The sequence below is a fragment of the Leptospira stimsonii genome (genome assembly GCF_003545885.1).
Taxonomy (GTDB): Bacteria; Spirochaetota; Leptospiria; order Leptospirales; family Leptospiraceae; genus Leptospira; species Leptospira stimsonii.
Genome location: NZ_QHCT01000006.1, coordinates 1 through 57,671, shown reverse-complemented (window position 1 = coordinate 57,671; position 57,671 = coordinate 1). Strand labels below are relative to the sequence as shown.

The 57,671-nt window shown below is 43.6% G+C and carries 50 protein-coding genes; 27 read left to right on the top strand and 23 right to left on the bottom strand.

The window, feature by feature from the left end:
- Positions 1 to 87: 87 nt before the first annotated feature.
- Positions 88 to 879, top strand: a complete 792-nt coding sequence (locus tag DLM75_RS18475) for a hypothetical protein (protein ID WP_147456661.1) — start codon at positions 88 to 90, stop codon at positions 877 to 879.
- A gap of 36 nt (positions 880 to 915) precedes the next feature.
- Entirely contained in the window at positions 916 to 1,548 is a 633-nt protein-coding gene (locus tag DLM75_RS18470; protein WP_118969982.1) for a class I SAM-dependent methyltransferase, read from the top strand.
- Between the two features lie 708 nt (positions 1,549 to 2,256).
- Here DLM75_RS18470 and DLM75_RS18460 read toward each other — a convergent pair.
- Positions 2,257 to 3,939 carry a TolC family protein gene (locus tag DLM75_RS18460; RefSeq protein ID WP_118969980.1) on the bottom strand — a complete coding sequence of 561 codons (1,683 nt, stop codon included), beginning with the start codon at positions 3,937 to 3,939 and terminating at the stop codon, positions 2,257 to 2,259.
- A 21-nt stretch (positions 3,940 to 3,960) separates the two neighbouring features.
- On the opposite strand from DLM75_RS18460, the gene DLM75_RS18455 reads away from it, so the two are divergent.
- Complete coding sequence (locus DLM75_RS18455; RefSeq protein WP_118970134.1) at positions 3,961 to 6,105, top strand: thioredoxin domain-containing protein; 2,145 nt, start codon at positions 3,961 to 3,963, stop codon at positions 6,103 to 6,105.
- Positions 6,106 to 6,708: 603 nt separating this feature from the next.
- On the opposite strand, the gene DLM75_RS18450 is transcribed toward DLM75_RS18455, so the two are convergent.
- From DLM75_RS18450 to DLM75_RS18435, 4 genes are read right to left on the bottom strand one after another with little or no spacing between them, the layout of a single operon-like run.
- Entirely contained in the window at positions 6,709 to 7,914 is a 1,206-nt protein-coding gene (locus DLM75_RS18450) for a hypothetical protein (protein WP_118969979.1), read from the bottom strand.
- Positions 7,892 to 9,430: an MBOAT family O-acyltransferase gene (locus tag DLM75_RS18445; protein WP_118969978.1), complete on the bottom strand. Its 1,539-nt coding sequence runs from the start codon at positions 9,428 to 9,430 to the stop codon at positions 7,892 to 7,894. The genes DLM75_RS18450 and DLM75_RS18445 overlap by 23 nt, the downstream gene beginning before the upstream one ends.
- Positions 9,431 to 9,466: 36 nt before the next feature.
- Positions 9,467 to 9,838 (bottom strand): ribosome silencing factor, encoded by a 372-nt coding sequence (gene rsfS, locus DLM75_RS18440; protein ID WP_069606453.1) that lies wholly within the window; start codon positions 9,836 to 9,838, stop codon positions 9,467 to 9,469.
- Positions 9,839 to 9,843: 5 nt separating this feature from the next.
- The gene (locus DLM75_RS18435; RefSeq protein WP_429945497.1) at positions 9,844 to 11,055 is read right to left on the bottom strand and encodes an LCP family protein; all 1,212 of its coding nucleotides are present in this window, start codon (positions 11,053 to 11,055) and stop codon (positions 9,844 to 9,846) included.
- A gap of 199 nt (positions 11,056 to 11,254) precedes the next feature.
- Here DLM75_RS18435 and DLM75_RS18425 point away from each other — a divergent pair, with 199 nt between their 5' ends.
- Entirely contained in the window at positions 11,255 to 12,868 is a 1,614-nt protein-coding gene (locus tag DLM75_RS18425; protein ID WP_118969975.1) for a long-chain fatty acid--CoA ligase, read from the top strand.
- 532 nt (positions 12,869 to 13,400) lie between these two features.
- Complete coding sequence (locus DLM75_RS18420) at positions 13,401 to 13,940, top strand: DUF1564 domain-containing protein (RefSeq protein ID WP_118969974.1); 540 nt, start codon at positions 13,401 to 13,403, stop codon at positions 13,938 to 13,940.
- 96 nt (positions 13,941 to 14,036) lie between these two features.
- Here DLM75_RS18420 and DLM75_RS18415 read toward each other — a convergent pair whose 3' ends face one another.
- Complete coding sequence (locus DLM75_RS18415) at positions 14,037 to 16,052, bottom strand: cag pathogenicity island protein CagA (protein WP_118970133.1); 2,016 nt, start codon at positions 16,050 to 16,052, stop codon at positions 14,037 to 14,039.
- Positions 16,053 to 16,179: 127 nt separating this feature from the next.
- Here DLM75_RS18415 and DLM75_RS18410 point away from each other — a divergent pair, with 127 nt between their 5' ends.
- Complete coding sequence (locus DLM75_RS18410) at positions 16,180 to 16,719, top strand: TlpA family protein disulfide reductase (protein WP_118969973.1); 540 nt, start codon at positions 16,180 to 16,182, stop codon at positions 16,717 to 16,719.
- 147 nt (positions 16,720 to 16,866) lie between these two features.
- On the opposite strand, the gene DLM75_RS18405 is transcribed toward DLM75_RS18410, so the two are convergent.
- The gene (locus DLM75_RS18405) at positions 16,867 to 17,496 is read right to left on the bottom strand and encodes a DNA-3-methyladenine glycosylase family protein (protein ID WP_118969972.1); all 630 of its coding nucleotides are present in this window, start codon (positions 17,494 to 17,496) and stop codon (positions 16,867 to 16,869) included.
- 158 nt (positions 17,497 to 17,654) lie between these two features.
- On the opposite strand from DLM75_RS18405, the gene DLM75_RS18400 reads away from it, so the two are divergent.
- From DLM75_RS18400 to DLM75_RS18385, 3 genes are all read left to right on the top strand, one after another.
- Entirely contained in the window at positions 17,655 to 18,869 is a 1,215-nt protein-coding gene (locus DLM75_RS18400; protein WP_118969971.1) for a TCR/Tet family MFS transporter, read from the top strand.
- Positions 18,870 to 18,909: 40 nt separating this feature from the next.
- The gene (locus DLM75_RS24725) at positions 18,910 to 19,677 is read left to right on the top strand and encodes a hypothetical protein (RefSeq protein WP_241547982.1); all 768 of its coding nucleotides are present in this window, start codon (positions 18,910 to 18,912) and stop codon (positions 19,675 to 19,677) included.
- A gap of 402 nt (positions 19,678 to 20,079) precedes the next feature.
- Complete coding sequence (locus DLM75_RS18385; RefSeq protein ID WP_118969969.1) at positions 20,080 to 20,937, top strand: pirin family protein; 858 nt, start codon at positions 20,080 to 20,082, stop codon at positions 20,935 to 20,937.
- 433 nt (positions 20,938 to 21,370) lie between these two features.
- Here the strand turns inward: DLM75_RS18385 and DLM75_RS18380 are convergent, their stop codons facing one another.
- A complete protein-coding gene (locus tag DLM75_RS18380; RefSeq protein ID WP_241547988.1) occupies positions 21,371 to 23,476 on the bottom strand; it encodes a molybdopterin-dependent oxidoreductase in 2,106 nt (701 codons plus the stop codon).
- A 695-nt stretch (positions 23,477 to 24,171) separates the two neighbouring features.
- On the opposite strand from DLM75_RS18380, the gene DLM75_RS18370 reads away from it, so the two are divergent.
- The 3 genes from DLM75_RS18370 to DLM75_RS18355 all read left to right on the top strand — a co-directional run bounded on the left by DLM75_RS18370 (position 24,172) and on the right by DLM75_RS18355 (position 28,756).
- Entirely contained in the window at positions 24,172 to 24,612 is a 441-nt protein-coding gene (locus DLM75_RS18370; RefSeq protein ID WP_118969966.1) for a hypothetical protein, read from the top strand.
- 577 nt (positions 24,613 to 25,189) lie between these two features.
- Positions 25,190 to 27,010: a translational GTPase TypA gene (typA, locus tag DLM75_RS18360; RefSeq protein WP_118969964.1), complete on the top strand. Its 1,821-nt coding sequence runs from the start codon at positions 25,190 to 25,192 to the stop codon at positions 27,008 to 27,010.
- A 579-nt stretch (positions 27,011 to 27,589) separates the two neighbouring features.
- Positions 27,590 to 28,756, top strand: a complete 1,167-nt coding sequence (locus DLM75_RS18355; RefSeq protein WP_118969963.1) for an acyltransferase family protein — start codon at positions 27,590 to 27,592, stop codon at positions 28,754 to 28,756.
- 42 nt (positions 28,757 to 28,798) lie between these two features.
- Here the strand turns inward: DLM75_RS18355 and DLM75_RS18350 are convergent, their stop codons facing one another.
- Together DLM75_RS18350 and DLM75_RS18345 are read right to left on the bottom strand one after the other, a co-directional pair.
- Positions 28,799 to 29,731: an LIC12353 family lipoprotein gene (locus DLM75_RS18350; protein ID WP_118969962.1), complete on the bottom strand. Its 933-nt coding sequence runs from the start codon at positions 29,729 to 29,731 to the stop codon at positions 28,799 to 28,801.
- 25 nt (positions 29,732 to 29,756) lie between these two features.
- Positions 29,757 to 30,584, bottom strand: a complete 828-nt coding sequence (locus tag DLM75_RS18345; RefSeq protein ID WP_118969961.1) for a DNA alkylation repair protein — start codon at positions 30,582 to 30,584, stop codon at positions 29,757 to 29,759.
- 178 nt (positions 30,585 to 30,762) lie between these two features.
- Between DLM75_RS18345 and DLM75_RS18340 the strand changes: the two genes are divergently transcribed.
- Both DLM75_RS18340 and trhO read left to right on the top strand, forming a co-directional pair.
- Positions 30,763 to 31,443, top strand: coding sequence for a hypothetical protein (locus DLM75_RS18340; protein WP_118969960.1), 681 nt, complete (start codon positions 30,763 to 30,765; stop codon positions 31,441 to 31,443).
- 204 nt (positions 31,444 to 31,647) lie between these two features.
- Entirely contained in the window at positions 31,648 to 32,751 is a 1,104-nt protein-coding gene (gene trhO / locus DLM75_RS18335) for an oxygen-dependent tRNA uridine(34) hydroxylase TrhO (RefSeq protein WP_118969959.1), read from the top strand.
- Here trhO and DLM75_RS18330 read toward each other — a convergent pair.
- Together DLM75_RS18330 and DLM75_RS18325 are read right to left on the bottom strand one after the other, a co-directional pair.
- The gene (locus DLM75_RS18330; RefSeq protein ID WP_118969958.1) at positions 32,748 to 33,656 is read right to left on the bottom strand and encodes a bile acid:sodium symporter family protein; all 909 of its coding nucleotides are present in this window, start codon (positions 33,654 to 33,656) and stop codon (positions 32,748 to 32,750) included. The genes trhO and DLM75_RS18330 overlap by 4 nt on opposite strands.
- Positions 33,657 to 33,659: 3 nt before the next feature.
- Positions 33,660 to 34,814: a TauD/TfdA family dioxygenase gene (locus DLM75_RS18325; RefSeq protein WP_118969957.1), complete on the bottom strand. Its 1,155-nt coding sequence runs from the start codon at positions 34,812 to 34,814 to the stop codon at positions 33,660 to 33,662.
- 419 nt (positions 34,815 to 35,233) lie between these two features.
- On the opposite strand from DLM75_RS18325, the gene DLM75_RS18320 reads away from it, so the two are divergent.
- Together DLM75_RS18320 and DLM75_RS18315 are read left to right on the top strand one after the other, a co-directional pair.
- Positions 35,234 to 35,620, top strand: coding sequence for a rhodanese-like domain-containing protein (locus DLM75_RS18320; protein WP_241547981.1), 387 nt, complete (start codon positions 35,234 to 35,236; stop codon positions 35,618 to 35,620).
- Between the two features lie 61 nt (positions 35,621 to 35,681).
- Positions 35,682 to 35,915 carry a hypothetical protein gene (locus tag DLM75_RS18315; RefSeq protein WP_241547980.1) on the top strand — a complete coding sequence of 78 codons (234 nt, stop codon included), beginning with the start codon at positions 35,682 to 35,684 and terminating at the stop codon, positions 35,913 to 35,915.
- 41 nt (positions 35,916 to 35,956) lie between these two features.
- On the opposite strand, the gene DLM75_RS18310 is transcribed toward DLM75_RS18315, so the two are convergent.
- Complete coding sequence (locus DLM75_RS18310) at positions 35,957 to 36,970, bottom strand: zinc-dependent alcohol dehydrogenase family protein (protein WP_118969956.1); 1,014 nt, start codon at positions 36,968 to 36,970, stop codon at positions 35,957 to 35,959.
- A 238-nt stretch (positions 36,971 to 37,208) separates the two neighbouring features.
- Between DLM75_RS18310 and DLM75_RS18305 the strand changes: the two genes are divergently transcribed.
- The 3 genes from DLM75_RS18305 (at position 37,209) to DLM75_RS18295 (ending at position 38,915) form a co-directional block, all read left to right on the top strand.
- Positions 37,209 to 37,607, top strand: coding sequence for a SufE family protein (locus tag DLM75_RS18305; RefSeq protein WP_118969955.1), 399 nt, complete (start codon positions 37,209 to 37,211; stop codon positions 37,605 to 37,607).
- Positions 37,608 to 37,729: 122 nt separating this feature from the next.
- The gene (locus DLM75_RS18300) at positions 37,730 to 38,539 is read left to right on the top strand and encodes a helix-turn-helix domain-containing protein (RefSeq protein WP_241547979.1); all 810 of its coding nucleotides are present in this window, start codon (positions 37,730 to 37,732) and stop codon (positions 38,537 to 38,539) included.
- A 67-nt stretch (positions 38,540 to 38,606) separates the two neighbouring features.
- Positions 38,607 to 38,915, top strand: a complete 309-nt coding sequence (locus DLM75_RS18295; protein ID WP_118969954.1) for an antibiotic biosynthesis monooxygenase family protein — start codon at positions 38,607 to 38,609, stop codon at positions 38,913 to 38,915.
- Between the two features lie 211 nt (positions 38,916 to 39,126).
- On the opposite strand, the gene DLM75_RS18290 is transcribed toward DLM75_RS18295, so the two are convergent.
- From DLM75_RS18290 to DLM75_RS24845, 6 genes are all read right to left on the bottom strand, one after another.
- Positions 39,127 to 39,489 (bottom strand): MmcQ/YjbR family DNA-binding protein, encoded by a 363-nt coding sequence (locus tag DLM75_RS18290; RefSeq protein ID WP_118969953.1) that lies wholly within the window; start codon positions 39,487 to 39,489, stop codon positions 39,127 to 39,129.
- A gap of 4 nt (positions 39,490 to 39,493) precedes the next feature.
- A complete protein-coding gene (locus DLM75_RS18285) occupies positions 39,494 to 40,060 on the bottom strand; it encodes a TPM domain-containing protein (protein WP_118969952.1) in 567 nt (188 codons plus the stop codon).
- 14 nt (positions 40,061 to 40,074) lie between these two features.
- Complete coding sequence (locus DLM75_RS18280) at positions 40,075 to 40,968, bottom strand: TPM domain-containing protein (protein WP_118969951.1); 894 nt, start codon at positions 40,966 to 40,968, stop codon at positions 40,075 to 40,077.
- Positions 40,969 to 40,988: 20 nt separating this feature from the next.
- A complete protein-coding gene (locus DLM75_RS18275) occupies positions 40,989 to 41,552 on the bottom strand; it encodes a LemA family protein (RefSeq protein WP_429945496.1) in 564 nt (187 codons plus the stop codon).
- Between the two features lie 111 nt (positions 41,553 to 41,663).
- Positions 41,664 to 41,933, bottom strand: a complete 270-nt coding sequence (locus DLM75_RS18270; RefSeq protein ID WP_118969949.1) for a DUF736 family protein — start codon at positions 41,931 to 41,933, stop codon at positions 41,664 to 41,666.
- 94 nt (positions 41,934 to 42,027) lie between these two features.
- A complete protein-coding gene (locus tag DLM75_RS24845) occupies positions 42,028 to 42,162 on the bottom strand; it encodes a hypothetical protein (RefSeq protein ID WP_277738623.1) in 135 nt (44 codons plus the stop codon).
- Positions 42,163 to 42,360: 198 nt separating this feature from the next.
- Between DLM75_RS24845 and DLM75_RS18265 the strand changes: the two genes are divergently transcribed.
- The 3 genes from DLM75_RS18265 to DLM75_RS18255 all read left to right on the top strand — a co-directional run bounded on the left by DLM75_RS18265 (position 42,361) and on the right by DLM75_RS18255 (position 47,374).
- The gene (locus DLM75_RS18265) at positions 42,361 to 44,082 is read left to right on the top strand and encodes a SpoIIE family protein phosphatase (RefSeq protein ID WP_118969948.1); all 1,722 of its coding nucleotides are present in this window, start codon (positions 42,361 to 42,363) and stop codon (positions 44,080 to 44,082) included.
- Positions 44,083 to 44,247: 165 nt separating this feature from the next.
- Positions 44,248 to 45,669 (top strand): Lcl C-terminal domain-containing protein, encoded by a 1,422-nt coding sequence (locus DLM75_RS18260; protein WP_118969947.1) that lies wholly within the window; start codon positions 44,248 to 44,250, stop codon positions 45,667 to 45,669.
- A gap of 301 nt (positions 45,670 to 45,970) precedes the next feature.
- The gene (locus DLM75_RS18255; protein ID WP_118969946.1) at positions 45,971 to 47,374 is read left to right on the top strand and encodes an Lcl C-terminal domain-containing protein; all 1,404 of its coding nucleotides are present in this window, start codon (positions 45,971 to 45,973) and stop codon (positions 47,372 to 47,374) included.
- An 84-nt stretch (positions 47,375 to 47,458) separates the two neighbouring features.
- Here DLM75_RS18255 and DLM75_RS18250 read toward each other — a convergent pair whose 3' ends face one another.
- The 3 genes from DLM75_RS18250 to DLM75_RS18240 form a co-directional block, all read right to left on the bottom strand.
- Positions 47,459 to 48,406 (bottom strand): DMT family transporter, encoded by a 948-nt coding sequence (locus DLM75_RS18250; protein ID WP_118970131.1) that lies wholly within the window; start codon positions 48,404 to 48,406, stop codon positions 47,459 to 47,461.
- Between the two features lie 45 nt (positions 48,407 to 48,451).
- Positions 48,452 to 49,381 carry a hypothetical protein gene (locus DLM75_RS18245; protein WP_241547978.1) on the bottom strand — a complete coding sequence of 310 codons (930 nt, stop codon included), beginning with the start codon at positions 49,379 to 49,381 and terminating at the stop codon, positions 48,452 to 48,454.
- 192 nt (positions 49,382 to 49,573) lie between these two features.
- Positions 49,574 to 50,440: a bile acid:sodium symporter family protein gene (locus DLM75_RS18240; RefSeq protein WP_118969945.1), complete on the bottom strand. Its 867-nt coding sequence runs from the start codon at positions 50,438 to 50,440 to the stop codon at positions 49,574 to 49,576.
- Between the two features lie 314 nt (positions 50,441 to 50,754).
- On the opposite strand from DLM75_RS18240, the gene DLM75_RS18230 reads away from it, so the two are divergent.
- Both DLM75_RS18230 and DLM75_RS18225 read left to right on the top strand, forming a co-directional pair.
- Positions 50,755 to 51,174 (top strand): hypothetical protein, encoded by a 420-nt coding sequence (locus DLM75_RS18230; RefSeq protein WP_118969943.1) that lies wholly within the window; start codon positions 50,755 to 50,757, stop codon positions 51,172 to 51,174.
- A gap of 66 nt (positions 51,175 to 51,240) precedes the next feature.
- Positions 51,241 to 51,942 (top strand): lysophospholipid acyltransferase family protein, encoded by a 702-nt coding sequence (locus tag DLM75_RS18225; RefSeq protein WP_118969942.1) that lies wholly within the window; start codon positions 51,241 to 51,243, stop codon positions 51,940 to 51,942.
- Between the two features lie 16 nt (positions 51,943 to 51,958).
- Here the strand turns inward: DLM75_RS18225 and DLM75_RS18220 are convergent, their stop codons facing one another.
- Complete coding sequence (locus DLM75_RS18220) at positions 51,959 to 53,836, bottom strand: esterase/lipase family protein (protein ID WP_118969941.1); 1,878 nt, start codon at positions 53,834 to 53,836, stop codon at positions 51,959 to 51,961.
- A gap of 140 nt (positions 53,837 to 53,976) precedes the next feature.
- Here DLM75_RS18220 and DLM75_RS18215 point away from each other — a divergent pair, with 140 nt between their 5' ends.
- The 3 genes from DLM75_RS18215 to DLM75_RS18205 all read left to right on the top strand — a co-directional run bounded on the left by DLM75_RS18215 (position 53,977) and on the right by DLM75_RS18205 (position 57,114).
- Complete coding sequence (locus DLM75_RS18215) at positions 53,977 to 55,164, top strand: lipase/acyltransferase domain-containing protein (protein ID WP_118969940.1); 1,188 nt, start codon at positions 53,977 to 53,979, stop codon at positions 55,162 to 55,164.
- A 104-nt stretch (positions 55,165 to 55,268) separates the two neighbouring features.
- Complete coding sequence (locus DLM75_RS18210; RefSeq protein WP_118969939.1) at positions 55,269 to 55,571, top strand: DUF485 domain-containing protein; 303 nt, start codon at positions 55,269 to 55,271, stop codon at positions 55,569 to 55,571.
- A gap of 4 nt (positions 55,572 to 55,575) precedes the next feature.
- Positions 55,576 to 57,114, top strand: coding sequence for a sodium:solute symporter family transporter (locus DLM75_RS18205; RefSeq protein ID WP_118969938.1), 1,539 nt, complete (start codon positions 55,576 to 55,578; stop codon positions 57,112 to 57,114).
- Positions 57,115 to 57,671: the final 557 nt, after the last annotated feature.

The window sequence follows — 57,671 nt, the reverse complement described above, 5'->3', positions numbered from 1 at the left end:
TTGTATCCAAAGCAAATACGCCCTTCGAAGAATCTTCTTTCGATCAATTACGTTGACCGATCCCGTTCGAGTTATAGACAAATCCTTATGAAACAAACTTCATCCACTTTTAACTTTGAAAGTATCGAGATCAACGAAAAATACTGCGGCCCTCCGAAGAGCGGAAACGGGGGATACATTGCGGGAATCGCCGCAAAACCGATTCAAAAAGACGCGGCGGTCATTAAAATTAAAGCGCCCGGTCCTCTGAACGAAACCTTGTATTACTCTCTCAATTCCAGCACGAATGGAATTAAATTATTGAGTAAAGACGCCGACGTGGTCATCGCGGAAGCACAAGAAGATCCCGAATTTTTTATGAACGTTCCAGAGTTGAATTCTTCCATCTTGGAAGACATTCAGAATCCAGAGGAGGAATACTTAGGCTTTCAGAGACATCCGTTTCCTACCTGTTTCGTATGCGGTCCGCAACGAAAGCAAGAGGATGGGATGCGCATCTTTCCTGCGAAAATTCCGGATCAGGCCGGATTCACTCACTTGCACGGTGCTTTTTGGAATCCATGGAAGGACTTGGGCGACGCGGACGGAAAAATACGAAACGAGATCGTTTGGGCCGCATTGGATTGTCCCGGTGGTTTTGCGGTTTCTTATGTGGATCCGACTATGATCGTTCTCGTGAAATTGCGCGGAAGAATTTTGGAAAGTCTATTCACGGAAGTTCCGTATGCGATTCTTTCCTGGGAAATCGGAAGAAATCGAAGACAGAGAACACCCGGGACAGCGATCTATCGAATTTCGGATCGCAAATGTGTCGCCTATTCCGAGGCGTTATGGATGGTTCCTGGGAACTGGAATCCGGAAAATCAAAAAGAATTATAAAATTAGAATATACTAAATTGTATAGGAGAACTCGTTATGTGTGTCCAAAAAACGCCGACATTGAGTTTCGTGAACGCTTATTTTTTTCAGACCTTACAGGGATATCTGCATTATAAATACAGGAAAATCAAAAGGATTCTTTTCGAGGATCTCCCGGATACGGTCGTCGAGCTTGGTCCGGGAGTGGGTTCGAATTTGCGATACTTCAAGCCGGGCACGAAGCTTTTAGCGGTAGAACCGAACGAAGGAATGCATTCTCTTCTGAAAAAGAATTCTGAAAAGTATTCGATCAAAATGGAATTGATGAATTTATCCGCGGAAAAACTTCCTTTCCCCGATTCGTCCGTCGACGCCGTAGTTTGCAGTTTGGTTCTTTGCACCGTCGAGAAACCGGATCAAGTTCTCAAAGAGATCAAACGTGTATTGAAGAAGGGAGGAAAATTCGTCTTCTTAGAACACGTCGCCGCCGAGCACGGTTCCTGGATCGAATGGATTCAAAAAATCGTATTTCGGCCTTGGCTTTGGTTTTTTGAAGGGTGCAGATTGAATCGAGACACGCAGGGAACATTGGAGAACGCGAATTTTTCCAGTTTGAAACTCGAAAAACGTTCGCTTCCAACGATCTTTCTACCGATCCGACCTCATGTTTACGGAATCGCGATCAAATAAGAATCCGTTCCAAAACGTAAAACTAGATTCAGGAGTTTGAGGATGATTTTGGAATGGAGACGATCACTTTAAACGTGGATTGAAATTTCAACCGAGGAAGATTTTTCCATTCAGAAGATTCAATTTCTCTGATAGAAGAAAATCCGAATTTTTTCTCTTGTAAGATCGGTTCCGTACAAAGGTCGCGATCCGTGATTGCAGGATGTTCTCGACTTTAAAAACTGTGCACCTTGTCCGACGGTTGTTTTACGGGTCGTGGGATTTTTTCGGTTCGTCATCGTTTCGAAAGATCTTTTTTCGAAACGATGTTTTCTCGAAATCGGCAGAAACCCTTCTAAAAAAATTCGGTTTCGTCGTATCCGATTGCGGGGAGTTCTTTGCAGATTTTGTTCCCTGGGAGTATTCCGAACTTTTTAACCGACTTCTTTTTTTAGATTTGTAAGGGAGTTCCTACATTCTGGAGTTTTGGAACCGGCTCTGATTCCATTTTTTTTGTGGATAGGCTCGTTCGATTCTAAATCTAAAATTAACGTTGGAGGAGAGATTGATGATCTCATTCTTGAAGTTTTTCGAGGTTTTGGGAAAGCGGTCGAGGATGATTTCAGCGCTCAAAGGAACTCTCCATCAGCGTGATTCATCTTTTTCTATAGAGTTGAATGTCAAGAAAAAGATCGGAACAAGGGAAAAGAGAGGGAGCCTAAGCGCTCCTCACTTCGTAGGAGCGGTTGTATCCAGATTTGCTTGTTTGGATTCTGCCATTTTCATCAGACGATCGATGATTTCTTGAGCATCCACTCCGAACTTTTCAAAGATATGATTTTTTGCGAGTTCGTATCGAAGAATATCAATGTTCAATTGGATCTTGGTCTGCGCTACCTGAAGCTCGGCTTGGATCAAATTGTCGAGGGCGGTCTTCACGGCAACGGCGGTGAATCTTCCCTGTCTAAAACGTTCGGAAAGGCCTCTATAAAACCGATTGGCTTCTTCTCTTCTTTTTTTCGCGCCTTCGTAGATGTCCTTTCCGGAAACGATCGCCGCATAACGATTTTCTAATTCTTCTTTGATGGAAAGTTTGAGTTCCGCTTCTTTCTTCTGCAAATTCTCAACGTCCAACTTTGCATTTCGGATATCGGCTTTGATTCCTTTGTCCCAAAGAGGATAAGAAAATTGAAAAGAAGCATAGGCTTCTGGATATTTAAAAGAAGCGATTCCTCGATTGGTGTCCGTGATATTTTGCTGAGGAGCGACGATATTTTGTCCTCTTGTGGAATACGCACCCGAAACTTTTAGCGAAGGCATGTCTTCCGCTTCTTTGATTCTTAGATTGAGTTCCGCGATTTCCCTTTGTTTGCGGAGATTCTTCAAATCGGTTCTGTGTTCCAATGCGTAGATATAGTCTTTTTCCACGTTAAAATCGACGGGAACGGTTTCTTGAAGATCCGTAACCCCCTCGATCCGAGAAGAGGGATCCGCGTTCAAAATGCGAATCAGAGTTCTTTCGGCTTCTCTTCTGGAAACCTTCGCCTTTTCCAAATTTCCCGCAGTCTGGGAAAGAATCGAACTCCAGAGGTTGACCTCGAATCCCTCGGAAAGGCCTAAATTCCGTTTTCTCGCGGTCAAATCACGGATGTTTCTGGTGTTGGATTCTAATTCTTCCAAAGTTTTCACGTTGGAATCGTAGATATTCAAACTCCAGTATTGAACAAGGGTTTGAACCACGAGTTGAGAAAGGGTATAAATCAATTCTTCTCTTTTGATGACGGTGTTTTGTCTTAGAATTGCGTCTTTGTCTTTTTGCGTTTTTCCGAAGCCGTATTTTAGAAGTTCCTGGCTCAGGGTGATCGTAAGGGCGCTCGTATATTGAGGAGGAATCGCTAAAGAAGACAAACTCGAAGGAGTAGAGGCAGGGTCTTCAAAGGCGCTCGTATCAAAACGAGTCGTACTTCCTTCCAATTTTGCGTAGGTCCCGGTTCTAAAATTTTTCTCGACCCCGACGCTGAGTTTATCCTGGCTCTGTTTCGTTCCTAAGAAAACGTTGTTTCGGTTGTTCGGGAGAGTGGTTTTAAAAACTGTAATTCCACCGATCAAGTTCCAGGTGAATTGAGATTCGTTTTTCAATTCGCTCCCGTCGGCTTTTATGTATTCCATTTTTGCATTTTGGATCGTAATGTTCTTTTCCAAAACGTGATTGACCGCTTCTTTGAGCGTAAGGCGCAGTACCTTCTTAGAATCGTTTAGGTTCCCTTCGGAAGATTTTTTTTCTTCTTCCATCAAGGTTTCGTTGGCGTTGAATTCCTGAGAAGTAGCAGGTTGAATCGCCGCAAAAAGGATGGTTCCGGAAATGAGAATATTTCTAAATTTTCTGCGAGTCCTTTCCTTTTTGTGGTCCATGTAAGTGCCTACTTAATGGACATGGTTGAATGCAGGAAGTTTTTTACAAATCGAAAAATCAGTTTTACGAGACCAAAAGAGAACAATTCAATGAAATTAAATCCACAAAACGCGAACAGACTTGCCAAAGAAAAAAGTCCGTATCTCCAACAACACGCAACCAATCCGGTAGACTGGTATCCTTGGGGTGAGGAAGCCTTTGCGAAAGCAAGGGAAGAAGATCGAATGATTTTTTTGTCAATCGGTTATGCGACCTGTCATTGGTGTCACGTGATGGAACGTGAATCCTTTGAAAATCAAACTATTGCGGATTATTTAAATTCACATTTTGTTTCGATCAAAGTGGATCGAGAAGAAAGACCCGATATCGATCGAATCTATATGGATGCCTTGCACGCGATGGATCAGCAAGGTGGATGGCCACTCAATATTTTTTTAACTCCCGAAGGAAAGCCGATCACCGGGGGAACTTATTTCCCTCCGGAACCCAAATACGGAAGGAAGAGTTTTTTAGAAGTTTTGAATATCTTAAACAAGGTCTGGGGTGAAAAACGTCAGGAGTTGATCGCGGCTTCCTCCGAATTATCCCAGTATCTAAAAGAATCCGGAGAGGCACGCGCGGCTACGAAAGTGGAAGGCGATTTCCCACTGGAGAATTGTTTTGAATCCGGTTTCACATTGTATGAAGGATACTACGATTCCGATTTCGGAGGATTCAAAACCAATCACACGAATAAGTTTCCACCGAGTATGGGACTTTCGTTTTTGCTAAAGTATCATCATTCTTCCGGAAACAAAAAAGCATTGGAGATGGTGGAAGACACTCTTCTTGCGATGAAACAAGGTGGAATCTACGATCAGGTAGGCGGAGGACTCTGTCGTTATTCCACGGATCATCACTGGCTCGTTCCTCATTTTGAAAAGATGCTCTACGATAATTCCTTATTCTTGGAAACCCTTGTGGAATGTTCTCAGGTTTCTTCGAAGATTCCAGCGGAGTCGTTTGCGATGGATGTGATTTCGTATCTTCATCGAGATATGAGAATTCCCGGAGGAGGGATCTGTAGCGCTGAGGACGCGGACTCGGAAGGCGAGGAAGGATTGTTTTATATCTGGGATCTAAAAGAATTTCGAGAAGTCTGCGGAGAAGATTCTACGATACTCGAACGCTATTGGAACGTGAGCGAGGGAGGAAACTTCGAAGGGAAGAATATTTTGCACGAACGTTTTCGAACGAGCACCGTAAATTTTACCGATGAACAAAAAAGGAAAGTCGAATCCGCTCTGGAGAGAGGAAAGAAAAAACTCTTAGAAAGAAGAAGTCAGAGAATTCGTCCTCTGAGAGACGATAAGATTCTCACTTCATGGAACGGATTGTATATCAAAGCCCTCGTAAAGGCCGGAGCCGCGTTTCAAAAAGAGGAGTTTCTGAATCTCGCTGAGGAAACCTATTCCTTTCTTGAAAAAAATCTGATTTCAAAAGAGGGAAGAATTTTGCGTCGTTTTCGAGACGGAGAATCCGGTATATTAGGATATAGTAATGATTACGCGGAAATGATTTCCGCTTCGATCGCTCTTTTCGAAACCGGTCGCGGAATCCGTTATTTAAAAAACGCGGTGCGATGGATGGAGGACGTCATTCGATTGTTCCGTTCTCCGGCCGGCGTCTTTTACGATACGGGAAGCGACGGGGAGAATCTTTTGAGAAGGAGCGTGGACGGATATGACGGAGTGGAACCTTCGGCGAACAGTTCTTTGGCGGATTCTTTAGTGCGTTTGTCTTCGCTTGGGGTCGACTCGGATCGGTATCGCGAAATCGCTGAGTCGATCTTCGTTTTCTTTACGAAGGAACTTTCCACACACGCTCTCAGTTACCCTTATATGCTCTCGGCTTATTGGAAATATAAGAACCATTCTCAAGAGATCGTTTTGATACGGAAGAATCGGGACTCGGGAAAGGAGCTCTTATCCGTGATTCAAAAGAAGTATCTTCCGAAGGCCGCGGTCGCCGTGATCGTCGAGGAAGAATTGGAAGAAGCGAGAACGTTATCCGCGCTTTTTGAAGGACGGGATAGTGGTGGGAACGCGCTCGCCTATGTTTGCGAAAACTTTTCTTGCAAACTCCCCGTGAGTTCTGTGGAAGATCTGGAAAAACAGCTAAAGTAAGGAGTTCCCACACTGGTTTGTAGACTCAATCAATCCGTGAAGCGGAAAAAGAGGAAGTTCCCACACTTATTTGTAGACTCAATCAATCCGTGAAGAGGACAACGAGGGAGTTCCCACAGTCGTTTGTAGACTCAATCAATCCGTGAAGCGGACAACGAGGGAGTTCCCACACTTGTTTGCAGACTCAATCAATCCGTGAAGAGGACAACGAGGGAGTTCCCGCACTTGTTTGTAGACTCAATCAAACTGTGAAGTGGAAAACGAGGGAGTTCCCACAGTCGTTTGTAGACTCAATCAATCCGTGAAGCGGACAACGAGGGAGTTCCCACACTTGTTTGCAGACTCAATCAATCCGTGAAGAGGACAACGAGGGAGTTCCCGCACTTGTTTGTAGACTCAATCAAACTGTGAAGTGGAAAACGAGGGAGTTCCCACGGTCGTTTGTCGACTCAATCAAACCGTGAAGCGGAAAACGAGGGAGTTCCCACGGTCGTTTGCAGACTCAATCAAACCGTGAAGTGGAAAACGAGGGAGTTCCCACGGTCGTTTGCAGACTCAATCAAACCGTGAAGTGGAAAAGAGGAAAAGCACCAAATTCATTCTTCAAAAACCTAATTTTCGAAACATTTCATTCGTAACTTTCGCGCCTTGACAGTTCAAGTGTATCTGATCCGAATAAAAATCGGGTTTCAAAAACGGTTTTTCAAATTCGAGTACTTTGAGATGTGGATACTTTGTCTGAAGAGGTGCAAAGGCCTTCCAAAACTTTGAAAAGTATCCGGTTCCTTCGATATAATCCGGAAAGGGCATCACGAGATAAAAAACCTGGATGTTCTGAGATTCCGTATATCGCAGAAAGTCCTCGAAAGCCGAAAAATCAAAATGAGGTTCTTCCTTGTAAGGGGAAAGAATTTCTTCTTTGAGTTTGTCCTGGCTCATTTGATAGAGAAGTGCGTGTTGCGGTTTGATACGATCCGAAATATTCAAACCACCGTTTTGAAAGGAGATCTTATTCGCAATCCACCGATTGTCCCTTACGTTACTTTCCGGAGCCATACACTGCGGAGTATAAAGTTCTTCACAACCGCAATCCAGTTTCATCGTTGCTTCAGCGGGTTTGTAGTTCTCATAGGAGAAAACGTTGAGAAGAGCTTTTCTGTATCGATACGTTGAGAATACGTTCGGGATCGAAGCGGAAAGAACGTAGAGTAGTTCCGGTCCCTTGTATTGGTCGAACATTTCTCCGATGGAAAAAAGATGAAGGATTCGATGGGAAAAGAATTTCCAATTGATCTCGGAAACCGTTTTCTGCATACTTTCGCTTCCAGATTCCATTATGAAATTCTTATATGTTAGACCCGAGATAAAACGAGTCTCAAGATATTCCGGAAGTTCCATGTTCGGTTTAACATATTTGATAAGCGCAGGGTCCACGATCGGATTCCCGTATCCACCCGCAATCAAACCCGGACTGGATGCGAATAGGATGAATTCCGGTTTTTTATTTCCTGCTTTCAAATACTTTGCTAGGTAATGCGGATAGTATCTTGCCCCCATCGCGGGAAGGCTGAAGTTGTAAAGGTTCGATTCCTTGGATGGAATCAAAGACATACTTCTGGAATCTCCGAAGATGAGACCTTTGTAGTTCAAGGTTCCTGATTCCATTTTTTTCCGGACGTTGTTTACGAGGAAGACTTCCGTATGTTCGTAAAAATAGATACCGGTGAATCGGGCGAGGAGTTCCACTCCGATCACGATTGCGAGGACGGTCAAAACGACTTTATTCTTAAAAAGCGAAGTAAATGACATTTTTGCCGAACACACCTTTCAGAACTATGCAGTAAAAGAAAAAAAGATAAGTAAGAATCCGAATCACGGCAGGTTTTTCGAATATAAAGAATGCTGAATTCTTCTTAAAATGAAAATAATCCCAGACGAGAAGCGGACCTATGACCTTTACGATTTCCGTAAAATAGTTAAAGACGCTGATCTGATCGTTTGGACCTTTGAGAGTGAAGAAGTTTTCGAAAATTCCCAAGAAAAGAATTTTGGCGTGGTTTCCGTCGTAACTTCTGAAAAAGATCGAAGTCATCGCGAACATAAACGTCGTAAAAAAACAGGACCAAAAGAAAAACCCTTTGGCGAAGAACGCATGATTTAGAATCGGAAATTTGGTCTTCGCAAAAAGTTTGAGTCGATCGAAAGGCTCACGAAAAATCATGTAGAGGACGATATAAAGTCCGCAACAGAGTCCCCAAAACGCGAAGTTCCAACTCGCTCCGTGCCAAATTCCGGAAAGTCCGAAAATAATAAATAGGTTTCTAAAATTATAAAGTTTACTTACTTTACTTCCACCTAACGGAATGTAAACGTAATCGGTGAACCAGCGGTTGAGGGTAACGTGCCATCTCCGAAAAAGTTCTCTGAAGTTTACGCTGAACTCGGGCGTGATAAAGTTTTCACTGAGGTTGAATCCTAGTAAGAATGCGGAACCCCTCGCGATGTAAGAATAGCCGGCGAAGTCGCAATAGATCTGAAAAAAGAAAGCGATAAACGCAAGAATCGTATGAATCGCGGAGTGACCGCCCGCTAAATCCGGATTGGCCTTGTAGATCAAAGGATTGTCTAAGAAAACGAGATTTACGAGTTCCGCGAGATTGTCTGCGACATAGGTTTTCATGTAATAACCTACAAGAAGCAAAAGGCAACCCTTGTAAAAAAGATCCAGATTGATCTTTCTGTCTTCCTTGATCTGCGGAAGAAGGTCTCCCGCTCTTTCGATCGGTCCGGCGACCAACTGAGGAAAAAAACAAACAAAAAGCGAGAAGTCGATGAGATTCGTATCGGCCTTTAATTTACGAAAGTAGACGTCGATCACGTAGGAAAGAGTCTGAAAGGTAAAAAAGCTGATTCCGACCGGAAGAATGATCTGAAGGAAGGTTGCGTCTTGAAAAAGAGTCGGATCTTCTACTCCGAAAAGTCCGGCAGAGGTTTTGACGGCGACTCCCAAATTCTCTATAAAGAAATTATAATATTTGAAGAAGCCCAACATCCCCATGTCGATGATCACGGCTAAAAACAAAAGCCATCCCCGAATCTTGGGCGATTCTTTTTGTTCGATGAGAAGTGCGATGTAGAAGTTGGAGACCGAAGTGGAAATGATAAGGATCAAAAAGATCCAGTCCCACCATCCGTAAAAAGTGTAGGAAGCGATTAGAAGAAAGATATTCTGGATTCTTCTTGAGGTTTTTTTAGCGGTGAAAAAATAACAGACCACCAAGACGATCAGGAAAAAATAAATGAAAACCGCGGAGTTAAAAATCATTTTCGATCGACCGATCCGAAAGGAACGAAATCTCCTTTAGAGTTCCATTCTCTTGGCGTCTCGCCAGAGTCTGTCCAGATTGTAGTATTCTCTTTTTTCGGGAGTCATGATATGAATGATGATTTCGCCGAAGTCGAGAAGGGTCCAACCGGAGGTCGCTGAAGTTCCGGTCTTGTCTGCTTCTTTGTGAGCTAATTTAAATTCTTTTAATGTTTTTCTGACTTCTCTCGCGACCGCGTTCGCCTGGACGGCGGAGTTTACGGTGCAGATCACGAAATAACTAAGATAACTGTTTACGGTCTCTAAATTCAGAATGCTGATTTCTTCGCATTTTTTATCCACCATGATGTCGTGGATGATCTGAAGAATTTCTTTGGTTGTGGGTGTTTGTTTTGGAGCGGAATTCATGAAAATTATTTTCTCGGTTCGTAATCCGAGCCTACGACAACGGTTGCGTCCAGACCCTGATCCTTTCTCAATACGTGGTGCACTTCCGCTTTTTCCAAAACGGTAGAGATTCTATCCATGATCGCCGTGTTGCCCGAGCGGTCTATCACAACGGTCTTAGGAAACCCTTTTTTCCACGCGTTGTCCGCGGCTAAGACCTTGATTCTTTTATCGGAAAGAATGCTCCGAACGTCTTTTGCAAGTCCAGCGACTTCGGTTCCGTTCAAAACTTCGGTTCTACCGAATTCCGCGTCCGCAAAGACGTCGGAGTTCATGTCTTTTGAAAACTTCCGAAAGGCGACTCTGGCCCTTGCGATATCGGTTTTGAGATACGTCTTTTTCGTTTTCGGATCGTTCAGAGGTTCACCCGGAAGTTCGGAGATGCCGAATTGAATTCTTCTTGAGTTAACAAACTTCACAAGACTGATAAAATCTTCTTTGGAAAGATCGGTTTCCACAAGGCTATGAGCGAAGATCAGAAGAGGAGTTGTGAGAAAATCCTTTCTTTGAGTGAGGGTTTCGTAGAGCGTTAGGACGATACTTTCTTCCCGACTGATACGGTCTAGATAATCGAGATTCTCCTTTTTGTCCATCGTGACCGCGTAGTCGTAGACGTCTTGACCGGACATGGTATAAACACCGTCCTGGCGATTGTATTCGGAAGAATTTCGGACGGTTCTATTGTCCATATAAATGCTCAAGCCGCCGAGGAGATCCACGATTCGAATCCAATTCGAAGCGGAGAGACTGATCGTATAATGAGGTTTGGTTCCGATGAGATCGGTGACCGCACTTTTTACGGAGGACTTCGCTCCGGATTTGAGAAGGTCGAGAGAATCATCCGGATCGTCGAAAGAAGTGATCGGATGAATGAAGTAAAGGGCGCAACGATTGTTCGAAGGAAACAAAGTCGCCAAAAGTCCGAATTCGTATTCTTCGGAATCACCGACGGCATGAAAGAGAAAGTAAATCGGTTTTCCGGCGGCGATTTTTTCTTCCAAACCGGTTCGATTGAATTTGCTAATCAGAAAGATGAGTGCGGAAAATAAGAGAATGCCAGCCGCGATATAAAGCAACCAACCCGACGTTTTTTTAGAAGGTTCTTTTGACTCCAAATCTATGCCTCGATTCCATTTCAAACCGGAAAAGCTGACTGTCAAACGGTTATTTTGCTCGATTCAATTGCGTTTGTAGAACGATCGGAATGCCAACGCTCGAATGCAATGAAGGCGCATCTTGATTTTTCTATTCCGATTCTTTCTAAATTTTTTTTCCGAACAAAGAGGGGAATAACTTTTCGTTGACGAACTTCGTAAACTACAAAGAATTCCGTCTTCGACAATACAAAAAGAGAAATCGAAATTCGAGGAGAATCAAGTGAAATCAACGATGATGAATTATCAACTTACCGTTCCCGCGATCTTAAGAAGAGCGATCGACGTTCATCCGGAAAAACAGATCGTAACGAAGATGAACGACGAATCGATCCATCGATATACGTATTCGGATTTTTATACTCGAGTGACGAAGTTGATCGACGCTCTGCGAAAGGCCGGAATCCGACCCGGAGATAGAATCGCAACTTTTGGGATGAATCATTATCGACATTTAGAAGTCTACTTCGCGGCGCCTTCGATGGGAGCGGTCTTACATACGTTAAACGTAAGATTGTTTCCGGAACAATTGGTCTATATCGTAAACGATGCGGAAGATTCCATCATCTTTGTGGACAAGAGTTTGAGTAAGATTCTTTCGGAGCTCCTTCCGCAGTTTAAGAAAAGGCCCCAGTTTATCCTCATGGATGATTTGGAGGCGATGGACGCGGCCGAACTTCCGGGTTCGATCGATTACGAAACGTTCTTAAAGAACGGGGATGAGAACGGGGTCGAATTACCGGAGATAGAAGAGAACGAGGCGGCGGGAATGTGTTACACTTCCGGGACGACTGGAAATCCAAAGGGAGTCGTTTACAGCCATCGGTCGATCTATCTTCATACGATGTCGATCTGTATGTCCGATAGTCTGGGAGTTTGCGAGAAGGAAACCGTTCTTCCCGTCGTTCCGATGTTTCACGCAAACGCTTGGGGTATACCGTTTGCGTGTGTTTTTACCGGCGCGATGCTCGTCCTTCCGGGAAAACATCTCTTAGGACACGGGCTGGCATCCTTATTGGAAGAGGAGAAAGTGAGCATCGCGGCGGGTGTTCCGACGATCTGGAACGTGCTCTATCAACATCTCAAAAAGAATTCATACGATTTGAGTCGATTGCATACGATGGTGGTCGGAGGTTCGGCGGCGCCGCAGTCGATGATAGAAGGATTTAAGAATGATTTTGGAATCCATATTCTTCACGCATGGGGAATGACGGAGATGTCTCCGGTAGGAACCGTTTGTAGACTGAAAACGACGATGAACAATTTTAGAGAAACAGAAAAATTGCATATACTTTCCAAACAAGGACCTGCGGTGGCGGGTGTGGAAGTAAAAGTAATCGACGATCAAGGAAACCGGATTCCGAAAGACGGAAAAACTCCGGGAGAGCTCGTAGTGAGAGGACCTTGGATCACGGCATCTTATTATGGAAATCCGAGCCAAGAATCGTTTACGGAGGATGGATGGTTCCGGACCGGAGACGTGGTCACGATCGATGAACATTCTTACATACAGATTACGGATCGAAAAAAGGATCTGATCAAAACAAGAGGAGAATGGATCTCGAGTGTCGAAATGGAGAGCCAGGTTTTAAAATCTCCTGGAGTGTTGGAAGCCGCTGTAGTTGCCAAGCCGGATTCGGTTCGCGGAGAAGTTCCGGTCGTATTCGTGGTCGCGAAAGAGGGAGAATCCATCGATAAAAAAAGTATATTAGAAGTATTGAAAGTCCATTTTGCAAATTGGCAACTTCCGAATCACGAAGACATACGTCAGATCGAAACCATCCCGAAGACAAGCGTGGGAAAATTCGACAAAAAAGTATTGAGAACCAGGCTTTAAAGGATGGAAATAAAAACTTGCCCGATAAAGATTCGGGCGTGCCTCTTCGCGGAGTATTCGCGGGAAAGAAAGTTATTTCTTAAGTGCGCTTCGAGTCGCGTGCCTACGGGCCAGTCCTCTTCGAGGACGCTTCGCGCCCTTCGGCCCGCTCACGCAAAAGATAGAAAACGATAAACATACTTGAAAAGAAAACACAGGTCTTTGCAGAAACCGTTTTTGGGAGTAAAAAAACTTCATTCAAAAAAACGAAAGTGATTCAAAGATTCAGAGAATTGAACTTACTTTGATTCTTCCGAATCGTAGTTTTTGTCGGGTCACTTAGAATCGGGTCCGAATGCTTTTTTCGTTTTTGCTTCTAGGGAAATTGAATCCGACCTGCTTGGGGGGCGAGGCGTCTTTTCCTGTGAACTAAGGAAAATTTCGAAAACAGAATTGCGGAAAAGAAAGTAAGCTCGCAGTATCAAACCGAAAAAAAATTCACTTCCATGGAAAAAGCGCGCCCAAATCGAAAAATGGCGGAACCGAAAAGGGTATGGGCTACTTAACTTTCAAACAAAACGAAGAAATTACATCCAGGCTCCAGGAAAATAGAATGGAAACCGTAACGGTTCTGATTCCGGAACGTACGTTGAAACGGTGGGGAGAGAAAAACGCAAGGGCGCTTCCCAAAAAAATTCCACAACTGTTGAGGACGTATGGGAAATATTTAACCGCGACGAAACGTCTTGGAAAAAAGGCCGGAAAGACTTTGTATCAGCCGAGTCCTGGAAGTGGAAAGATGAAGCGAATGAATGTCCGCTTAAGTACGGGAAGTTGGATCTTTTTAGGGACACTGGCGCAAGCCCACGGTGTTTCCAGGTGTTATCTTTTTAATTATCTGCTTTGGTTGGAAGAATTGGGAGTCGGAGATTCTATTGTGCAAACCGTGAATGCGGGAGCTCCCACTTTTCACAGATATTACAGTTATATTCTCGATCTAGATTTATTAGAAAATCAGGTAACAAGACGGCTTCAAACCGAACCCGCTTCCATTTTTTTCGTCTTAGATTATCGAGATTGGTTTCCGGACTAAAAAAGTGACGGACTCTTTCAAAAAAACAAAACGAAGGCCACTCTTTCAAACCGAAGTTGGAATTCTTATGCTCGGAGGTTCAATTCGACGATCGTTTTATTTTAGACAACGAACTCCGGCGTAGTTGCTCAGATGATCCCAGCGAATCTCGCCCTTAAAGACATCCAGATTGTAGGCACCGTTTTCTCCCATGGAAATCGAAGAAGACCAATACCGTCTTTCCTCGTCGTTTGTCGTCCAAGATTCTGTTTCCCCACTTTCATAAGAATCTTCTAATTCGTCGATAGTGGGCAGGCGAAGATCCCGGGAACTACAAATTTGACTCGCCTGATACCAGTTAAAAGTTCCTTTTGCGGATTCCCAATACGTTTCTTTCTGAGAAAGTTGCCTCTTTATCTTTTTCTTAGAATATTCTGAATTTAGAATATTCTGTGAATTAGATGTTGTTTTTCCCGATTTATCCATTTCGGTTTGCGTGCCTTGGTAGTGGATGTTGAAGAGTTTCTTGAATTCACCGTTCGGATTCGGAAGTTTAACGGCCGTTTCTAAAATGTCCCTTAATTTGGATTTAGCGGAGCCCCAGAAAAGTCCAGTCTTGGATTCCCAATCCGCGCCAAGCTGATGACTGTTGATGATCTGAGTCGGATTCTGCGTTTCCAAACCTTCGTGTAAAAGGGAATTCAATTGTTCCTGAAGAGAAATGGGTTCGTTGAGTTTTTGATTCACTCTTTTGATTTCTTTTTTGATTCTTTCAATTTGGGAAAGGCTGGTGAACTCCGACTTTGCTAAGGTAACGATTCCGTCTCGAAAGGCCTCGTGAATCGCGTTTTGGCGCTCCTCTTTTTCCTCTTCTGTGGAAGACAACGCTTCAGCTGTGAATTCTTTTTCAATCCGAAGATACAATGTCTCCAAACGATTCGTAAGGTGAGAACGTCCCGTCTTTTCCGCGACCTCGGCCTTCTTCTGAACATTATCTTTCAGTGATTTATATTGGGATCCTGTTTTGGAAACGAGATCCTTCAAAAGACTTCCGTACAATTTGGACGCGAGCGAAAAATCAAAAATGGAATACGCCCGATCCGCTTCTTTTTCTCTCAAGGAGAACAAAGCCGATTCGACTTGATCCTTCCTTTCCTGAATACTTTGTTGAATTTGAATTTGTCTGTGTTTTTCCGGAACTTTGGAAGAATATTCTTCGGCTAACAAAACATAGGCGTTTAGGTGTTTCCCAAGATCCTCCGGCGTTTGTTTTTTGGGTTCGAAAAGATCCCGATCTATGTCGTTTATCTTTTCCTTATATTCCAAACTGTAATTGTTCGTGATACTCGTCTGAATCTGTTTGACGAATGATTCCAATTTTTTTCGAGATTCTTCCGAAAGTCGTTCGTTAAACGCGTGTAAGATGCGAGCATAGATTTCAGTCGATTCCGAATAATCTTTTGAAAGCGTATATTTTGCCGCCTGATCCAATTCTTCTCTTACTTCCTCCAAAACTCCTTCTAAAATTTTATCGGAAGTCTTAAATTCCATAGAATTGAGATTGGTACCGGGAACCGGCTTGATCTTTAAGAACGCGACACTCATGTTTCCGCTCGTGGATGCCGGAATCTGATTGAGGTCCGGATTGTATTTCGGATCGATGAGTTTTCTTCCCGATTCTCCGGCGTAATAATCCATCAGAAATTCGGGAAATTCCATCTGAAACGTGGACTTGATCGAATAAGAAAGCGTTTTGGAATCTCTTGTTTGGTTTCGAAGAGAAACGTAGATCAATCCGTTTTTGGAAGAGATCGTTCCCGAAATGACTTCGTTTGCGTCGATCGCATCGGCGATCTGTTTTAAACAGATTTCATCCGAACAATCCATCTTTTGAAGAGCTTCCAATTGTTTATAAAGAACGACCATAGATTCGTCGTCCACGATCGTATATTTTCCTTCGAAGTTGTGTAAGACCGAATTGATGATCCCGTTTCGAAAGCGATTCTCTAAGCCGGTTTCAACATTTCCGTTTACTTTCAATTTATGGACGTAAATTTTAGAGGGTTTTGTCTGCGCAAAGATCGAGAAGGGAATCCATACAAAAAGAAATAGAAGAGGAATCCAAATGCGCATCGTGATCATCCTATTTTCGTTGAGGATCTTTTTAAAAATTGGAAAAGTAAACAATTATTTGAATTTCTCAAATTGAGATTTACTTTCTCTTATAAAAAAGCAGTTTTGAGTGAAAATATCAAATTCAATGAAGTTTTTTCCTTTCTTTCTTTCTAAAAAAAATATTTCCTTCCTGTTCCTTTTCTTGATTCCTTTGGGAACCGGGTCCTCCGAACCCCTTTCTAATTTTGCCTTTTACAATCTGAAACGGGAAAGAATCGTTCTTTCCGATTCTCTCAGGGAATTTTCCAAAAAAGATATCTTGATTTTGAACTTTACGGGTTCCACTTGTCAGCCTTGTAAGGAGCAGGTTCCGGTTCTTCAACGTCTTACGAAGGAGGCGAATCTTTCGTCTCGAGGAGAATTTAGGATTCGATTCTGGGTGATTTTCGTAGGAGACGATTTTCGGACAGGACAAGAATATTCTAAAATTCTAAAATTAGAAAAGGATACGGAGGTTCTGATCGATCCTCTCTCTGCAAGTTATTCTCAGATAAAAATCGTCGGCTTGCCAACGGTGTTCGTTCTGGATGGGAACCAGGAAGTTCTTTTAAAAACGGAAGGTTTTACCAAAGAGGGAACGAACTCGCTTGAGAATTTTCTTCATTCCCTTGAAGGAAGAAAATGATTCTTTAAAAAACCGGGTGCGTTCTTACTTCTTTTACAAAATGAACAACGAGGATTCAATCCGAATCACCGAAGAATGAAATTAGATACGATTGGAAAAGAACTTTGAGATAAAATAAGCGTTTCGAGACGAAGACGTTTTCTCCTTCTATCGTCTTTTTCTTTCTTCGAGATAAGAATGCCAGAAGAGCATCGTCGCGATCGAACGATATGGTTTCCATTTCTCACCGAGTTTTCGGATTCTTTCCTGAGGAGTTTGAGGAGGAAGTCGTTTTACCTTTTTTAGAGATTGAAGTAAGGCGAGGTCCCCGATCGGAAAAATGTCGGTCCGGTGGAGGGCCATCAAAAGATATACGTCCACGGTCCAATTTCCGATTCCTTTGATCGCTGTGAGTCGAGTCCGTATCGTTTCCTCGGGAAGATCCTTCAATTGAGAGATCACGATTTGTTTTTCGAGAACCGCTTTTGCGAGTTCTTTCGCATAAGCCGTCTTTTGCCGGCTGAAATAACATTCCCGAAGTTCCAAGTCGCTTAATAAAACGATTTTCTTCGCGGTCACGATCCCGATTTTTTTCTTAAGCTTATCCAGAGCGGCTTTCGCGGAGGCGAGCGAAACCTGCTGTTCCAATACGATATGAATCAAAGTTTCAAAATTCGGTTTTCGGCTCCAAAAAGGAGGATATCCGTATTTTAAATAAATGGAATATAGATCGGAATCGATCTCAAAGAGGCGATCGCAGATCTTATAAAATTCTTCTTCGTCAAAAGTGCGGATCATAGAATAAAACCGTAGAATGAAAAATCGATTTTCTTAATACAAAATTTGGAAAGAGTCTCCAGCGTTAGGAACTCTTTCACGGATAAACGATCCTAAGAATTAAGAATATCCTTTATTTTTCGTTGACTCTGTGCTTACTATTTGTTTAGTGTTCTTTTATGAATGCTAGACGTCCCGCCGCTTTAGGTTTTATCTTCGTAACCGTCCTCATCGATGTCATCGGATTTGGAATTATCATCCCCGTCCTCCCGAAATTGATTCAAGAATTGACCCAGGGCACTTTGAGCGAGGCCGCTTTGACCGGTGGAGGGCTTATGTTTGCCTATTCTCTCGTTCAATTCGTAAGCGCCCCTTTTGTGGGTAGCCTGAGTGATCGTTTTGGGAGAAGACCCATTCTTCTTGCCTCCTTATTCGGTTTTACTCTGGATTATTTATTTTTAGCCTTTGCTCCTTCCATCTTCTGGTTGTTTGTCGGACGCGTCATTGCGGGTATCATGGGAGCAAGTTTTACGACCGGATACGCATACATTGCGGATATCAGCCCCCCGGAAAAGCGAGCGGCGAATTTTGGAATCTTAGGAGCGGCCTTTGGACTCGGTTTTATCATCGGTCCCGTTCTCGGAGGTCTTTTGGGGCAGTATGGATCTCGGGCACCGTTTTTGGCCGCGGCGGGTCTGACTCTCGTCAATTGGCTTTTCGGTTTTTTTATTCTACCGGAATCCTTGTCGAAGGAAAACCGAAGAAAGTTTGAATGGGAAAAAGCGAATCCGATCGGCTCTTTGATCAACCTCAAACGGTATCCGATGATCTTAGGATTGGTAGTTGCGTTTTTCCTAATCAACACAGCCGCTCACGCGGTTCAGGGAACTTGGAACTATTATACGATGGAGAAGTTTCATTGGGACGAAGAGATGGTCGGATATTCTCTCGGTGTGGTCGGTTTCGTTTACGCGATCACTTTGGGAGTTCTGATTCGTTTGATTCTTCCGATCCTCGGTCAAAATCGAAGCATCTATTTAGGCTTGGCTTTGAGCGCTCTCGGTTTCGCATTATTCGCGCTTGCCACTCAAAGTTGGATGATGTTCGTCTTTCTGATTCCCTATTGTTTTGGAGGAATCGCGATGCCTCCTTTGCAGGGAATCATGTCTTCTCAGGTTCCCGAAAACGAGCAAGGAGAATTACAAGGAGCTCTTACGAGTTTGACGAGTGTCACCGCGATCATCGGTCCACTTTTGATGACCGGGTTGTTTGCATATTTTACGGGAAAGAATGCCCCCTTTTATTCGCCCGAGGCTCCTCTTTGGATGGGAGTTGTCTTAACATTGCTGAGTCTTTGGATCGCAGTAGGATCCCTGAGAAAACATCATTCTTAATTTTGAATGTTTGGAATGAAATTCGTTTCGGAGAAGGAATATGAGGAAATTAAGAACCTGGAATATACGAAACGTAAAATGGATTGTCTGTTCCTTTTTCTTGCCGACTTTGTTTCTTTTTTCCGGTTGTTATACGTTTCCTAGGGAAAAACCGTCGGTGATTCCTCCGAATCAGAAAATTCTTTTGGGATATATCAATCAAGACGGGCAAGTCTTTTCTTCCAAGATCGGAGTGAGAACAAAATACAAGGAAGCGGAGGAAAAACTCAAACAATTTGAGGAGAAGGTCCACAAACCTCTTCTGGAACGTTTCGATAAGCGGATCGAAGAGATCAAAAAACACGGATTGGAGCTGGAAAAAAACAGCGCCTCGATCAAAAGGCAATTGGTCGCCGCGGTTTTGATCGCTCTTATCGTTCCGATTCCGGGAGCCGTGGAGACGGTTTTGACAGTGGGTTTGATTACGATCGCGTATCGGAAGATTCGAGAGAAGGAGGAAGACAAGATCGCGAAGGCGGCCGTGGAAGAACTGATTCAAAACTGCGAAACCGCGAAAGAGAACCTATCCTCGTTTCGTAAAAATAAACTCTTGGATTTCGTGAATAACTGGAGAAAAGAATTTAGAAAAGAAGAAAATCATGTCGTGAGTCATTCCGATTCGAAGGATATTAGAATCTATGATCTCGTAAACGAGAAGTTTCAGAAAGACGCGGATTGGTTGAAGTCCCAGGCAGAAACGGAATTGGCACACGCGAATCTTTATTGTTCTCAAGAAATCAATTTCGCAAAAGCGGAAGGAAAGAGATAGTTTTTCTTTTAGAAGGGAAAAAGTAGGAACTCCCTCTTTTTGCCAGTTCGTTTTAGTTTCGAAAGATTGTGGGAACTCCCCAAGTTTTCCTTTTTTTAGAAGGCCCGCGGAAGGGATCGGAGCGGAAATCCGGCGATGCGCCGTCGTTTCCTCGGTTTCTTTTTCCTTGGCTGTTTTTTTTCGATGGCGCTTCGCTGATTGAAGCGTAGAGCCCGGTTCCTTCCGCTTTTCGGTTCCATTTCTTTTTTCGTTTTTTATTTCCGGAAGGAAGCCGCCCGGAATTCCGAATTTTGAGGATCCTTCGTTTTGTTGCTTCGTATTTCGAGTTCGAAATTCCGACCACTTTTCTCTTAATTCGTCTTTACCAAATTTCTTTCGGAGAAGAGTCTAAACCCTAACTCTATGAAAATCATCTCTTCCATTCTCAAAGATCTCGGCGACAATTTCCGGGTTCGAAGAATTCTTCCTTCCTTTGAGGCACGTCATGTCGGTCCTTTTGTTTTTGTGGATCATATGGGTCCTGTTCCAATTCTTTCCGGGAAGGAACTTGTGGTTCGCGCTCATCCTCATATCGGTCTTGCGACGATCACGTATCTCTATGATGGGGTTATTTTGCATCGGGACAGCATCGGAACCGAAATGCCGATTCGTCCTTTCGAAATCAATTGGATGACGGCCGGTTCCGGAATCGTTCACAGCGAACGTTCTCAGTTAGATCCGAACTTTTCCTTTTTGGAAGGAATTCAAACTTGGGTTGCACTTCCGAAAGAATCCGAAGAAGTCGATCCGGAATTCTTTCATCTCGACCGTGGACAAATTCCTGTTCTTTCCGGGGATCTCTGGGAGTTCCGTCTTGCCGCGGGAGAATTTTTGGGAGAACGTTCTCCGGTGAAAGTTTATTCTCCTCTTTTCTATGGAGACTTGGAAGCAAAGTCCGGAGCCAAAGTGGAATGGAAGGTTCCTCCCGATCAAGAATCGGCCCTCTACGTTGCGAGAGGAAGTTTGGACGTTCAAGGGAATCGGGTCGAGGTAGGTCAGATGGCGGTCTTTGATCTTGGAGAAACGATTTCTTTTTCTTCTAAAGAGGGGGTTCGCGCGATTCTCCTGGGAGGAGTTCCTCTTCCGGAAAGGCGCCATCTTTGGTGGAACTTTGTTTCCACTTCTCAAGAAAGAATCGAAAAGGCCAAACTCGATTGGAAGGAAGAACGTTTTCCCGTTGTTCCCGGTGAAGTAGAACGAATTCCTCTTCCTCCTGGTTGAGTGTGAGTTCCCACGGCGCCGTTATCGGTGATTTGTTTTGCTCAATCAATGAGTGTGGGAACTCTCACAAGGAAAGAAAAAGATCGTCCAAATGTAGGAACTCACACTATTTTATGAATTTCAAGAATCGGTCTTGATTTGTAACACCAAAGAGTGTGGGAACTCTCACGTGGACGGAAAAGAATCGTCCTAAAGTAGGAACTCACACTTCTCACACAAAAAAATGCCACTCACCAGAAAGATTTTTTCGGTTCCCAAAAAAAATGGAAAGATGGTGAGAACTCCATTCTTCCAGAGGACATCGTGTTTCGATTGAATTCATTCTGACTCGAATGGGAATGAAACAAAACCCGACGGGATCAAAAAAAATCCGTTTCATCGAATCCAAACGAACTCAAATCGAAACAAAGAGAAAAATCAATAAATAAGAATATTATATTTTTCGAATGCTTATCGGAATCCCGGTAAAAGCCGCGTTTCCCGAAAGTTCGTCCAGAGATTCTTCGTCCGTAAGGTCGTTGATGCTCACTCCCGCGAATTGTTTCGCGACACTCAGACGGACACCGTTCTTCGAGTGACCGAAACCGTGCGGAATACTGACCACTCCAGGCATGATTTCCTCCGTGATCTCGGTCGGGATGAGAATTTTTCCCACCCTGGATTCCACCTGGACTTCTTCCTCTTCGGAGATTCCTAAGGTTTTTGCGTCATTCGGATGAATCAGAAGAGTACAACGATTCTTACCCGTCATGAGTTTGGGCATATTGTGCATCCAGGAATTGTTGTTCCGAAGATGTCTTCTTCCTATGAGGAGAAAGTTCGAATCCTTTTTCGGTTCGGACCACTCTTCGAATTTTTTCTTCAGTCTCGGAAGATCGTCTAACACAGGTTTGGGGAGAAGATGAATCTTTTTATCTTCCGTGAGAAGTCTTTCGGGAAAACAACTCATCAGAGGACCGAGATCGATTCCATGAGGATTGTCCTTTAACAATTGAATGTTGAGCATTCGATTGTGTTTTCCCTTTTCTCCGTAAGGTCCGGTTCGAAGTGCGAAATCAATGATCGAAGAAGGTCCGAGTTTGGTTGTGATGATCTGATCCGGAACGGGTTTTCCGGCTCTTAACAATTCGAGTCTTTTGGTGAGATCGGTAAAGATTTCCCAGTCGTGGAGCATCCCCGGTTCCGGATCAAAGATCGGTTGTGCATACTTCGTCGTATTCCGAACCGCAAAGACGTTGAAGATCATATCGTAGTGATCGTGTTCCAAGGTCGAAGTCGGAGGGAGAATGTAGTTCGCGTGTTGTGTGGTTTCGTTGATATAAAAATCGACGGAGACCATAAATTCTAAATTCTCTAAACCTTTTTCGAGTTTGGAACCGTTCGGAGTAGAAAGAACCGGATTCCCCGCAGAGGTTACAAAGGCTTTGATCTGTCCTTCGCCCGGAGTGAGAATTTCCTCGGAGAGAGCCGCGACCGGAAGTTCATCGCTGAACTCGGGAAGTTTTCTCACACGGGTCTGAAACGTATTGAAGGTTCCGGGAGAACTCTTGAGAGCGCCTTTGGGATCGATCGGATCCACCGCAGGAAGGGTGAACATAGCTCCTCCCTTCTTATCCAAATTTCCGGTGAGAATGTTTACAAGATTGATAAGCCACTGAGAGAGGGCGCCGAAGGCTTGCGTGGAAACTCCGATTCTCCCGTAACAGACCGCGTTCTCGGAAGAAGAAAATTCCAGAGCGATTCTTTCGATCGTAGAAGCGGGGACGCCTGTTACCTTTTCCACTTTGGAGGGAGAATATTCGGATGCAAGATTTTGAATGAAGGAAAGATCCTTGGAATCAAAGAGGGAAGAGGGTTTCACCAGATTCTTCTCAAAGAAAACATGCAAAATTGCTAATAGAAAGAACGCGTCCGCGCCGGGCCGAATAAAGACGTGTTCGTCCGCGTGGGTCGCCGTTTCCGTTTTTCTCGGATCGACGACGATAAACTTACCTCCTCTTTCTTGGAGTTCCTTCAATCTCTTCTTTACGTCGGGGACCGTCATAAGACTTCCGTTGGAAGCGAAAGGATTTCCTCCTAAGATGAGAAAGTATTTCGTATGATCGATGTCCGGAATCGGGATGAGGAGTTGATGACCGAACATGAGATAAGAAAGAAGCTGATGAGGAAGTTGATCCACAGAAGTCGCGGAATAATGATTCTTCGTTTTGAGGCGATTGGAGAATCTCTGACCGAAGAGCATCGAGCCATAGTTGTGGACGTTCGGATTTCCGTTGTAAACTGCGACGGAATCGTTCCCGTATTTGTTTTGAATTTCAAAAAGGGCCTTGGCCGTTTCGGACAAAGCTTCCACCCAAGAAACTTGCACCCAACCTTCGGGAGTTCGTTTAACAGGAAATTTAAGGCGATCCGGATCTTCGTAGAGATTTTTGAGTTCGGGGCCTTTTGCGCAGAGATGACCTCGACTGAAAGGATCGTCCTTATCGCCGCGGATGGCGGAAATTTTACCGTCTTCGACTTCGATACGAAGGCCGCACATGGCTTCACAGAGAGTGCAAGAACGAAAGTGGGTTTGTTGGCTCATGGATGAATTTCCTCTCAAAAGACCGGTCGATGGAATCCGAGATTTGAAAATCAGCAAGGATTTTATCCGAATTCTTCGAGGAGAGAAAGAAATAAAATCTGGCCGCATCCGCCAAACACGGAGAAAACGAAAGGGCGTTGGAAAGAGGGCGGACCGGGCCGAGTCCGGCCTCGCGGATTCCCGCTCGGTCTGGTAGGAGAGCGCTCTAAAAAAATGGGGCGCCCGTTTTTTTACCAGACCAAGGCCTCCCTGTCCCTTGCGGATCGTAAAAGGAAAACATTTCGCTGATTCGGAAAAGAAGTCGGAATTACGGAGAAAGCCGGAGAAGAAACTCTACGAAAAAAAAGAAAGCGTTTCAAAAAACTTAAAAAGTAGGAACTCACACAAAAATCTAAAATAGCTCCGTTTTTTCCTGATTCTAAAAACGCGGCTCCTAAGCTGTTTCCAAGTGGAAGGCGTTCTTAAAAGGGGAATAAGTAGGAACTCACACGAAGATCTAAAGTTACTCTTTGTTTTCCCGATTTTTAAAAACGCGGGAACTCCCTAACGGACTCCAAATGAGATGGCCTTTTTAAAAATCTCAAAAAGTAGGAACTCACACTTTTCCAAAAAGCTTCCCAAGGAGGGAAGGAGAGAAATTCTTTCCAAATATGTCCGAGGAATTCGATCCGATTCTCAAACTACAAAAAGAATTTGCGGAAGCCTTCTACTCGGAATTCAAAGAATTCTTCGGAGAAGAAAAGGAACACGGCTACGAGCTCTATTCTCTGAGCGGAGGCGAATTTGGTCCCAAGGGAAGTTGGGCCACGTTTACGATTCGAAATCCTTTTGCGTCTCGTTCTCTTGTCTTTCGCTATGATCCGGAAAATCACAAAGTGTATGCGATGCTCAAGATCCAAGTAATTCCCGGAGAAGAAGACTGGGATCTGGATTCCCTCTTTCGAAGAAAAGCTTATCCCGTTCCGGAGTTCAAGGATTCTCTCATGAATGCAGGAGAATGGATCTTTCATTCGATCGCGAGACATTATCTCGGCGCGATCTTTCAATTTTGCCCGAGAATTTTAGAACCGGACTTTCTTCCGAATTCCTGAAACGTATATTCTCATTTTAGAATGTAGGATCTCGCACTTTTTCGAAGGGAGTCGTTCTTCTCTGTGATTCTTCCGAAAGTAGGAACTCCTCCGATTTTCCACGGAACCTTTTCCTCTTTGCGGGAACTCCCGCAAATCAACCTAGATCGATAAAATCTTGGAGGAACTCTTACGATTTCCGCGCGAAGGATACGGAGGGCTTGGTCTGAAGGACCGGAGCGAAGCGGAGCCCGGAGTAGCCTGACCCGAAGCTTCTCTGATTGATTTTTTGAATTTCGGTTCCTTTTTCTGAGGGGCGCGCCCAAGCGGGTCCTATTTCTAGGAATCGGATTTTCCTTTCGGAGATTTCTTTTCTCCAACGAATAGAGGAACTTCTAGCGTTTTTCCTATCTTCTTTGCTTTTTTTGAAATCACCGGTGTGGGAACTCCCGCAATTCCAAAAACTTCCCTCGCGCGCGGTTCCTGTGCCCAGGAAAACCGGAACTTTCGTTTCGAACTGATTAAAAAATTCTTCCTTTAAAAAATTGACAAAAAACCGGGTTTACACCAGGAGGCTTCCGAAATTTTTGGTCTTAGAATGGAAATCCGCAATATCGCTATTATCGCCCACGTCGACCATGGGAAAACCACCCTTTTGGACGGAATCCTCCGTCAGACCGGAGCAGTCACTGCCAAAGAAGACACAGATCGGATCATGGACTCCAATGACCTCGAAAAGGAAAAAGGAATCACGATCAAAGCAAAGAACACTGCTGTCGTTTATAAGGGAACCAGAATCAACGTAGTAGACACCCCAGGCCACGCGGATTTCGGCGGGGAAGTGGAACGCGTTCTTTCCACAGCGGATTCTTGTCTTCTTCTCGTGGATGCCTTTGACGGACCGATGCCTCAGACGCGTTTTGTTCTCGGAAAATCCCTTCAACTCGGACACAAACCCATTCTCGTCATCAATAAGATCGATCGTCCCGGAGCAAGACCGGAAGCCGTTGTGGACATGGTTTTTGACCTTTTCTCCGACTTAGGCGCGACCGATGAGCAGTTGGATTTTCCGATTGTCTACGCTTCTGCAAAACAAGGCTGGGCGGTGAACAACCTCAGCGAATCTCCGGGCACGAATCTGGACCCACTTTTGGATACGGTCCTGAGCCACGTCCCTCCGGTCCAAGCGGACAACGAAGCTCCTCTTCAATTCCAAGTGACTTCTCTGGATTACAACGACTACGTAGGAAGAATCGCAGTCGGAAAGATCTACGCCGGAAAGATGGCGCTCGGGATGAACGTGATTCAATTGGCCGCAAAAAAATCGGACACTGCGGCGCCTGCAGACACGACTCTCTTTCGTATTACAAAATTATACAACTTCGAAGGACTGAGAAGAAACGAAGTGAACACCGCAGAAGCGGGTGATATCATCGCGATCGCGGGACTTCCCGACGTCTTTATCGGAGATACGATTTGTGAGCCTGGAAAACCGGCTCCAAGACCGGCGATCGAAGTCGAAGAGCCGACCGTTTCGATGTATTTTATGGTAAACAATTCTCCTTTTGCAGGAAAGGAAGGAAAGTTCGTAACCACTCGGAATATCCGGGAACGTCTGGATCGCGAATTGGAAACCAACGTAGCGATGAGATTGGAAGAAACCGAAGACAAGGATCGTTTTAAGGTTCTTGGACGCGGAGAACTTCATCTATCCGTCTTGATCGAAACCATGAGAAGGGAAGGATTCGAGATCCAAGTATCCCGTCCGGAAGTAATCTTAAAGTCCAACGAACAAGGTCAGAAATTAGAACCTTACGAGTATTTGGTGATGGACATCCCGGATCAGTTTACCGGCCAAATTATCTCCGAGCTCAACCGTAGAAAAGGGGAGCTTCAATTGATGGACGCGCATCCCTCCGGAATGACTCGCGTAGAATTCGTAATTCCGACTCGAGGAATCATCGGTTTTAGAGGATACTTTATTTCTGAAACCCGTGGAGAAGGTGTAATGTCGTCTCGCTTCCTACGTTTTGACGTATACAAAGGAGAAATTCCGGGTCGTAAGAATGGTGCTCTTATTTCGATGGATTCTGGAGAATCGACCGCATACGCTCTCTGGAAGATTCAAGAACGGGGAGAATTGGTGATCGGCCCGAATACGGCGGTCTATCCCGGAATGATCATCGGTATTCACTCTCGCGAGAACGATCTTGAAGTGAATCCCGTAAAAGAGAAAAAGCTGAGTAACGTTCGTTCCTCCGGAGCCGATGAAGCAATTCGTCTGATTCCTCCGAGAAAGTTTTCTCTTGAACAGAACATCGAATTCTTAGACGACGATGAACTTCTCGAAGTAACCCCGCAGAGTTTACGTCTTCGTAAGAAGTATCTCGACGCAAACATGCGTAAACGGAACAAATAAAAACCGAACGGTCGTGGATCGAAATAAGATCCGCGGCCTTCCGCTTTTCCAACCTTTCCTTTTTTTTCCCGAACGTTTACCTTACCTCTTACTCATTCTTCTTCCTTCCTTTTTTTTAAAGAATCGAGAGCTCTTCTCTTTATCTAACAAGGATTAGGCGAAAAAGATTTTTAAACGTATTTCATTTCTACATCTTTCGCCTGCGCGGCATTCGAAAGTTTGCCATTCATTCGAGCATTCAATTTTCTGAATACAATTTTCGAAGTGTAAAAACTTTCATATTATCATTCGAATGTAATTCGCTTTTTCTTCAAAATAAAAGAACGAATAAAATAAAAAAATATTTCGGTAAAGGATACCATATGCCCGGAATGATTTCGAATTGCTTATTTTTTAAGCGGAAATAAATTTCCAAAGAGATCCTTTTTTTAAAAAAAATGGCATCGGTGAATGTTAGATACCGTATATAATGGAAAGAACGAAGAAGAACCAGTGTCTAAGCACTAAGTTGGTTCATTGTAATTTGAATTTGACAGGAGAAGAATTGATAAAAGTTCTGATAATGAAATTGGAGAAAGCATGAAAGCTTTTATTAAAGACATTTGGTTTCATAGAGAATCGGAGATTCGATCTCTCAATGGACTTCGGGCTTTCGCAATTATCTTGGTGATTTTAAATCACTATGCGCTCGTTTGGGAAGAATTGGGGACGTTTCATTCCGAATCTTTCTTTTGGTCTGGAGTGGATTTGTCTTTTGTTTTGAGCGGTTTTCTCATTTCTCTGGGGCTATGGAACGATTGGACGCGAAACGGAAAGATTAATTTTAAATCGTTCTTTCTCAAAAGAACTCTTCGTATCTTTCCCGCCTATTTTATCTTTCTCTTGATCAGTCTTGCTTTTTTGTGTATTGCTTTGAAAGTTGCTCAGAAGTCAGAGATGATTCAACAATCAAATCGATTGAGCTTATCTTTGATGAATTCTTGGGGGGATTTTGTTTTCCTAGGAAACTATTTCCAAGGATTCAATATACATACTTGGTCCTTGTCGATGGAAGAGCAGTTTTATCTGGTTTTTCCGTTTCTCTGCGCTTGGCTTCTGTTTAAAAGAGATCCAAAAGTAAGACAATGCCTTTTGTGGATTCTTCTTTTGGTGCCGACATTGACTCGTTTTTGGATTTATTCGAAGACCGTCTATCCTTCCTCCCCGGAATACTTTCAGGAAATCTACTTTCCGTTTCACACTCGATTTGATTCGATCGTGATCGGAGTAATCGCGATGGACATTTATATGAATCATAAGTCCATCGTGGAAATTTTAAAACAAAACGATCTCGTCTATTATTTTAGTTTATTCTTCTTCTTTTCCCTTTTAGCAACCGCCCATTGGATTCACGAGGAAGTGAATACGATTCTGAATCATACGATCAAATATAATTTTCTGAATATAGGTTTTGCCGGTATTTTGATGCTTTCCGTCGTTCGGTTCGAAGGATTTTTGCATCGCTTTTTGAGTTTGCGATTGTTCGTTCCCATATCCAGATTGAGTTATACGATCTACCTCTGGCATTTGGTTTTGATCGGCGTTGCCATTTCGGTTCTCGGAATTAAATCGGAGCCGGAATCAATGTTGGTATTCCTTTCTCAGTTTGCGATTGTCTTTCTTTTGATTCTCTTATTTGCGGTTCCACTCTATATTTTGATCGAGTATCCGTTTCAAAGACTTCGTTCTAAAATGATCGCCAAGTAAGAGAAACAGAATCGCAGAGAACCGTTTCTAAAAGACATTTGATCATCTTTCGTTCTTTAACTTTTCGATCTCTCTGATCAATTCTTCTTTGCTTACGTTCGGATCTGATTTTAATTTTCGAATCAATTCATCCGCCGTGGCTCTTTTGTTGATCGCTTTATAATCCACATTCCCTTCCAAAAGGACCGGATCTCCGATGACGACGGAAAGATTCTTTTTAGAGACGGGTTCTAAGGTCGCAGATTGTTGAAAAACTTCTATGACCTTACATGGGACTTTTTCATTTCCGACAAGAAAGGTCATTCCGGGTCTGATAAAATCGGTCTTGGAAAAGACGGCCACGATTCTATCCTCCACGTTCTCTCCGCCCCTATAGAAGACGACTCCGGAAATTTCATTGTCCAAGGTTAGTTTCTTCTGGTTTACCGTCGTCGTGATTCTTCCCAAAAAGGCGTTTCCGATCTTTCGATAGATTGACTTGGAAAATTTCAACTCCCTTCCGTCCGGCGACATTTCTCCCAAAAGATTTCCGCTCGAAGTAACGTTCCCGACTTCCCTAACTTTTGCCGGCGCTCCCATTTCGTTGAGCTTCCATTTTTTCGGATCCGATTCTCGTGCGCCCATATGGAGAACGTGATATTCTTGATATAAGGATTCCTGAAGCAGGATTTCGTTTTGACTCGTCAAGACTCCACCGGATCGAATTCTCCATTCTTCCCTATTGTCGCTTGCGACAAAAGAAAGACGAACGATCGTTTTCCTTTCAAATGCAAGCTCCCCGTTTGATTTTGGAAAGATGCTTAGAACTTCGATCTTGAGCTTTCCATCCTTGTCCCATTCACTTGTTTCCGAGGAAAGATAGAGCCCGCTTAGATTCGGATCGGGAGGGGTAGGTTTCCCTTTTAGGTTGCCGACACAACCGATAAACGAAAAAGTATATAATAAAATAAGAATATGGATGTACGTGAATTTCATAGATGTTCCGAAACTTAGCATGAACTTATCTTTTTGAGGGTAAAGTATCTTTTTGTTTTTCTTTGGATTTTATTTTCGATGACCTTGATTTTGTTTTCGCAACTTTTTTCCTAGGAGTTGGTTCCGATTTTTTTCCGGCGTTCCTATATTTCTTTTTGAGAGTTTCCGGAAATTTTTCGATCGCATAACGTAGCATTGTTCTCGGCATAATCGAGGCATAACGATCCAAAAAATCGATTTCCGCTTTTTTGTCCCGATTTCCGACTTCCCGAAGCATCCAGCCGACGGCTTTGTGAATGAGATCCTCTTTGTCTTTCAGGAGTATCTGCGCGATTTTTAGAATCTCTTTGAAATCGTTTCTTCGGATAAAAGCGTATGTGGAAAGAATCGAAACTCTTCTTTCCCATAGATTTTTCGATTCCACAAGTTGATACAAAAGAGAGCGGTTTTTGTCGATCAGATATTCACCGATCAAGATTCTCGCGCTCAAATCGACCAAATCCCAGTTGTTTACATACTTTAGATTCTTTACATAAAATTGATGAAGTTGTTTTCGTTCCTTTTCTTCGGCTTTTTCAAATTGATCGCAAAGGATAAAGAGAGAGGTCAATCTTTCCTCGTGTATCGGAGAACGTAACAGAATTTCGATTTCCTTTAACGGAAGACCTTCGTATCGTTTGGCGATTTTTCTCTGAATGGGAACGGTGATTCCGAGAAAGATATCTCCTTCGGCGTAATCACCCGGTCCCGTTTTAAAATAGCCGGAAAGAAAATCGGCTTTGACCGGATCGCCTAATTCTTGCAATGCCCTCTGAACACTTTCCGCTTTTGGAATCACCGGTAAATCTTTCATCCGTCTTTGGTAATCGAGAAGATCTTGATTTCAATTCTATTTTTAAAGAAAGAATGAGTTTCCTCGTCTGTGAATTCGCTCTTTTTTTTGATCTCAAAAAATCAGGAAACGATTGACTTCGTATTAACAAAAGGATGGAATTCAGTCCGATTTTGGAAACCATTGGAAAGGAGAATCTATGTTCATCGGACATTATAGCGTTGCCTTCGTATTAAAAAAAACGGTTCCGAAGACGCCTTTCTGGTCCCTTCTCGTCGGGGTTCAGTTCGTCGATTTCTTATTTATGATTTTCATAATGCTCGGAATCGAACATATGAGATTGGTTCCGGGTTTTACGGCGAGCAATCCATTCGATCTTTATTATATGCCGTTTACGCACAGTTTGGTCGCCGGGATCGTCTGGTCTTTGCTTGTGTTTATCGGATTCTATTTTTATAAAAAATCAGAGGATACTACTTACCAATGGAGGATCGCACTTTCGGGCGCATTCTCCGTTCTTTCTCATTACATTTTGGATTTACCCGTTCATACTCCCGATCTTCCCGTCTTCACGGATTCCGGAACCAAGTTGGGCTTCGGTCTTTGGAACAATTTATGGCTTACGGTGGGAATCGAAGCGTCTCTAACCGTCGTATCGTTCGCTTATTATTTTCGCGGAAGCAAAAGTGGAGAAGGTTTTTTGGGAAGATGGGGAATGTTGGTTCTTGCAGGTTTCTTTTTAGTTCTTATCTTGATCAATCCGTTCGCTCCGATACCGGGTAATATCTACGTCTTTGCGACACAAGCGTTGGTTCTTTATACTTTGATCGCATATTGCGGGCACCAAATGGACGCGAAACGGATCTATGAAAGCGAGTAAATCCGAAATCGGAAAGTTCCTACGTTCCCATTCCTAAAATAATCATTGTGCTTTTGGGCTTGGCTTTCGTCGGAAACAAGAAGGTCAAAAGAATTTTTTTTGTGCGACTTTGTTCCTTAGAGAACAAGGAACGGGCTTGGAACGGGATTCCTTACAAGAAGAAAGGCTTGTCAGAAACGATCTAAATTTCAGAGTTAAGAAAGTATGGCAAATCGGGAAGAAAAGGAAAAAGAAACGAAGACCAAAAGACGACCTCTTCATAATATTTATGGAAAGGAAATTCTTAAAAAACGTCTTGAGTCCGAAAATTTTCCGAGAACCACTCTTTCTTTTTATCGTTATGTCATTTTAGAAACCGTAGAATCACTGAGAGATCAACTCTACTTAGAATGGGAATCGCTCGGCGTTTTGGGTCGTATTTATATCGCCAGAGAAGGAATCAACGCGCAACTTTCCGTTCCTTCCCACAATTTTGAAAAGTTTCGGGAGAATTTGGATTCGAGAGAAGAATTCAAAAATATGCCGTTTAAAATTGCCGTCGAAGACGATCGAGAATCATTCTTAAAATTGGATCTGAAGATCAGAAAAAAAATCGTTGCGGACGGTCTAAACGATGACGCTTTCGATGTGACTAACGTGGGAACTCATCTTTCCGCTGAGGAATTCAATCGTCATCTGGAATCTGAAAAAACGATCGTAGTCGACGTCAGAAATCATTACGAGAGTGAAATCGGTCATTTCGAAAGAGCCCTCTTGCCTCAGTCCGATACGTTTCGAGAAGAACTTCAGATGCTTCTTGAATTGCTACACGGGAAAGAAGATGAGAAAATTCTTATGTATTGCACGGGAGGAATCCGGTGCGAAAAGGCGAGTGCTTGGTTAAAACATCACGGCTATAAGGACGTGAATCAATTGCACGGCGGGATCATCTCGTATGCCCATGAAGTCGCTGAAAAAGGATTGGAGTCCAAATTCAAAGGAAAAAATTTCGTCTTCGATGGGCGTTTACAGGAAAAGATCGGTACCGAAATCATTTCGACCTGTCATCAGTGTGGGCAAAAAAGCGATCGTCACGTCAACTGCGCAAATCCCGGGTGCCATATTCTTTTTATACAGTGCGAGCATTGCTCAGAAAAATTCGAAGGTTGTTGTACGGAAGAATGTAAAACGATTTTACATTTGCCTAAAGAAAAACAAAAAGAAATCCGGAAAGGAAAGCTGAACGACAATCGGTTTTTTACGAAATCGCGCGTCCGTCCTAAGATTTCCGAGCTCTATAAAACTCAAAATCCCTTTGAAACAGTCTAAACGTTTCGATTTTTTGTTCGTTTGGACCAAAACCACGCTAGGGTAACTCCGGCGATCGCGTGCCAGATGCCCCAGGTAGCCGCGATGATCGCCATACTACCTTGACCTTCGAAAAAAGCGAAGATCAGAACCAAACCAAGACCTGAATTCTGAATTCCCGTTTCGATGGATATACACCTTGCGTCCCTTTCATCCAGTCGCATGAGCTTCGCAAAAAAATAGCCCAGAAAAAAGCCGATCGAGTTCATTAGAAAAACGTAAAGAAATACGCGATGGATTACCTGTAAGAAGATTTCAAAGTTTGCGGCAAGTGCAACAACGAGAAACGCGACGAATATGAGTCCGGAAAGTAGCTTGAGCGGCTTTTCCGCTTTCACGGCGAACTTAGGTAAAAAACGATTCGTCAAAAGCCCGAGTCCGATCGGAATCAGTAAGATCGTTAGAATTGTTTTGAATACGTCGAAAGGATCGAGTGCGATTACTTTTAGGACATTGTGGATCGGCGGATAAAGATTCCCCCAAAAGAAGAAATTAAACGGAGTAGCAACGATCGCTAACGAAGAAGAAAACGCAGTCAGTGAAATGGAAAGGGCTGTGTTGCCTTTCGCGAGCGAGGTTATAAAATTGGATATGTTACCGCCGGGACAGGCGGCGATAAGAAGCATTCCTAACGCAACACCTGGAGGAGGACTTAATATCCAGAGCAAGAGATAGGTTGCGAGCGGAAACAAAAGAAATTGGGAAACGATTCCGGTAATGGACGCCTTCGGCTTTTTTAAAAGAAGCTTAAAATCTTCTAATTTTAGTTCCAAGGCGATTCCGAACATGATCAACCCCAGAAGTATATTCAAAAATATTAATCCATTCTCATGAAAATTGATCCGGACCGCGTCCAAATCCTGCATCGATCAATCCGCCCAAGCAACGTATATTTTTCTCGGACCGGAAAATGGATGTCTTCCGTGAGAGACGGAATAGTTATCGATCACCAGGACGTCTCCGTTTTGCCAAGAGAACAAAGAAATATTTTTCCAGAAAACTTCTTGGATTTGAACGAGTTCATCCAAAGTAATTTCTTCTTCGTTCCCGTAACTGCAATGTGTATCTAGATATTCTTTTTTTGTAGTAAGTTTTTTGATAAGAGTTAGAACTTCCAGAGCGATTCCGATAAAAAAACCACGAATCGTTTTTTGACGAGCGAAGATATACCAATATTCTTTTCTAGCGGCGTCGATATGGAAAACCTGAGAATGATTGTGCCAAGCCGCAGTTTGGAATTCGGGATGTTTACGAATCGCAAGGGTTGTGTTTATCAGACGAAGATTATCTTCGCCGTACCATTCCACCTTGAAATTTTGCTTTTTGGAAATTTTCTCCACTTCGTCCCGATTTTGTGTCTGGAACATTTCATCCCATCTTTTCGTTTTCCAGAACTGAAAACGTGAACGATTCGAAGGTCCGTTATAAACTCTGGAATACTGAATTTTTTCTTTTTCGAATTTATCACGGATCGATTGAGGAACTTCTTGTAATACCTTTCGAAGATCGGTGATCGGAGTTTCTCCGAATTTGCCGGGCGCTTCTCCACAGAAGAAAAAAAGTTTTCGAGGAGGAGAATCTAAAAAGCTCATCTCCGCGTGTTGCATGATCGGATAAGCGGGAGGAAGTTCCGTCGCCGTGAAAGCATATTTCGTAATTTGATTACGGGGGGAAGTTCCCAGATAATTATTTTTTAGATTCGGATCTACGTTTAAAATCACGTCTTCGAAATCCTGCGGTGATTCTACGTTAAAACCTCGGAATAGGATCGCGCCGTATTCCCTCAGATCATCAGTTAACGTACGTTTGTTGGACTTGATCCACTGGATCAAAGAAGACTTGTCCGCTTGATCCAACGATTTCGGTTGATAAACGACCGGAAGCGGATTCTTAGGATCTAAGAATCCTTTTTGTAAGGAAGAATCGGATTTTGCGTTCGTTTTTTTTGAAATGATCGACTTTGATTTCGGCTTGGATTGTGTTTTTCTTTTTTCCTTCGGTTTAGTAAGAGTTTTTGTAGCCATCGTAAATCACGTCCCCCGAAACGATTTCCAGATCCCACTCAAAGGATTCCTCTGGACCGGTATTTTTTAAATACGATAAAAATGTGAGTTTCTTTAAGTGCAAGGAAAATTTGCTATAGCAGAATAAAAATTTAATAAAACGAATCAAGTTGGAAACAAGCCGGAACAAGGTAAAAGCACTTAAGCAGCATATTCAAGTTTTACAAAGCGATCCAATCTTTAATTTAGACTTCTTATGAATGAATCATATCTGTTTCAAAAAGCTCAAAATATTTCCGCTTTTCAATTTATAGAATGAAATCATGTGCGTTTTATGGGAAATAAATCTGTTAAAACAGAAAATTGCTTGCAATCTTCAATTTTTCATCTTAGGTAAAATCTGGAAGAATTTGAGTCTTCCAGAAGGCGTAGGAGGCTTTATGAAAAAACGTTGGCTGAACTTTAGTTTCATTCTTCTCATTCCGTTCGCATCGGTTTTGGCTGGCCCGGACGATGTTCTCGTGACTACCGAGTGGCTTTCACAAAATCTCGAAAATCCGAAGGTTCGGATTATTGAAGTGAGCGTAGATCCCGGAGTGTATGAAAAGGGGCATATCAAGGGAGCTTTGAATTTCCGTTGGCATACGGATCTTGTTGATCAACCCAGAAGAGATATCGTCTCGGCGGAAAAATTCTCAAAACTACTTTCTCAATCCGGAATTTCAAACGATTCGACAGTGGTTCTTTATGGCGATAATAACAACTGGTTTGCGACCTGGGGAGCTCGGATCTTTTCTCTTTACGGTCATAAGGACGTTCGTATCTGAAACGGCGGTCGTAAAAAATGGGAATTGGATAAAAAACCGTTTTCGACGGAAACACCGAGCGTTGCCGGGAATCGTCTCCGGTATCACGCTGACGTCCGTAAGTCTTCTCGGTTTTTCGGCGATGGCCGGAATTGTCGGCGGAGGAGGGATCGGGGATCTTGCGATTCGTTTCGGTTATTATCGATATGAGGACGGGATCATGTTCGCAACGGTCGCCATCTTAATTCTTCTCGTACAATTGATCCAATGGTTCGGGGATACAATCCGAAAAAAAGTGGATAAAAGAGCCGGATAGAAACGGTTTCCAAAAGTTGAATGTGTTTGTATCGAGAATTTTTAGATCTCGATACAAACTTTTCCGAAATGTTTTCCTGCCTTGAGAGTTTCATACGCTTTCGGAGTTTCCTCAAAAGAATATACGTGATCGACGACGGGTTTGATTCCATTGATGCTGATCGCTCTGTTCATATCTTCGAAATTTCGTCTGCTCCCTACGATAATTCCCTGGACTCGGATTCCTTGCATCAGGATCGGAAAAAGGGATAGATTGTTGCTTTCTCCGCCAGCTAACACTCCGATGAGAGCGATGGTTCCCCAAGGTTTTGTGCTGGAGATTGATTTTTGAAGTGTTCCCGCACCTCCGACTTCGATGATGAGATCGGCGCCTTTCATATTCGTCATCTTTCGTACTTCCCGATCCCAGTTCGTTTTTTCGCTGTAGTTGATGACTTCGTCCGCGCCCAATTCTTTTACTTTTTTTAATTTATCGTCGCTGGAAGAAGTCGCTATTACCCTGGCTCCCATCATTTTAGCAAATTGTAATGCAAAAATGGAAACACCGCCCGTTCCTTGAACTACGACGGTCGCTCCGGGTTGAATGTTTCCGTGCGTAACGATCGCAGTGTAAGCGGTCAAAGCAGCGCAAGGGAGCGTCGAAGCTTCCGCAAAGGAAATGTTTTCCGGCATCGGAACTAAGCCTTGTTCGCCGAAAATTCTCAGTTCGCAGAGAGTTCCATCCAACGGACCACCTAACGTATTTCTGAGCATGTCGATATCAGGCGCTCCGTCCAACCAAGTCTGCGCAAAGTTCGCACAAACCTTTTCTCCCACTTTCCACTTCGTCACGCCCGGACCGATCTGAACGATTTCGCCGGCTCCGTCCGAGAGAGGAATCAAAGGAAGTTTTTGTTTCGGGTTGTATTTTCCGATCGCCATCAGATAGTCTCGGTAGTTGAGTGAGGCGGCTCTCATTCTTACTAAAACCTCTCCGTGCGAAGGGGTAGGATCCGGACGTTCTGCGATTTTTAGATTCTCCAGTCCGAATTGATTTTGGATTTCATACACTTTCATAATAACGATTTTCTCCCGAATCTCTAGGAATGTTTTCTGAGAATTCCCTTCCAGGAAAACTCATTTTTTACTTTTTACATCGAGTCGATCTTTCCGGATTCTTACCCTTTTCATTTCAGAAGAATCGAAGTTCAGCGGAAGAGTAAAATCGTCTAAGAAAGGGTGAATTGTCCCGAAATGGGGTTTCCTTTTTCTGATTGCTCACCCGTGTCTTTTGGAAAAGCTGGAAAGAGAAGTCATGAGTAGCATTGAAGAAGTTCAGAGAGAAATTGTTTCCGAATTTTCCGAATGTACGGATTGGCAGGAACGTTATCAACTTCTCATCGAGATGGGAGACGAACTTGGTTCTATTCCAGATTCGCTCAAAACACAAGAACGATTGGTGCCGGGTTGTCAGTCCCGCGTCTGGATCGTTTCCGAAGAAACGGAAGGAAAGGTTGTCTTTCAAGCTGACAGCGATTCAGCGATCACCCGCGGTATGATCGCTCTCCTCATTCGTGTTTTTTCGGGAAGGACAAGAGAAGAAATCAAGAACGCGTCCCTCGAATTCTTAAAAGAGATCGGATTGGACAAACATCTTTCCATGTCCCGAAGAAACGGTCTTTATTCCATGGTGAATATTCTAAGAAACAGTTGAATTTTAAATCCGATCCATATGATCTCGTCGAAAAACATCCGCACAAATTGGAAAAGACGATGCGAGAAAGAATTGAGTAGGACCTCGCGTTAAAGACACGCTGATTTAGAATGGAACGATCGATGACTTCGCTTAACAAATCCGTATCACAATCTCCGATCCATATCAAAACCTACGTTCCGAATGGATTTTTAAAATCGTATATCAGAGATTATATGGTCATCGAAAGCGATTTGGAAAGGGAAAACCGAATCCTACCGAATTCATCCTTAGTCTTGTCCTTTCGAATTCGAGGGAACGTCGATATCACGGAACAATCCAAGGAAAATCGGGTTCCTGTTTTAGGAATCGCAGGCCTAAGAAAAAATTCGCGTCTGATCCGATATTCAAGAGACTCTTCCGTGTTCTTAGTCAACTTTCAAGAAGGCAGGGCGGCCAATTTTTTTAAGATTCCGATGAACGAACTCTTTGGAATGAACGTTTCCCTCGATCGTCTTCTTCCAAAATCACTGACCTCGGAAATCGAGGAAAAACTTTCTGAGTCGAGAACGAACGAAGGAAGAATCAAGATCATCGAAGAATTTTTGCTTTCCCTCATTAAAGAATCTAAAACGGATCTTCTCGTGTTTGAGACTATTAAAAGAATTCGGAACACGAATGGGAATCTCAAAATTCGGGAGCTGATCCAAGGAATGCCGATCAGTAGAGATTCTTACGAAAAAAGATTTAGACAAACGATCGGAACTTCCCCGAAACAATTCGCAAACTTGGTAAGGATGAAATCTCTGATCGAACGTTATTCTCCCTTTCAAAAGCTCACGGATATCGGATACGAAGCCGGTTATTTTGATCAGGCACATTTTATCAAAGATTTTCGATCGTTTACGGGACTTGCTCCCAAGGATTTTTTCAGAACGCCGTCTCTTTGGTAATTTCCTGATTTTTTACAATTTTGATTTTTGATCTCGGTGTATTCTGGTTCTCGAAAGGAGAATCAGAATGCAGAAAATTTACATCGACCGATTTATCGTACCCGTATCTTCGAAGGAAGAATTCTTTCAAAGGGTCAAGATCAACCGCGAGTTTATCAAAACTCTTCCCGGATTCATTCAAGATTCCGCATATAGTAGAGAAGAAGAAGATCGGATCGTTTTCGTAACGGTCGCGGTCTGGAAGGATCAAGAATCGATCGAGAACGCAAAGAAGAGCGTCTTTTCCGAATATGAAAAGCAAGGTTTTGATATGCCTGGAATGCTGGAACGTTTGGGCATTTCTATCGAAAGGGGAGTTTTTGAGAAAGAGGTTTGAATACTATGTCCAGCCGAATTTTTCTATAAGACGGACTTAAAGTCCGTTGCAAGCCGAATTTTCAGTAGACAGCCGTTTGTTGGAACAAGTTCTTCGATCTTATTTTGATTGAATGGGACGCGGGCGCAATGGCTCACGTTTGAATTGGGTGAAATGAAAGTTAATTCGAAAATAGGAATATTTAAAAATTGGAATGTATCAGTTGGGTTTTTTAATTCGTTTTTCGGAGTTTCGCGGGAAGTTTGTTCCATACCAATTGATACGAATCGTGGATTCTTTTTTCCAATTCTTTCCGAGGTAAGGTTTTGAGAGAAGCGCACTGAACCCAGTCATATCTCGCGAGATACGGGGCGGGAATGATTCCTTTTTTCCGGGAAAGGATTTCCGTGTCTTCCGGGCTACATTTGAAAATGATCGTAAACGGTTCTTCGGTCAAAAGAACACAGAACATCTTTTTGTGAACGGTAAAGACTAAATCTTTTTCCCATTTGATTTCTTCGTTTGCAAAGGGTAGGGAGAGCGCAAACCTTCGGATCGGTTCGAATAGGGGATCAGACGCAACGATCTTGATCATCTTTTTAAATCAATTCGGGACGGTCGGAGAGTTCGTTCGGGTTTTGTTTTCCGGCCGGGAAATGTTTTTGAAGAAGTTTTGTGAATTCTTCGATGGCGTCGATTACACTTTTTAGATAATCTCCGGATCGAAATCCCGTTTCCATTTTTGAACAGATTACGTCTAACGTGGATTGTCCGATCTTTTTGTAAATTCCTCGATCGGCCAACAATTCTATCTTTTTATCGACTAACTGGATATAGATGAGAATTCCCGTGTTCTCTTCGGTGTCCCAGATTCTTCTTTCCGAAAAAAGTTCTTCGGCTCTTTGTTTTGTCTTGAGTCCGTTCAAAATTCTGAACAAAGGAAGATTTCCTTCGAGGATAACTTTGATTTCTCCGGTATGTAGTTTTTCGGAATTGGAAACGCAGGATTCTATTTTTTTTAAGTCTTCCTTACTAAAAAACTTTCTGACTCGGGGTGATTTGGATTTATCCGAGGAAAACGTGAAGGCGGAAAAAAAGGATTCTATGAGATGATTTCCGGCTCTGAGGAATTTGGATTCTTCTTTGGTTTGATTCTTAGCAGTCATAATCGTATTCCTTTCTACCAACTTCCGGAAGCTCCTCCGCCTCCGGAACTTCCACCGCCACCGCTCCAAGATCCTCCACCTGAAGAAGAGCCCCAGGAAGAACCGGAGGAACCGCCCATTCCTCCGCCGTTTGCGAGGACAAAGAACCAGAGAAGAAGCGCACCGGGGATCAGCATCCACAGTGTGATCGACCAGAACAAACCAAGAATGATAAAAATGATTCCGCTGATTCCTCCGGACAATCCGTTCCCGAATACGAATCCGAAAATCTTTCCGGCTACGACTAAGATAATAAAAGCGGTGATCAGTTTGCTCGGAAGTTCCGGCATATCACCTTCCGAATCCGATCCGCCCACACGTCCACTCGCGGCGGGAAGTTCTTCTCCGTTGATCGTAGAGATGAGCCGATCGATTCCTTCCGAAATTCCTTGATAATAGTCTCCGTTTTTGAAGTGAGGAATCATAAAATCGCTTGTGATCCGTTTGGCGATCGCGTCGGGGATCGCACCTTCCAATCCGTATCCGACTTCGATTCTTGTTTTATGATCCTGGATCGCGACGACGAGTAGAACCCCGTCGTCCACGCCTTTTCTTCCGAGTTTCCATTGTTCGAATGCTTTGACGGCGTATTCTTCTATGCTCCAGTCTTTTGTAGAACCGACTACTAAGACGGCGATTTGACTTCCCTTTCTTTTTTCAAACTGAACGAGACGTCCCGTAAGAACCGACTTTTGAGAATCGGTAAGAGTAGAGGTCGTATCCGTTATTTGCGTTTTGAGCGCGGGAATTTCCGGATCTTCCGCTCTCCATTCTTCTCTTTGAAGAATCCAGGAAGAATTTTCCGTTCTTACACTCCAACCCGCGGTCAACAAAAGAAGACCGAAAAAGAAGAAACCTTTTTTGTTCATCCGAAGTAGATTCAAAATTCTTAAAATTTAACTTCCGGTGGTTTGGAAATTTCTTTTTCGTTTTCTACCGTAAAGGAAGGTTTTGTCTGAAAGCCGAATATCTTCGCGGTTAAATTACTCGGAAATTGTCGAATGGTTACGTTGTATTTTTGTACGGCTTGTATATAACGATTTCTCGCGACCGTGATTCTGTTTTCCGTACCTTCCAATTGCGCCTGAAGATCCCGGAAATTTTCATTGGATTTGAGTTCCGGATATTTTTCCACAACGACCATCAAACGAGAAAGCGCGGACGTCATCTGAGATTGCGCCTGGGCGTACTTCTTAAAAAGGTCTGGGTTGTTGAGAGTTTTTTCATCCGCTTGGATCGAGCCGACGCCGGCGCGTGCTTTTGTGACTTCGATCAGAACTTTCTCTTCTTGAGCCGCGTATCCTTTGACCGTGTTCACAAGGTTCGGGATGAGATCCGCTCTTCTTTGATACTGGTTTAACACTTCAGCCCAAGACGCGGTTACCGCCTCGTCTTCTTCTTGGATCGCGTTGTAACCGCAGTTCGAAGAAGCCAAGGTCGTGAGGACCAGCATAGAAACCAAAAAAACGTTGGATAGAAACTTCGTTTTCAAGAAATTCTTTTCTCCTGTTGAGGTTTAATTCTCTTATACTTAGACCCGGATCGTAAACAGAATTTTCTTTCTTCAAAACGGAAAATCTTCTTCTATGTCCGTAAAGTCGTTCCCGTCCGTTTCTTCGGCTTGGTTTCCGCCCGGTTTTTTTTCGGGATTCGGTTCGGAGATACTTAAGGATAGGTAATTTCTTCCCGTCGCGGACTTTCGAATCCATCCCGCCAGTCGATACGTTTTTCCATCCAGCAATACCTTTCCCGTGTAGTCCGGTTGGGTTTCCTTTTCCTTGGTCGCGTTGCTAAAGAGACTTCCTTTTTTTTCTTTCAGTGCGTATTCTGCCATGTTTGATTCCTCCTTTTGATGTTGGCTTTTTTGTCCTTGGGTCTTTTTGAAATCCTCGGAAAGTGTGAGTTCCTACTTTTCCGAAGTGTTCGAGTTAGGCGGCTTCGGAGTTGCGAAGCGCGTCTTTCGCCAAGGCTCTTTTGCGGATTTCTTCGATCAGCTTATCTGCGAGAATGTCCGCGATCGCCTCGATTCTTTCGTCCATCCATTCTGCTTTGTTTGTTTCCATGTCGTTTGCTCCTTTATCTGAAAATCAGGATACAGGAAACCCGGGACAAAAAAGTCGAGAAGAGGGGATTTTTTTCGATTTTGAGAAGAATTCTTTTTTTTGCAGAAGAAGGAAGGATTTCTAAATTTTCGAGATAAAACCTTTGACCTTTGTCGCCGACGGAAACAATAAAGGCCGTAGTCTTTGGAATCGAACTTTATGCGGATCAAATCGGAATCTATTGAGCTGGAGCGTTATCGGGATTTTTTTCTCAGTAGCGCGGAAGGGATTTGGTGTTTTGATCTAAGCGCGCCGATTGACACACGTTTGGCGGAAGGCGAACAGGTGACTCAACTTATCTCCAATGCTCGCCTAACGCTCTGTAACGATTCAATGGCGAAAATGTACGGATACGAAACCGCTTCTGAGGTAATGGGTCTATCCCTTTCTCAGTTGATTCCTTCCGATTCTCCCGAAGATTTGGAACATTTTTTTACGTTCGTACGTTCCGGATACAGTATGAAGGACGTAGAATCCAGAGAACTGGATCGTTTTGGAAATTCGAAATACTTTCTCAACAGCGTCGTCGGAGTCGTAAAGGAAGGGAAACTTTCTCAGGTCTGGGGTTCGCAGAGGGATATCACTCCACTCAAAAAAAGCGAGGACAAACTCAAGTATTCGCTACTCCTTCAAAGCAATCTTACCGACATTTCCAAGAGTTTTATCACGGTTCCGCCGAGAGAATTGGATCAGGCGATCCGCAATTCCCTGGAAAGGGCAGGAAGAATCTGCGATGCTGATCGTTCGTATATTATAGAATACTCAAGTTCCAATAAACACCTTTCCAATACATACGAATGGTGTAAGGAAGGAATTTCTTCTCAGAAGGATTACTTTCAGAATATTCCCGTGGAGCAGATCCCGAAGGAACGATTCGAAAGAGTGAGAAAGTTCGGTTATTACGCGCTCAATTCCGTCGAAGAAATTCAAAACGAAAATCCGTTTGTAAGAAACCTTTTGCTTCCTCAGGGAATCCGTTCTCTTCTGATGATCGGACTCGTTTATGAAGGAAAAGAAATCGGATTTTTCGGTCTGGATATGACGGAAAAAGATCGAACCTGGACCGAGGAAGAGATCAATATTCTCGGATTGATCGGCGACTTGATTCTTCTCGCGTTCGATAGAAAAAACAAAGAAGGCACGTTAAACGCCTTTTACGATAGAATGCACTACGATCTCGAGTTGGGAAGATTGACCCAACGTTCTCTCGTGGATCGAACCTTTCCCAATTCAGAATTTTTCAGAATGGAAACCTACTTTCGCCCTTTTGAAAAAGTGGGCGGAGACGTCATCAGCACGATCCAGAATCAAGACGGAAGTGTTGACATTCTTTTTGCGGACGTTTCCGGTCACGGAATTTCATCCGCGATGGTTTCCGGGATGGTCGTCATTTCATTTAAGAATTCTTCCAGAATCGGTCTATCACCGGCGGAGGGTTTGATCCGAATCGTAGAAGATCTAAGGTCTTTGGTTGTGGATCATCATATCTCTGCGGTTCGAGTGAAATACATTCCGCAAACAAAAAAACTGATCTACGCGTACGCGGGTCACCCTCCCATTCTTCTTTTTCGAGACGGAAAAAAAATCGAACTCGACGGAATGAATCTTCCTCTTCTCGCCTTCGACGGAGCGAAATACTATGATCAGTCGATCGATCTTCTGCACGGCGATCGAGTCGTTTTCTTTTCGGATGGAATGTATGAGATCTTCAATTCTCAAGGAGAGATTTTAGATCTTCCCGGTCTGATTTCCATTCTCGAAGAATATCTGGACGCGGAAACGATCGAGGATTATATCGAATGGATCGTTTCGGATATTTTTGCCTATTCGGGCGGTAACTTCGGAGACGATATCGCTCTTCTCGTTATGGACATCTATTGATTCTTCTTGAAATGACCGAAATCAGATTCGACTTTCTTTAGATCCAGATCTATTTCAAAAAATAAGAATTCATTTTATCTTTTGAATATTAAAAATCTATAAAATATACGATTTCAAAAACAGGATGTTCTTGAAATTGGGAACGCATCGTTTGTTTTTTCAAAAATGGATTTATTTCAACAAGGAAGAAAGACACGTTGTTTTTCTTTGGTCCTGATTCTTTTTCTCTCTTGTGCAGATGCCGATCGGATCGACATTGATTCTTCCTCCGGGGCCGGCTTATTACTGCAAGGTGGACTCCAGATTCTTTCTTCGATACGAATCGATTCCGAAAACGGAAAAGAGATTTCTTCGTTTCGATTTTTGGGATCGGAAAATTTTTTCGCACAAGATTTTAGCGGAACCATTTCCGGAAGTCAGATCACAATCCAAGCCCCTTTTGGCGCAGTGAACCGGTTAAAGGCGAGTTTTGTGTCCACCGGGAAGTCGGTCACGATGGAAGGAATTCCGCAAGAAAGTGGAAGAACATCGAATGATTTTTCGAGTCCATTGATATATCGAATCACGGCTTTCGACGGAAGTATTCAAGATTATACGGTCTTCGTCCAGCCTCTCTTTCAGCTAACGGATGCGGAACAAACGAACTGTTACTCGGCTTGTAGTTCCAATCCGGGACAAGACGCGGATTATTCGACCGGGGTTCCGACCTCCTTTCAAACGAATGTGGCCTTTTCAAGTGATTCTTCCGAACCCGTTACCTTGGATCGTCAAACCGGATTGATTTGGAAATACTGCGCAGAAGGTTCGAACAATACGACTTGTGGAGTTCCCGACGAAAGTTTCTTTTATCCCCAAGCGCTGAGCGTTTGTTCCTCTCTCAATGCTCTCCATTCGGGAGCAGGGTATGCAGGAATTTCCACTTGGAGAATTCCCGAAATTGAGGAACTCCTGACGTTGACTCAGCATACAAATCCGATCACCGGCTTCCTTCGGCTCTCCGATTTTCCGGGCGGAGTTTCTTCGTTTTGGACCAAGACCGAGGACGCGACTGATTCCCTGAAAGTTTGGAGTTATAGTTTCGAAACCGATCAGATCGATACGAACGGAAAGAATTTCGGTTCGAGTCGGAGCGTTCGTTGTGTTTCCGGTTCTCCGATTCCGAATCGAACGTTTACGGATCTCGGCGATGGGACCGTTCGGGACAATCGCACCAATCTCGTTTGGCAAAAGTGCACGAAAGGTCAGACGTGGTCTTCGACTTCTCCGGACTGCCTTGTGGGCGCCGCCGTTCCGGAAAACTGGGGTCAAGCTTTGAACACCTGCAAGACCTTGAACCTCGCGGGAAGAATTTGGAGACTTCCGAATATCAATGAACTCCGTAGTTTGCTCGATTTTACATCGAGCGCCACGGTCCGAATCGACAATGAAAAATTCCCCCATATTCCACCTGAAAATCCAAAGTATCACTCGAGCAATTCCGTCCCTGGAGGAATCATCTTTAAGGTGCATTTCGGACTACCGGAAATTTATATAGTCGACGGTCCGACATCGGTGAGTTTTACACGTTGTGTCACAGACGGACCGTAATCCGAATCAAGAAGTCGAATTCAAGTCGGAATTCCTGGAAACGATTTTTCTGATTCTCAATTCTCTCGCACAAAGAAGGATTCGAAATTTCTAGTTTGAGAAGGTTTTGAGAAGAATACCGAAAGAGGGAATTTGAATCCAAAGAAAACGGTATTTTCAGGTAGTTTTTGTGTCATAGAACGTGACTGTTTTGCGAGGACAAGGGAATCGATTTCGATTTGGTTTGGAAAATTCTTCCTGATTATAAAAAAATAATCAATTTTTTATCATTCGATTGTTTTTTAGGTAAAAGAGCCAGTTCATGCACCTGCGATTTCGTCTTCTTCCATCTCTTTTTGTATTTCTTTTCATTCATTGCGCCCAAGCGGACAGAATCAGTTTAGATACGTCTTCGAGTGCTGGGCTTCTTTTCAATGCCGGCTTTGATTTTTTTAGAAATGCTACCGGGAAACAAATTACGACCTTTCGATTTCGGGCGATAGAAAATCATCTGCTCCAGGATTATGAAGGAACGATCGTCGGAAATCAGATCCTCATTCAGGGAGTTCCTTTCGGTGCGGTGACTCGTTTAAAAGCCAGTTTTGAATCTTCGGCGGGTGCGACCGTTTTTGTAAACGGAACGGCTCAAAAGAGCGGAGATACTTCCAACGATTTTTCCTCTCCTGTACGTTACGAGGTCGTTGCAGGAAACGGACAAAAGGACGCTTACTCGGTTTCGGTTAACGTGATCACTCCGATCACCGACGCGGGACAGACTGATTGTTTTGACGCAACAGCTTCGGTGATCGCTTGTGGGCTGGGTAGTTTACCGGGACAGGACGGGGACGTTTCCGGACTAACGTCGAACTTGGAAAGGACGACTCTCACGAGCGATTCTTCTCAACCCGTCGTAGTCGATAAAAATACCGGATTGGTTTGGAAAACTTGTAAGGAAGGAACGAACCCGATCGACTGTAGCGCGTTAGCCGCTCCTACGCTTTTTTCGTATGCCGACGCGGGTGTCGCTTGTTCCAATCTCAATGTCTCCGGTTACGCTGGTTTGAAGAATTGGAGAATTCCAGATCTTCAAGAGTTGTTCACAATCGCATCCTTTTCCAACGCGGGTCCGTACACGAATATGACCGTCTTTCCCGATGGAAATCAAACTTTTTGGTCTCGTTCAATGGCAGATCCCGCATCGTTTACTCCAAGGCGTTGGGTTTATAATTTCTCGAACGGAAACAACGAGGACGCGGCTGAGGTGGGAACGCTTCCGGTTCGTTGTGTCGCGGGAGGAAGTTTTCCGGCTCAAAACTTTACGGACCTCGGGGATGGAACGATTTTGGACAACAATACAAATCTTCTTTGGCAAAAATGTTCCGTTGGGCAATCCGGCACCTCTTGTCAAAACTCTGCGACTACTCTTTTCGATTGGCGGGACGCACTTGTTCAGTGTGATTCCTTACCGTCTACCGGCGGAAAGTGGAGGGTTCCAAACGTCAGAGAATATCTAACGATCGCAAAATACGATGTTCTTATGGGGACCAACGCGATCGATCTCAACGTATTTCCGGCAAATCTTGCCTCGGGAAGTTATTGGACCAGCAACGTAAGTCAATTGGCGGGGAATCTCGGAGTGTTTACATTCGACGTACAATATGGGAGACTTTCTCGGTCCGGCGCGACTTATACGGATTATGTAAGATGCGTAAAAAACGTTCCTTAAAAAGTCAAACTTTCCGAAGAAATATAAGAATTTTAGAATATTCTAAAATTAAAAATGAAGAATCTTGATTCTCCGGATATTTTTTTATTCCGAAGAATCCGTTGCGCTCGCGTCCTTTTCTTTAGAATTCTGTTTTTTCTTCCCGATCGATAGAACCCCGGCTAACACGAGAAAGGTGCCTGCAATTCCGGTGGAAGTAATCGCTTCTCCTAAAAAAATCCATGCAAGAAGAATGGTGGAAATCGGACCTACGGAACCGACGATCGCCGCGCGTCCGGATCCGATCATTCGAATTCCTTCCGTAATGAAGTAGGCCGGTATGACCGTCGTCAAAACTCCGAGAGCCAATCCGAGAAGATAAACCGGCCGTGATTGGACCAAGAGTGAAAGTTCTTTTGTGAGTAAAAAATGAATCACCACGATCAAACCGGAAAGAAGCATCAGATAAGACGTAAACTTAACGGATCCGATTTTCGGAATCAAGGATTCGCTTCCGACTAAATACAAGGAATAAGCCACCGCCGATGCAAAGACAAAAAGTACACCTTTGATCGCGTCCGGTCCTTCCGTTTGAATGTCGCCGAAAAAAGCGACGGCGATTCCGGAATAGGTCAGGATGATTGCGAAAATCTCGATTCCTTTGATCTTTCTTTTATATATAAAAGAACTGATCACGAGTACGATTGTAGGATAGACGAAGAGCGTCAGTCTTTCCAAACCTGCCGAGATATATTCTAGACCTATGAAATCGAAAAGACTCGCGAGATAGTATCCGAGAAACGCGAGAGCAAAAATCAAAGTCCAGTCTTTGCCGGAAAGTTTTACCGAATTCTCATTCTTTCGAGAACGAAACGCGATCCATGCGAAGAATGGAATGGCAAACAACATTCGAAGTGTCAACGCCGTGATGGAATCCACGTCGTATCGATAAACTAGTTTTACGAAGATCGCCTTTGCGGAAAAGAAAACGGCACCGGCCAATACAAGAGAGGTTCCTAAAAAGGGTTTCCATTTTGATTCGGATGCTTCCATAAATCCATCCTCAAAAAGCTTCCAAGCAATGAAAGAAAACAAATTCTAAGAATGCCAAGGATTTTTCAGAAAAATTCGACCTTCCTCGTCCACTGATGGAAAAAACGGTTCTCCTTGTTCCGCATTCTTCCTCTTCAACTCTTTGACCTTTTGAATTTGAAGATAACAATCGCTGAGAAAAAAAGAATGTCCGCATCCCAAGAGATGATAGCCTTCGTGAATCAGTGTTCCTTTTGCGCCTCCGCTGAACCAATGGGAAAGCGTTCTGGTTTGTCCCAGAATATATCCCCTTGTTCCGGTTTTTGTTTCGACCGCACCTAAAATTTGATAGCTTGGAATTCCGAAAAAGGCGAAGAACAATCCTACAAGTTCGAATGCGGTGTCGCTTAACTTTCCGCCGGCTACCGCAAGAAGTCGATCACAAGAAAGGGGAAGATCCGCAGTGAAAATCTGATCCATGATGGCGGAGCCGGTCCAACCGGGACGTTCCCATTCCTTTACGTCGTTTAATAAAATTCTGATTTTATAGAGTTTTAATTCTTCGTTCCAGATTTCGATCAGCGCTTCCAATTCCACTTCGGAAATTTTTTTGTCCTTCCAAACACAGAGTTTGAGCGTTTCCTCTTTTCCAAAATCGATTTCTTGTCGAATCCCTGTTCGGTGAAATCCGACCATGGTGCAGGAAAAAGAAAACATACAAAATAAAAATAGAATGATCGAAGTCGGTCGGGAAAGAACGGCCATATCGGTCCGTGTTTTGTGGGGCGGAATCACTTCCGCTTTTATGGTTTTTGGGGAAGAATTTCCAAGTAAAAAAGTCGACAATCGTAGAATTTTACGGCGAGAAAGAGTCAAGGTTTTCCAGTGACGGTTCAGAGCGGACTTCCAGTCCGATTTCAAGTGTTTTTTATTAGAAAATACTTTGTCGGAACAACTGACTTGGAAGAAAAAAGAATTGTCCTTTTCTTTTCGCAACTCTCTCCGGTTTTTTTCGAATCAAACAAAGTTTTGATTTTTATTCGCACCTCGTGCGGACTTTTTATTTCGAGAAAACAAACGTATCATAAAAATGGAATGGACCCTTTGTCTTCGGAGCGTAAAAAATTTTTAGACTTCGAAGACAAACGAAATCGGATTCAAACTACCACAGGATCCTTGAAAAAAATGTTAAACCTCGTCCGGGATCTTATGCATCCAAACCGAAAATAGGGCGCCGGTCGCGAACATGATCAAGCTGTAAATCGCGGAGGGAATCGCCATCGCCGCGTTATTGAGAATCGAAGTCGCGATCGCGATTCCCAGGGTCCCGTTTTGAATTCCTACCTCGATCGTTATCGAAGTTCTTTGCGCCTTCGTAACTTTCATCAAAGACGCTCCTAAAAATCCGAGGACCATCGTGGTTAAATTGAGAGCTAAGGCGGCCGGTCCGACTTGGATAAAAAACGGAACGATATTCTGTCTTTCTCTTACGATCGCGCCGGCGATGATGAGAATCAGAAAAATTCCTGAGAGAACTTTCACTAGTTTTTCGAACTTTTTGGAGAGGTCCGGTTTTTTTGCGTTGAGAATCATTCCCATGGTAACCGGCAATACGGTGACCAAAAATATTTGCAGGATCGTCTGTGGAACGTTTAATTCGATCATCTGTCCGCTTCCTAAGAAATGGTGCATGGAGACATTCAGAAGAATCGGAATCGAAACGACGGTAACACAGCTCGTGATTGCGGTTAACGTGATCGAAAGCGCGACGTCGCCTTTCGCGAGATGAGTGATCAAATTCGAAGTGGCTCCTCCCGGACAAATTGCGAGCAACATAAGACCGACGGCAAGTTCTCCGGGAAGACCGGAAAAATCCGCGATAAGCCATCCTGCGATCGGTAAGAGTAACAACTGTAAGGTGAGTCCGGTCAAGGCGGCTTTCGGAAGAATGAAGATCCGTTTGAAGTCCTCGATCGTCAGAGACATCCCCATTCCGAGCATGATGATTCCTAACGCGAGCGGAAGGAATATAGCTGTTAGCAAATTGGATTCCATAATATAAACCTATTTTTTGTTTCAAACTCTGTATTCCAACTTTCCTCTCCAGTCGATCGAATTTTTAAATCTCGAGAATTTTACATTCGTTTCGAGATATCGATTTTGTTTTTATCGAACGATTGAACGAAATCGAATAAGAATCGGGAGGAGTCGAAGATCGGGTTGATTTCGTTTTTTTTCTTCTTTCGATGACAAATAGTCCGGAGACTTCGAAGCATCTTTTCGCTGTTTGGTACGTTCCAGTTTTGTAATATCTTGACAAAACTTTTTAAGGAAATAAATTTCATGTTCTTCTTCGATGAAAGAAAAGAATGAAAAACTTAAAGATCATCTATTTTTCTCTTTTGTTCCTGTTACTTTTATTCGGAATCGTCTTCGTTCTTTCCGCGAATAAGAACGGTCAACACGCGAAGATTTGGAGCGGTTTTGTATTCGGATCGAGCGTATTCCTACTGCCCATTGCCTGGTATGTTCCGCTTTATTTCGCTAAGAAGAAGTTGATTCAAGAAAATCTAAAACTCATAGATAAGTTCAAATCCTATTCTCAATCTAAAATTCTCTCCGTGATTTTTTTGGATTCGGGATATACGATCAACGGAATATTTTATTTTATCTTCGCGGATCCTATTCATTGGATCGGTATGGGGATTTTTTTGACGGGTCTTCTTTTTCTTTTTCCGAGGGATAAGGAATTTTCCTCCTTGTATGATTCCCGGGAAACCTATCCTTGATTTGTGTCGGATCGGATTCTAAAAAAGAGGTGATGAATTTTCGATTTCAAAAAAATCTCGTGTTCCATGGAAGAAAATTCTAAAGCAAAAGAAAAAGAATCGTTCAAAAGAAAATTTCTGGTTTGGTTGATTCCCTTTCTCGTCGTCAATCTCCAAAGGCTGATCGGTTTTACTTCTCGAAGAGTCAATATCGGAGACGGAAGTTTGGAAAAACTCCGCAAAGAAAAAAAGCCCTATATCCTTTCCATCTGGCACACGAACGTTCTCTATTCTCCTTATCTCAATCGAAAAGCGGGAGCCGCGGTTTTGATATCCGAATCCAAAGACGGAGATTTTATCAACAACGTAGTACATCGTTTTGATAATTACAGCATTCGGGGGAGTTCTTCCAAGGGCGGATCCAAGGCTTTAAAAGCGCTTATCGTTCATCTCAAAAAAAATCTCCCCGCGGCGATCACCCCGGACGGTCCTCGCGGACCCGCGCTTGTTGTGCAACCGGGTTTGATCGCTTGTGGTCAAGTTTCTCAGGTTCCTATCATTCCCTTCCACTATGAATGTACTCGTCAATGGATCGCCGAAAGATCCTGGGATAAACATAGAATTCCGAAACCGTTCACCACTTTCGTCGTGTCTTACGGCGAACCGATTTTGATTCCGAGGCAATTGGACGAGAAGGGTTTTGAAGAAGCGCGCCTCATGGTCGAGAAGGCGATGTTGGAAAATCGTCAGAGATGTATCGATAAAGCCGAAGAATTAAGAAATCAATAATATTCTTATATTCTAATCATGGAATTTCCTCTTTTGTGTGTTCCTTGAGGATCCGTTTTACTTCCAAAAAAGTCGGTAGGTGATTTTGAACGGAATGTTCGGATTGAATGAGTAATTCGGATTCGGGGTGATCCAAATGGGAACTTTCGTAAGGAACGACCGAATCACTGATCCAGTCCAGATCCGCGAGTTTTGAATTCCCGATGATGGAATGAAATTTGACGAGAGGTCTGTATTCTCCCGTTACTTTCATAAAGAGGCTTTTGGGCGACAAACCGTCCACTCCATAGACTCCCGGAACTAAATCCCCATCCTTGTGATTTACGAGTAAGAATTTATAACCTTCCTGAAATTTTTTCGCCACCTCCTTTGGAAGTATAAAAAGAAATCTCGCGATCGTTCCTAAAATTCCTTCGGCGAGATTGGATCCTCGGTGCGGGGTCGCGATAAAGATCGCCCTTTTGACGAAAGGCACCGGATCGAAATCGAAAACTCTTTTGATTTCCTTTTTGTATTCTTCGCTCATGGACTCGTACGCGGAGTAGGGGACGTTTGCGGCTGTCATCCATTCTTCTTTTCGTCCCTTGGTTACGGCTAACTTTGCGACGAGGCCGCCCATACTATGACCGATCAACACCATTCGATCAAAACTTTTGTGTTCGTTTTTCGGATCGTAAACCTTTCTTAAATCGTATAACGTATCTCTAAAGTCCGCCGCGGAAAGGAGCATCGGATTAACGGTGGGATACCAATAAACCCAGAACTGATATTTCTCTTTGATTTCAGGATCGGCGAGTAGCTCGTTGATCATCGGAAACCAGATAAAAGGTGAGGACGCGAGTCCGTGTACGAATACGACCGGGATCTTATCCTTTCGATACGGATATACGAGATAAAGGCCTTTTCTGGAAATGCTCGTTTCTCCGTCGAAGATCGCAAGTAGGCTGTCCCGTTTTTGTGCGATCGTTAGCATGTATGCGAGCGGTGTGGTCGTATCGCTTTCCATCGGAAGATTCATTCCTTCGAATTCAATTCGATCTCGAAAGACGGGATCATAGACGTGAATCTTCGCTCTCAGGTTCATCAAGTCTCTGTTTCCAAGATAAGATTCTTCCAGACTTACGAACGCGGTTCCCGGATACGCCTGTCCGACTCCGTTGATGAATTCATACTGGATTCTTTTTTGAGGTTCGTTTTCCGGAAATTTTCGGATTAGAATCAACGGAGTTCCGATTCCGTATTTGCTGATATGATTGGAAAATCCCTTCGTCCTAAAATCATAAGCGACTTCGATTTGCAGAAAATTCTGCGGCGTCCAAGAAGTTTCGACTTCGGCGCTTTCCATTACGAGATTTCCTCGAATCAACGGAAGATTGAGATCGGTCACGTTAGCCAGCTTTCGATTCTTCTTCGCATAACGGACCAACTGCGCCAAGGAACGATTGTATGTGAGAAGCGCAAAACGAAATTCCGCTGAAAACGGATCGGGAGCGGGCGTCGCCTTGGAATCAAATAGATATGTATAAGAATATACTAATGCAGAAGCATACATCTTCGCAAACTCCGGATCTTCCGTATCCAAAGAATTTCCGGTGAGATAACAGAGTTCGGAAAGATAATAGGCGAGATCTCTGGATTTATACGCGAGAAGTCGATTGTCCAAATCGTAGATGACTACGAGAGGAGAATCTTCGAACCTTTCGTCGAGATCGTTGCTTTTGAGATATCGCATCGTGAGAAGACTGAGTTTGTTCGAAGAGACGCTACTGATGTTGACTAACTTCTCCTGTTCGAACTGAGAATAGTTTGCGGTAGAATACGTGGCACAATCGAATAGAACAAAGGATCCGAGAAGAATCCAAATTCTTAAAGGAATTCTACAAAACAAAATCATCCTTCAATGAAGAGCGGATCGTTCCTCTCTGACAAGTCAAAAAGAACGGAGGATCGTAATTCCAAGGGAAAGGAATTTACAAATAGGAAAGGTAAAGTTTTACCATAGACAAACTTTCGACGATCGGCGAGTATGTGTTCGTGAAATTCCATACAAATACTTCGGCGGGTTTGATTCTTCTTTCGTTTTTGTTTTGTTCCGGTCAAAAGGAACGGACCTTCGGCCCGGGTTTGTTAAAGAATGTCGGATCCGAAGGAAGTCGTTCCACGGTTGCGATGCAAATCCCTCTCGTTTTCGTTCCCGGTTATAAGGGATCCGAGCTCTTTCGAAAGAACGAGTCCGGTTCCCTCGACGCGATTTGGCTTACTCCTTGGCAGGCTTTGAATTTTTCCGCACCCGATCTAACTTTGAGAAAGAACGATTCGGTTCAAGTAGGAGAGGTTTTATCTTCCGTAACTCTCATCCCGTTTTTGATCGATGTAAAAGTTTATCAGCCTTGGTTGCAGTGGCTTTCCACATCGGTAAGAATCCGACCGTATGTTTTTCCTTACGATTGGAGAAAGGACAACGGCGAAACTTCCTTGGCTCTCGAAGCATTTTTGGAAAAGGTTCAAAAGGAAAACGCCGGAGTCGCACCCGTTCTCGTAGGTCATAGCAACGGAGGAAATCTCGCGCTCTCGGTGATCAATCGAAGACCGAACCTAGCGTCGAAGGTGATCTTTGTCGGCGTTCCGTTTCGTGGAGGAATCGGATTTATGGAAGATCTGATTTCCGGAGTTTCCACCGGACTCAACCCGGAGATCACAAGCGCTTGTGTCGTTTCGAGTTTCATTTCGGTTTATACGTTTTTCCCGAGAGAAGGAAGTTTTGATACGAAGGAATTACTCAAGGATTCCGATCAGAAGAACATTCCATTCCGTTTTTTTAATGCTTCCGATTGGGAGAAATACGAACTCGGTCCGTATTCCCACGAAGCGCATTGCGAACCCCCTCCTTCTTTGAAAGAATTTCAGTCCAGATTGGATCTTGCGCTCTCGTTTCGAAATTCTCTCGATCCCAAAAAAGGAAATCAGTATCCTCCCGTCTTGGTCGTTCACGCGAAAAATCGACCCACGATGAGAGTTCTTATGCCCGAAAAAAATCCGGACCATTGGCTTTGGGATTTTAAGAATGCGCAAAGAGCGCCCGGGGACGGAAGGGTTACCTTTACGAGTTCGATTCCACCGGATGAAATCGTGTATCAAAGCTTTCTTTCCGATGCGGAGCATTCTTCTTTGTTAAGCGACCCAAAAGTGTGGGAGAGAATCTATTCCTTTCTTCATGAATAAGAATCCAGTAGAGGAATATTTCATTTTTTTAAACTTCGAATAAATTCTCCTTGATGAGTTGAGAATTGATTCTATTTTGCTCGGCGGCAAAGGGAGTTCTAAGAATGAAAATCACACTGCACGCGCTGATGGAAGAACCGGATTTTAAGAAGTTGGTTCGTTCCCGCTGGATCGTAAGTTTTACACTCTTGGGTTTGTTGTTTTTATCGTATTACGGTTATATTCTTTCCGTCGCATTCTACCCTGAATTTTTGATTCGAAAGGTGGGAACGTTTTCCAATATAGGAATTCTTCTGAGCGCTTTGGTGATTTTCTTTTCTTGGATCCTCACCTTGGTCTATGTTTTTTGGGCCAATCGTTACTATGATCGAAGCGTAGAATCTTTGAAGAAAAGGTTGGAGGATTGATTCTATGAATTCGCAACTCGGACAACCGAATTTTTTATCCATCCTTTTCTTTCTCATCTTCGTTGTTCTTACGTTAGGAATCACGTATTGGGCCGCGAGAAAAACGAAAACTTCCAGCGAGTTCTACGCCGCTGGAAGAAGTATCACGGGTTTTCAGAACGGGCTCGCTCTTTCCGGTGATTTTATGTCCGCCGCTTCTTTTTTAGGAATTTCGGGGATGGTCGCGCTCAAAGGATATGACGGAATGTTGTATGCGGTCGGTTGGCTAGTAGGTTGGCCGGCTCTGATGTTTCTCGTCGCGGAACCGCTTCGTAATCTCGGTAAGTTTACGTTTGCGGATGTGGTCGCGTTTCGATTGAGACAAAAGCCGATCCGGATCGCCGCGGCGATAGGCGGAATTTTGGTGACGCTCACTTACTCGATCGCTCAGATCGTGGGTTCGGGTAAACTTATTAATCTGATGTTCGGTCTTCCTTACGAAGTCGCGGTCGTTATCGTTGGGATCGTGATGCTCCTTTACGTTTTGTTCGGTGGAATGATCGCGACCACTTGGGTTCAGATCATCAAAGCCTGCCTACTTTTGTCCGGTGTTACGTTACTCACCATTCTTGCACTCGCTCAATTCGGTTTCAGCTTGGAGAATCTATACGGCGCCGTCGATAAAAAGTTCGGAAGCGCGGCCTTGGAGCCGGGAGGTCTTGTTTCCAATCCTCTGGATGCGGTTTCCTTGGGATTGGCCTTGATGTTGGGTTTATTAGGACTTCCTCATATTCTAATGCGCTTTTATACGGTGCCCGATGCGAAAGAAGCGCGGAAGTCCGTGGCGTATGCGACGACCTTTATCGGATATTTTTATTTGATTATCCCGATCGTCGGTTTTTCCGCCGCTGTTTTGATCGGAAGGGAACCGATTGCGAGCGTGGATAAGGGAGGAAATATGGCGGCGGCTTTGTTATCCGAACTTCTCGGAGGAACGATCTTGATGGGTTTTATCGCGGCGGTCGCGTTTGCGACGATTCTTGCCGTTGTCGCGGGTTTGACTTTAGCGGCGGCTTCCACGATCTCCCATGATATTTTTGTGAGCGTGATGAAAGAAGGGGACGCGACGGAAGCGGAACAGGTAAGAGTTGCACGAAGGGCCACGGTCGCCTTTGGGGTGTTAGGTATTTTGATCGGAATCCTTTTTAAGGATCAGAACGTAGCGTTCTTAGTCGGTCTTGCTTTTGCGATCGCCGCGAGTGGAAATTTTCCTGCCTTGTTTTTATCCATCGTTTGGAAGAATTTCAGCACGATCGGAGGAGTTGTTTCGATTCTTACTGGATCCGTATCCGCGATCGTTTTGATCGTTTTAAGTCCGACCGTTTGGGTCGACGTCTTCGGTTTTAAAACGGCGATCTTTCCCTTAAAAAACCCGGCCATCTTTTCGATGGCTCTTTCCTTTCTGAGTGCGGTTTGTTTTTCAAAATTGTATCCGGAAAAGTCTGCCCAAGAAAAATACGAGTCCGAGAAAATTCGAACGTATTTGGGAATCGGCGCCGAGTAGGAATTCATTTTCACCATTGCACAGCGTTTTGAAAGCGGAACCCATGCTTTTCACCGGAATGTCTTGGGTCCACTGTTTTGCAACCCGCTCCATGTAAAAAAGAATTCTAATTCAGAACCGATTCCCCACAGAACTATAAATCCTTTACGAAACCTTTTCCCAAAAAACTCACTGCTAAGATCGTTTTAACCAAGAGTTCCCTCACTTAAACACCGACTATTATTCTCAAGTTACTAAGAACCTATTATCTACTGTCTATCCTAAGAATTGTCCTGATTGTAAAATTTCTCTTAGCAAAGAAGTTTCTACGAGGGAGAATGTAATCCGTTGTCCTCAATGTAATTATTTAGATTCAAGGACTTCTGGAACCCCCTTAGAACATCTAAAGTTGCCTCTGTGGGAGTTCTCTTACTTGCTCATTGAATCGATTGAGCTATTTCCCTTAGGTCTTTCTGCTTCCGCGATCTGTAGAAAGTTATCTATGAAACTAGCGACCTCGGTTGACAGAAACGATAAAGTATTCAACCTGAGGAGTATGTATGGCGACGGATTCTCAA

Bases quoted from the DNA above. Each gene is read 5' to 3' on its own strand.
- DLM75_RS18475 (WP_147456661.1), top strand. From the start codon at position 88: ATGAAACAAACTTCATCCACTTTTAACTTTGAAAGTATCGAGATCAAC.
- DLM75_RS18470 (WP_118969982.1), top strand. From the start codon at position 916: ATGTGTGTCCAAAAAACGCCGACATTGAGTTTCGTGAACGCTTATTTT.
- DLM75_RS18460 (WP_118969980.1), bottom strand. From the start codon at position 3,939: ATGGACCACAAAAAGGAAAGGACTCGCAGAAAATTTAGAAATATTCTC.
- DLM75_RS18455 (WP_118970134.1), top strand. From the start codon at position 3,961: ATGGTTGAATGCAGGAAGTTTTTTACAAATCGAAAAATCAGTTTTACG.
- DLM75_RS18450 (WP_118969979.1), bottom strand. From the start codon at position 7,914: ATGTCATTTACTTCGCTTTTTAAGAATAAAGTCGTTTTGACCGTCCTC.
- DLM75_RS18445 (WP_118969978.1), bottom strand. From the start codon at position 9,430: ATGATTTTTAACTCCGCGGTTTTCATTTATTTTTTCCTGATCGTCTTG.
- rsfS (WP_069606453.1), bottom strand. From the start codon at position 9,838: ATGAATTCCGCTCCAAAACAAACACCCACAACCAAAGAAATTCTTCAG.
- DLM75_RS18420 (WP_118969974.1), top strand. From the start codon at position 13,401: ATGGGCTACTTAACTTTCAAACAAAACGAAGAAATTACATCCAGGCTC.
- DLM75_RS18415 (WP_118970133.1), bottom strand. From the start codon at position 16,052: ATGCGCATTTGGATTCCTCTTCTATTTCTTTTTGTATGGATTCCCTTC.
- DLM75_RS18410 (WP_118969973.1), top strand. From the start codon at position 16,180: ATGAAGTTTTTTCCTTTCTTTCTTTCTAAAAAAAATATTTCCTTCCTG.
- DLM75_RS18405 (WP_118969972.1), bottom strand. From the start codon at position 17,496: ATGATCCGCACTTTTGACGAAGAAGAATTTTATAAGATCTGCGATCGC.
- DLM75_RS18400 (WP_118969971.1), top strand. From the start codon at position 17,655: ATGAATGCTAGACGTCCCGCCGCTTTAGGTTTTATCTTCGTAACCGTC.
- DLM75_RS24725 (WP_241547982.1), top strand. From the start codon at position 18,910: ATGAGGAAATTAAGAACCTGGAATATACGAAACGTAAAATGGATTGTC.
- DLM75_RS18385 (WP_118969969.1), top strand. From the start codon at position 20,080: ATGAAAATCATCTCTTCCATTCTCAAAGATCTCGGCGACAATTTCCGG.
- DLM75_RS18380 (WP_241547988.1), bottom strand. From the start codon at position 23,476: ATGTGCGGCCTTCGTATCGAAGTCGAAGACGGTAAAATTTCCGCCATC.
- DLM75_RS18370 (WP_118969966.1), top strand. From the start codon at position 24,172: ATGTCCGAGGAATTCGATCCGATTCTCAAACTACAAAAAGAATTTGCG.
- typA (WP_118969964.1), top strand. From the start codon at position 25,190: ATGGAAATCCGCAATATCGCTATTATCGCCCACGTCGACCATGGGAAA.
- DLM75_RS18355 (WP_118969963.1), top strand. From the start codon at position 27,590: ATGAAAGCTTTTATTAAAGACATTTGGTTTCATAGAGAATCGGAGATT.
- DLM75_RS18350 (WP_118969962.1), bottom strand. From the start codon at position 29,731: ATGAAATTCACGTACATCCATATTCTTATTTTATTATATACTTTTTCG.
- DLM75_RS18345 (WP_118969961.1), bottom strand. From the start codon at position 30,584: ATGAAAGATTTACCGGTGATTCCAAAAGCGGAAAGTGTTCAGAGGGCA.
- DLM75_RS18340 (WP_118969960.1), top strand. From the start codon at position 30,763: ATGTTCATCGGACATTATAGCGTTGCCTTCGTATTAAAAAAAACGGTT.
- trhO (WP_118969959.1), top strand. From the start codon at position 31,648: ATGGCAAATCGGGAAGAAAAGGAAAAAGAAACGAAGACCAAAAGACGA.
- DLM75_RS18330 (WP_118969958.1), bottom strand. From the start codon at position 33,656: ATGCAGGATTTGGACGCGGTCCGGATCAATTTTCATGAGAATGGATTA.
- DLM75_RS18325 (WP_118969957.1), bottom strand. From the start codon at position 34,814: ATGGCTACAAAAACTCTTACTAAACCGAAGGAAAAAAGAAAAACACAA.
- DLM75_RS18320 (WP_241547981.1), top strand. From the start codon at position 35,234: ATGAAAAAACGTTGGCTGAACTTTAGTTTCATTCTTCTCATTCCGTTC.
- DLM75_RS18310 (WP_118969956.1), bottom strand. From the start codon at position 36,970: ATGAAAGTGTATGAAATCCAAAATCAATTCGGACTGGAGAATCTAAAA.
- DLM75_RS18305 (WP_118969955.1), top strand. From the start codon at position 37,209: ATGAGTAGCATTGAAGAAGTTCAGAGAGAAATTGTTTCCGAATTTTCC.
- DLM75_RS18300 (WP_241547979.1), top strand. From the start codon at position 37,730: ATGACTTCGCTTAACAAATCCGTATCACAATCTCCGATCCATATCAAA.
- DLM75_RS18295 (WP_118969954.1), top strand. From the start codon at position 38,607: ATGCAGAAAATTTACATCGACCGATTTATCGTACCCGTATCTTCGAAG.
- DLM75_RS18290 (WP_118969953.1), bottom strand. From the start codon at position 39,489: ATGATCAAGATCGTTGCGTCTGATCCCCTATTCGAACCGATCCGAAGG.
- DLM75_RS18285 (WP_118969952.1), bottom strand. From the start codon at position 40,060: ATGACTGCTAAGAATCAAACCAAAGAAGAATCCAAATTCCTCAGAGCC.
- DLM75_RS18280 (WP_118969951.1), bottom strand. From the start codon at position 40,968: ATGAACAAAAAAGGTTTCTTCTTTTTCGGTCTTCTTTTGTTGACCGCG.
- DLM75_RS18275 (WP_429945496.1), bottom strand. From the start codon at position 41,552: ATGCTGGTCCTCACGACCTTGGCTTCTTCGAACTGCGGTTACAACGCG.
- DLM75_RS18270 (WP_118969949.1), bottom strand. From the start codon at position 41,933: ATGGCAGAATACGCACTGAAAGAAAAAAAAGGAAGTCTCTTTAGCAAC.
- DLM75_RS24845 (WP_277738623.1), bottom strand. From the start codon at position 42,162: ATGGAAACAAACAAAGCAGAATGGATGGACGAAAGAATCGAGGCGATC.
- DLM75_RS18265 (WP_118969948.1), top strand. From the start codon at position 42,361: ATGCGGATCAAATCGGAATCTATTGAGCTGGAGCGTTATCGGGATTTT.
- DLM75_RS18260 (WP_118969947.1), top strand. From the start codon at position 44,248: ATGGATTTATTTCAACAAGGAAGAAAGACACGTTGTTTTTCTTTGGTC.
- DLM75_RS18255 (WP_118969946.1), top strand. From the start codon at position 45,971: ATGCACCTGCGATTTCGTCTTCTTCCATCTCTTTTTGTATTTCTTTTC.
- DLM75_RS18250 (WP_118970131.1), bottom strand. From the start codon at position 48,406: ATGGAAGCATCCGAATCAAAATGGAAACCCTTTTTAGGAACCTCTCTT.
- DLM75_RS18240 (WP_118969945.1), bottom strand. From the start codon at position 50,440: ATGGAATCCAATTTGCTAACAGCTATATTCCTTCCGCTCGCGTTAGGA.
- DLM75_RS18230 (WP_118969943.1), top strand. From the start codon at position 50,755: ATGAAAAACTTAAAGATCATCTATTTTTCTCTTTTGTTCCTGTTACTT.
- DLM75_RS18225 (WP_118969942.1), top strand. From the start codon at position 51,241: ATGGAAGAAAATTCTAAAGCAAAAGAAAAAGAATCGTTCAAAAGAAAA.
- DLM75_RS18220 (WP_118969941.1), bottom strand. From the start codon at position 53,836: ATGATTTTGTTTTGTAGAATTCCTTTAAGAATTTGGATTCTTCTCGGA.
- DLM75_RS18210 (WP_118969939.1), top strand. From the start codon at position 55,269: ATGAAAATCACACTGCACGCGCTGATGGAAGAACCGGATTTTAAGAAG.
- DLM75_RS18205 (WP_118969938.1), top strand. From the start codon at position 55,576: ATGAATTCGCAACTCGGACAACCGAATTTTTTATCCATCCTTTTCTTT.